This window comes from Lactobacillus crispatus (genome assembly GCF_018987235.1).
Classification (GTDB): Bacteria; Bacillota; Bacilli; order Lactobacillales; family Lactobacillaceae; genus Lactobacillus; species Lactobacillus crispatus.
In genome coordinates, this window is the sequence record NZ_CP072197.1 from 692058 (window position 1) to 749728 (window position 57671).

Consider the following 57671-nt stretch of genomic DNA (forward strand, 5'->3'; position numbering starts at 1 on the left):
AAAACAACATTTGAATGGAATAATCAAACTCGTATTTTAACGATTAATGTTGATGATCCAACAGATATTATCCCTGAAAACAGACAGATTCATCAAAAAATAATTAATTATCAAAAGTCAGATGTAATTAAAGAAGCGTATCGAAGACTTCAAACGGCACAAACTAGTTTTGAGCTGAAACAGAAGCTTTACTTAGCATTTTCTTCAGATAAATATCAATACGCTAATTTTATCAATATGTTAAACAACATTAATGATGAGAATCTAAGAAACAGTTTAAGTGAATTAGCATATTCCAGAGAGGCATATCATGAGTAGAAAACCTACTATGAATGATGTGGCTAAACTCGCTGAAGTAGGAAGAGGCACAGTTTCTAATTATATTAACGGTCAAAAAGTAAAAGAAGAAAATAGATTAAAAATTCAAAAGGCTATTGATGAGTTAGGATATGTACCTAACTTACAGGCTAAAGAATTAAGGACATCGATAAATACTGAGGTTGTATTTATTGTTCCAACTAATTGGACGCCATTCTTTTCTGAAATGATTTTTTATATGCAAAAACATCTCGGTCGGTTTGGCTATAAGATGATTTTGGAGAATTCACATAGTAGTCCCGAAGAAGAAAAAGATATTTTACAAATGGCTGCTTTGAATCAGGTGGCAGGTGTAATTACTATGTCTTATTCTGATCTTTATAATTTTATAGATTTTAAAAAGAAACTGAACTTGGTATCTATAGAGCGATTTGTCGCACCGGAGGTGCCATTAATAAGCAGTGACAATAAAGCAGGTGGTAGATTAGCAGCAAAAAAACTTATTGAAATGAAAAAGAAAAATATCCTTTTAATTAGACGAGATGTGCATCATTATAATGCAACAGATATTAGAGCAAAAGCATTTAAGGAATACATGCGGGGTAAAAAAGTTAAAGTAGATGAGTTTTCTGCTTCGCTTAAAGATACATATCGGCAAGAGATTGTGGAGTTCTTAAAACAAAAACTAACTTCTAAGCAGTATGATGGTATTTTTGCCGTGACCGATGAATACGCTCTGGTTGCTAAAGAAGCAATAGGTGTGATTCAGCCTGATTTGCTAAAAGAAATCGAAATTATTGGTTTTGATGGAGCAAGGGGGTCTAAAGAATCAAGAATAAAAGTAGATAGTATTCAACAGCCAATTGAGGATATTGTTAAAGAAGCAGTGTCCGTTCTTATTCGAAAAATTAAAGGGGAAGAAATAGGTAATAACTACAAAAAAATACTACCTGTTTCATTTGTAAAAGCTGAAAAGCTAATGGGAGAATAAATCATGAAATTATGGAAAAAAGTGTTGATGTGTAGTTCAGTTGTTTTAGCTGGGTTAACTTTAGGTGCATGTAGCAACGATAATAGTAATTCAACTTTATCCAATGATAATAAGAAGCCTATTACGCTGTGGGTTGCTACTGATTATGTTCCTTGGTATAAGACTTCAGTTAAACAATTTGAAAAGAAGTATCCGCAATATAAAGTTAAAGTTGCTCAAAGTCCTAATGGTACGGCAAACGCTAAAACTGATGTTGGTAAGGATCCAACTAAGGCTGCCGATGTATTCGCTGTTCCAAACGATCAGTTAGGATCCATGGCTGATGCAGGATACATTAACCCATTATCTCCTAAAGATGTAGCAAACATTAAGAAGAATGATACTGCTGTAGCATATAAGGCATCTCAATGGAAAGGTAAGTTGTATGGCTATCCATACACTGCAGATGTGCAATTCTTGTATTACAACAAGTCAAAATTATCAGCTTCAGATGTTAAAGATTGGGATACTTTAACAAAAAAAGGAGTAGTTGCAACTGATTTCTCTAATGCGTATAACATTTGGCCAGTAATGTTTTCAGCAGGTACAAAGCTGTTTGGTGACAGTGGTGAAGACCTAAAAGGTTCAACAATGGATAGCCAAAATGGTGTTAATGGTTTGAAGTGGGTTGCAGAACAAAAGAATAATAAAGGCGTAATGCAAACCACTAATGCATTGAACCAGTTAAAACTTAATCATGCGCAAGCCATCTTAGATGGGCCATGGGACGCACAAAATGTTAGAAAGATTCTAGGAAAGAATTTTGCAGTTGCTCCATATCCAACAATTACTATTAATGGACACAAGAAGCAAATGCAGGCATTCTTAGGAATTGGTTGTTTTGGTGTCAACTCTCATACAAAGAATGTTAAAGCAGCTAATGCATTAGCTGAATTTTTAACTAGCAAAGAACAACAATTGATTGTACACACTAAGACAGGTGAGACTCCTGTAAATAAGGCTGCACAAGCTACAGCAGCCGTTAAAAATGATAAAGTCGCTGATGCTGTTATGACTATGTCAAAGCCTGGTTATTCAGTAATTATGCCAAAGATGCCACAAATTACGACATTCTGGAATGAATCAGCTCCACTTCTTAGCGGTGTCTATGATCATAAAGTTAAACCTGCACAATATAGAGCTAAGTTGGCTAAATTACAAAAAGATATTTCAAAGAAATAAATATTTTATTTAATTTAAGTCATTTCTATAAACAGTATTAATAAAAGCATTTTAGAAAAGTCAATAAATCAACAATTTAATGACATTGTTGATTGTTGGCTTTTTTGTTATTTTAGTAAAATTAAAAAAATATAAAATAAATATTGCTTATATAAAAAATAGATGATATTATTTATTAAATTTCTTTAACGAGATTTAATAAAACTTACAAAATTAGATAGGGGATGCAAGTATGAGCAATTTAACAAATCCAAATGATCATAAAGATCTGTCGTTTTTATTTAAATCAGTGGATCGATTGGCAGCTTTAGAAACACAAAAGAAGGCCGATACGATTATTAGTGTTCGCAAGAAGTGGGTAGCTGCTGCCATGATTGCTCTTGCTTCTGGATCTACCGTTTTATTAACTAGTAATACTGCTAATGCTGCAACTTCAGATGTTAACTCTGAAGTACAGGTAACAGCACAAAATCAAAACACAACAGAGAATAAGACGCAAGCTGGAGATACAGCTAATAGCCATGATACTGAACAAAATGTTACAGTGCAGGCTAATTCATCTCAACAAAGTAATCAAGAAACTAATACAACTGATCAGAACAATACACCGGAAAATAATAATCAAGTACAAGCACCGGCCAATCAGGCTGATCATGTTAAAGGAAATGTTCAATCTGCATGGGACCAGGGATATAAAGGTCAAGGTACTGTCGTAGCTGTTATTGACTCAGGAGCTGATCCAAGCCATAAGGATTTTCAAACAATGCCTGAAAATCCTAAGCTTTCAAAGGATGATATTCAAAAAAAGATTGAACAGCAGGGGTATGGGAAGTACGTAAATGAAAAGTTCCCATATGTTTATAACTATGCTGATAGAGACAATGATTACATTACTTCTGATGACACTAACTCAAATGATTCTCCTCACGGTCAACACGTTTCAGGTATCATTGCTGCTGATGGAAAACCAGATGGTAATAAAGAATACGTTGTCGGTGTTGCTCCAGAAGCTCAATTGATGCAATTGCGTGTTTTCGGTCAGTTCTCAGATGAAAAAACTGATGATGTTGCTAAGGCTATTTACGATGCTACTAATTTAGGTGCGGATGTAATTCAAATGTCCCTTGGTCAAGGTGTTGCAGATCAGCAATTAACTAATATTGAACAAAAAGCTGTTCAATATGCAATTGATCATGGTGTGTTTGTTTCAATTTCTGCATCAAATAATGGTCATTCAGGTTCAGTTGATAATACAAGTAATGTGACTTCTGTAGAAAGTTATGAATCTGGAAGTGCAGATGGTAATTATGAACCACTTAATTCAAGTACAGTGGCCAATCCTGGTGCTTCTAAAAATGCATTAACAGTTGCTGCAGAGACTTCAGCTACTGGTAAAGATAGTGACATGGCTGGATTTTCATCTTGGGGACCGGTACAAGACTTTACTTTAAAACCTGATTTGGCTGCTCCAGGGTATCAAGTTGTTTCTATCGTCAACAATAATAATTACCAAACAATGAGTGGAACCTCAATGGCTGGTCCATTCGCAGCAGCAAGTGCTGCACTGGTAATGCAACGGCTAAAGAAAACTAATCCTGAATTAAAAGGAGCGCAGTTGGTTGCTGCTCAATGTCATTAAGTTAAGGCATTGACAAATGAAGCTAGACTTTTTATGAATCGAATCATTTGGATTCGGTTCTTTTTTTTGCAAAAATAAAGGCGAAAAGACCTGCCTTTTCGCCTGCTCATTAAAATTTTAAACCTTCAAAATTATTACCAGAAAGTTGGTGTTAATTATGAAAGCCCTTCATAAGAATATTTTAGAGCGTCTTGATCAGATTATCAATAATACTGGGGAACATATTCATGATTTTATCGATAATTCACATGCTTTTACCAGAAAACGCACTTTAGATGCAGCTACAGTTCTTAAAACTACGATTAATATGCAAGGTCAAAATCTAACCAGCGAATTATTTAGAGCGTTTGGCAAAAAGGCAGCTAAAAGCAATGCCAAAGTGGTTAGTACTTCCGCTTACGTTCAACGCAAAAGTCAACTTTCTCCCGCTTGTTTTAAGCATATTTTGACTGTTTTTAATCAAGATCTATTTAATATTCAACTTCTTGATCATAAATATCGCTTATTTGCCGTTGATGGTTCAGATTTTAACCAGATATGGAATCCTAAGTCAAAGAATATTGTTCAATCTTCAACTCATAAAAACAAACCCTATTGTCAGATTCATGTTAATGCCTTGTATGATTTGTTAGATAACACTTATCAAGATTGTGTTTTTCAGCCCAAATCAGAGATGGATGAACGTAAAGCCGCTGTACAAATGCTTGAAAAATTGAATTGCGGTCCATATATCGTAACGATGGATCGTGGTTATACGAGTTTTAATATGGTTGAAAACTGTAATCGTCTACCAAATTGTCATTATGTTATTCGAACCAAAGCGAGTTGCGGCGGAATTAGAGAAGTAGCTGCACTGCCAGATCAGGAGTGCGATACTGATATTTCTTGTAAAGTAACTACTTCTAATTACTACTACATTACGCATAAAGATAGTGAAAATCTTCATCATGTCCAGCATCATTATCACCAATATATTAAGTATCGTTCTAAAAACACCCAGGATTTAAACTGGGATTTTAGCACGTTCTGTACAATAAAATTTCGTGCTTGTAAATTTAAAATTAATGATTCCAAATCAGATAAAGAAGTGTGGGAAGTTGTTCTGACTAATCTTGATCGGAAAAATTACCCGCTACACAGAATTAAAGAGCTTTATCATTTGCGTTGGGGTATTGAGACCTCCTTCAAGAAACTTAAGTATTCTTTAGGCAGCGTGGAGTTTCATTCTAAGCAAGATAAATTTATTGAGATGGAAATTTATGCTCATATGATCATGTTTAACGCAATCAGCCAAATAGATGCTCAAGCCTATATTCCACAAAGGCATTGCAAGCACCAATATGCCATCAACTTTAAGCAATCATGCTTTATTATTCAAAGCATGTATCTTAATTCTTCTTTATCTGAGACTTTTGAAAGAATTTTGATTCAAGTCAGCCATTACACAATTCCGATCAGACCAGGACGAAAAGATAAAAGAAATATTAAACCTAAATCAGCTGTATATTATTTATATCGCGTAGCTTAAAATATAAAATCTGTTCTAAGCCTTATTTGTCGTACAAAAAAACACCAATTTAACAAATCAAATGTTAAATCAGTGCTTTAAAAGGTTAGTCTCAGTTGTCAATGTCTTAACTTAATGACATTGGGTTGCTGCTACTAAAGCTCTTTTAATGAACAGTGCTAAACCTCAAACGCAAAATGGGTATACTACACCTGTTTCTCCACGTAGACAGGGTGCCGGACAAATCGATGTTGGTGCTGCGACTTCGAATCCAGTTTATGTAATTGCTGATGATGGAACAAGTTCAGTCTCACTTCATCAAGTTAAAGAAAACACGCCATTTACTTTAACTTTCCATAATCTAACGGACCAAGAACAAGTTTATACTTTTGATGACTTTGGTGGTGGATATACTGAACAAAGGGATAGCAATACTGGAGTTTATCATGATGTTCAATTAGCGGGTGCACGTGTTTATGGTGAAAATTCATTTAGTTTAGCTCCTAAAGAAACTAAACAGGTTACGTATTCTTTAAATCTAAATGGCTTAAACAACAATCAATTAGTAGAAGGGTTTTTAAGATTCACCAATACTAATGATAAATCTACAGTTTCAGTACCATATTTAGCTTACTATGGTGACTTAACCAGTGAAAATGTTTTTGATCAAAATGCTAATGAAGCACACTCCGACATCCAGGGAAATCGATTCGTTAATGAGCAAAACTATCCTCGTGGTGTTGCTGATCAAGAATCATTAAAGCAACTTGTTAATGTAGAAGGCGATTACAACTGGCAAGAAGTTGCAAAATTGTATGAAAGCGGAAAGGTAGCCTTCTCACCAAATAACGATAATAAGAGTGATCTTCTTAAACCATATACTTATTTGAAACAAAATGTTAAGGATTTAAAAGCTGTGGTCCTTGACGCTCAAGGTAATGTCGTAAGAGTTGTTGCAGATGTGCAAGGTGTAGATAAGTCTTATGATGAAAACGGAGTAACTAAAGATACAAGCTTATCAGTTTCAATGAGAGATAATCCTGATGCGTTTGAATGGGACGGCAAGGTATATAATAGTAAAACTGGTCAAATGGAAGTTGCTAAAGATGGTAATTATACTTATAGATTAGTAGCTACACTTTGGAATGAAGGACCTCATCAAGTGCAAACTGCAGATTTCCCTGTAGTAATTGATACTGTTGCACCAACATTGTCTAATGTGAAATATGATGAAGCCACGAATACTTTAAGCGGTGAATACCAAGATACTGGGGCTGGCTTTACTAATTATTCATATGCGACAGTTACAGTTAACGATAAAGTCTTCGGCTATAAACTTAGTGATAGCCAGTCGGCTTTTGATAATGCTGAAAAGACAAAAGGACATTTCAGTTTTACTTTGGACAAGAATGCGGTTGCTGCGTTATCAAACGCTGAAAATAAGGTAAGTGTTGCCTTGAGTGATGTGGCTGATAATACTGCAGTTTACAGTGTTGATGTAGCAGGAAAAGATATTAATGAACCTGCAGTCAGTGTTTGGAATGCTACTAATGGATTAGCATTTGATCAAAATTCTACTAGTTACAATAATGATACTAAGACTTACACGTTAATTGGTGGAGCAAATCAAGATTTCTATTTGAATGGTAAATTAGTTCAGGTTCAAAATGGTCAGTATTCTGTTCCTGTTGATGTCAATTCAACTAACTTGGTATTTAGCACTGATGCTACTGGTAAAAATGTGTTAAAGAATTTCTCAACTGTAACTCCAAAAGCATTCTTTAATTGGCAAGTTACTGACACTTTTGCAGGTAACTTTGGTGTTTCAATCAACTCTGTTGAAACTAATCGAAAAGATGATGTAGTTGTTCAAGCTGCTGTACCTAAAGGTGAAAATGTCCAAGCTTTTGCTAAAGATTACTTTACAGGTGAATTATATACAGGTGAAGTTAATGATGGGGTAGCTACATTCCATGTACATACTTCAATTAATGGTGGCAAGCGTGCATTATTAACTGGTTGGACTGTTGTTAATGGACCATCTTACAATGATAAGCAAGAAACTAGTCAAAGAGGCGTAGCAAGTTCAAATCACCTGGGTGTTTACTATGAAGTAGATGCAGCTGATCGTCCAGTTTATACTAACCGTGATCAGTTAGGTGTTGAAGTAAAAGACGAGGCAGCAAATGTGGATGCATTTGGTCCAGGAGCATATCCAGGACATGCCCCATCTGATTTGACGACTAGAACAGCTCCTAATCCAAACATTCATTTTGATTATATGAATGATAATGATACTACTCGTTTTGGTCAAAACGCAGTATTAAAGGGTTACTATGATCCCACTACAATGAAGTTTACGGTAACTGGTAATGTAGACGATAATGTAACTAGCTTAACTGTCTTGAGTGATAGTTCCAATGAAAATGACCCTGCAAATCAAGTTAAACTAGATCAAAATGGTAAGTTTAGCTTTGCCGTGACTGCAAATAGTACTGGTCAACGTCCAATTGCTTATCTTTATAGGACGAAGGACGGTCAAACTGTTCGTGGTACATTAAATCTTATCTTAGACACAGTAAAACCAACTCTTGAAGTCAACCAAGTTAATGGTAATGAACTTGAGCTTTGGACTAATAATCCTAAATTTGTTTTATCAGGTAAGGTAAATGATAACTTGGATGGTTATAGACTCTACGTTAATGGTAATAACATTTATCGTGAATTCTTAAACTCAGGTTATAATCGTTTAGAAGGTTTGAATACTGATACAGAGTTGACAAATCCATATGGCGATCATGAATTTGAGCAAGTTGAAAATCTTAATGATGATAATGATCAACCGACTACTCATATCTTTACTGTTAATGTAGTAGATCAGGCTGGAAATACCGTCACCAAGAAGCTAACTGTGCATTTTGATCCTAACTATGTTGCACCTACAAACAATACAGATGTGGTAGTTGATACTAGCATGAGTGACGCAGATGGAGTTACTGAAACAAAAACAGTTGATACCTTAGTAGGTAAATCATTTAAATTATTGCATAATGCATATCTTTATGATCAAAATGGTGAAGTTGTTTTGACTGATGTTGAGAATGCTAAGAGCTTGCTCAAAAAAGGACAGACAATCGTTGCATTGGATGATGCCAAAGTAACACTTATCAATGGTGTTAAGTTTTATAGAGTAGGCAACAATACTTTTGTTAAAACGGCTAATACTGTTCTTCAAGCACCTAAGAGACTAAAGCTGACTCACAATGCTTATGTTTACGATCAAAAAGGTAATGTTGTCAAAAAGCATGGCAAGAAAGTTTTACTTAAGAAGAATCAATGGATTAGTGCATTGAACAATGCAGATAAATATGTAATCAAGGGTAGGTTATATTACAAATTAGCTGATGGTCAATTTGTAAAAGTGGCTAATACTGTTACTAAAAAAGCTAAGTTACGAAAAACTGTAGTGAGTTAGAAATACAGATAAATAGTCAAGTATTGTAATTTTGCAATGCTTGACTATTTTTGTGCTTGTAGTTTGTTTTGAATTTTCTTCTGTCTATGACGAATAAGCTTAACGATTTCAAAGTACATTTTTTGGAGAATAACATATTAGCACATAAGCGAGAAACTAAACTAATGAAAAGAATTTAGTTATAATATTTATGTAAGCGATTTCTGTAAAAGTAGATTAAAAATCTAAACATAGAAAGAAGGAAACTTGATGAAAAAAATTATTAATGATCCACACGACGTGGTGCCAGAAATGGTTGATGGAATGACTAGATCCTATCCTCAATATATTGAAAAAATCGAAGGAACTGAAGCTGTCGTTCGCGCAGACAAGGCATCAATGAAAGATAAAGTCGGAATTATCAGTGGTGGCGGATCAGGTCATGAACCCACTCATGCTGGTTTTGTCGGTGATGGGATGCTCAGTGCAGCTGTTTGCGGTCAGGTCTTTACTTCACCTACGCCAGATCAAATATATGCAGCCATTAAAGCCGTTAATCAGGGTAAGGGCGTTTTCATGGTTGTTAAAAATTATTCAGGTGATGTCATGAACTTTGACATGGCTAAGGATTTAGCAAGTATGGATAATATTCCTGTTAAGTCAATCGTAGTTGATGACGATATTGCTGTTGAAAATAGCCTTTATACTCAAGGAAGACGTGGAGTAGCTGGAACGATTTTCATGCATAAGATTCTTGGTGCAGCTGCTGAACAGGGAGCTAGTCTTGATGAGATTGATGCTTTAGCTAAAAAGGTTTTACCAAATATCAAGACAATTGCTGTAGCTCTTTCTGCAGCAACTAATCCAGAAGTTGGTAAACCCGGCTTTATCCTGAAAGAGGATGAAATTGAGTATGGTGTTGGCATTCATAGTGAGCCGGGCTATCGTCGTGAAAAAATTAAGCCTTCAAAAGAATTAGTTGATGAATTAATTGGTAAATTGAACGATGAAATGCATCTTGATAGTAGCAAGAAATACGCTTGTTTAATTAACGGCATGGGTGCTACTCCATTAATGGAACAATATATTTTCTCAAACGATGTCTTAAATAAATTAGAAACTTTTGATATTGAACCTAGTTTTATGAAGGTCGGTAATTATATGACTTCAATTGATATGGGCGGTATTTCACTTACGCTTTTTGAAATTCAGGATGATAAATGGCTAGATTATTTGAATTATCCAGTTAAAACAATTGCTTGGTAGAAAGGAAAAACAATGGCATTAACTACTGATACACTAACTATTTGGATGAATAAGTTCGCTGACAAGGTTAATACAAATAAACAATATTTAAGTGATCTTGATACGCCAATTGGTGATGGAGATCATGGCTTTAATATGGATCGCGGGATGACTGCAGTTAAAGAAAAATTAGCTACTAAACCAGCTGATTTAACTTCTGGTTTTAAGACGATTGCCATGGCGTTAATTTCAACAGTTGGTGGTGCATCTGGCCCGTTGTATGGAACGGCTTTTCTGGAAATGGCCAAGAAGAGTGCTTCGACTAACGATATTGGTGAGTTGCTTGATGCTGCACTAGCTGGAATTGAAATGCGTGGTGGCGCTAAGCCAGGTGATAAGACCATGGTTGACGTCTGGAACACTTTAGTACCAGAGGTTAAGAGTGGTAATTTAACTGAGGAAAAAATCAAAGATGCTGTTGAGGCTACTAAGGATATGATTGCTAAAAAAGGTAGAGCGTCATATTTAGGTGAACGGTCTAAGGGACACATTGATCCTGGTTCTCAATCAAGCGGGTATCTTTTTGAAGCAATGCTTGAGACGGAGGGCTTGCTATGAGCTTAGGTATAACTTTGGTTTCTCATGTACCAGACATTGCTAACGGATTACCTAAATTGCTTAATCAAGTAGCAAAGGATGTGCCGATTACTGCCGCAGGTGGTAAAAACGACAATGATATTGGCACTAGCATGGAAAAGATTATGACGGCATTTAATGAAAATTCTGCCGATGAAATTCTAGCTTTTTACGATTTAGGCAGTGCGAAAATGAACCTTGAGATGGCAATGGAAATGACTGATAAAAAGGTTCATCTCTATGATGCTGCTTTTATTGAGGGAGCTTATACAGCTGCATCACTTATTCAAGCAGGCGTAGGCTTAGACGATATTGAAAAGCAACTTAAACCGCTGATTATTAAAGATTAATAGAAAGAGGGCATTATGTCAGGATTCATAGGAGAGTTCTTTGGAACTTTAGTCTTAATTGTTTTGGGCACTGGTTGTGGTGCTGCAATTAATTTGCAAAAATCGTATGCTAAAGGCGCTAGCTGGCTTTATGTAACTATTGCTTGGGGCATGGCCGTTACATTCGGTGTTTATGTTGCTGCCAGTCTTGGTTCACAGGGGCACTTGAATCCCGCGGTTACCATTGGCTTTGCTATTTTTGGCTTTTTCCCATGGAGCGAAGTTGGACCATACTTGCTGGGTCAATTTTTAGGTGCCTTTGTCGGTGCAGCTTTAGTAGCAATTCAGTTTTATCCTCATTTTAAGGCAACTAAAACATCAGAAGCAGGAAACAATGTTGGGATTTTTGCTACTGCACCAGCGATTAAGAACAATTTATTTAATTTCTTAAGTGAAACGATAGCAACTTTTATCTTTGTTTTTGCGTTACTTAACTTAGGTGATTTTGATAAAGGATTAAAGCCGATTGCGGTTGGTCTATTGATCATGGTTGTCGGTCAAGCTCTTGGCGGAACTACTGGATTCGCATTGAATCCTGCTCGTGATTGGTCGCCAAGATTAGCATATACAGTTTTACCTATTCCTAATAAGTCGTCGGCTAATTGGAGTTACGCTTGGGTGCCAATGGTCGGACCGATTGCCGGCGGTATTTTGGCCGCGGGATTGCAATACTTGCTTAAATAATACATGTGGAATTGAAGAAACGGGTACGTTGTACCTGTTTTTTATTTTGAAAAAATAAGTAAAAAATATAGCAAGAAATCAAAAATGACGCTAATTGATCGAACCAGCGTCATTTTTTTAGATAATAGATGTAGAAAATAGTTTGAAAAACGATTAGTTTTTATAGAAATCTTTATTATACTTTACTTGTCTTCGTAGCCCTTTGGGTGACTCTTGTGCCAGTTCCAAGCAGTTGCGATAACGTCATCAACACTTTCATGCTTTGGCTTCCAGCCCAAAATAGTTCTTGCTTTGGTTGAATCAGCAACCAAAGAGTCAGGGTCACCGCCACGACGTGGACCCATTGTGTAAGGAATATCAATCCCTGTTACTTTTTTAGCAGCGTTCAAAATTTCAAGGTTGGAGTAACCTTGAGCAGTACCCAAGTTAAAGACATCTGACTTATTAGTCTCCATCATATGTTTCAGTGCCAAAATATGAGCATCAATTAAATCTTCAACTTGAACGTAGTCACGAACGTTGGTACCGTCCTTAGTGTCATAGTCATCACCAAAGATAGTAAACTTACCATCCCCAGAAATTGCACTCTTCAAAATATTTGGAATCAAGTGTGTTTCTGGTGCGTGATCTTCACCGATTGTGCCATCACTTGCAGCACCAGCAACGTTGAAGTAGCGAAGAGCAGTGTACTTAATACCATCAGCTTTATCAGCCCAAGCCATGATCTTTTCCATCATCATCTTGGTTTCACCATATGGGTTGATTGGATCAAGTGGGGTGTCTTCGGTGATTGGCAATTTCTTAGGAATACCATAAGTTGCAGCACTTGAAGAGAAGACTAAGTATTTAACACCAGCGTCATTCATAGCTTGTAATAATGAAATCATGCCAGTAACGTTATTGTCATAGTACTTAAGTGGCTTTTTAACTGACTCTGGAACTAATGAATATGCTGCAAAGTGCATTACAGCATCAATCTTTTCATCACGTAAAATTTTGCTTACCAAAAAAGTATCTTCAATATCGCCTTGGTAAAACTTAGCCTTAGAATCTACAGCCTTTCTGTGACCAGTATATAAAGCATCTAAGACAACAACATCATTGCCTTCTTTAACTAATTCGCGTACAGCGTGTGAGCCGATATAACCCGCACCACCGACAACTAAAACTTTCATGTTTTGCGCTCCTTTATTTTAGTTATTATCTTTTATTGAAATCGATTACATTATAACACATATTTTAGTAAATAATTTACTGATTTTAAATAAAATATTTAAAATTAAAGCAATTTAAATGAAAATTCATGATCTTGACTTGGGTCGATTTGATATTGATCTTCAACATTGCTGCCCCAACTGTCAATGCCGCCAACACCGCGGACAGCACCAGCAATTACCAAAACAGTTCTGCGGGCTAATGGCAGTTCTTCAATATGAGTTGCATTTTCTAGTTCTTCTGCTGTGTAGGGAAGGCAACTGAAGTTGAATGGCTTATCAGTTTGCTCAACGGTGAGGTCAAAATCCTCATTAGAATGATCAGCATTGTTGAGCGTAGTATTTCTAGTGATTTTGAGTTGATGCGTTTGCATGTGCATCCCATTTTCCTGTGGCACTAGGTATTTGGTTACTGGCAATCCCTTAATTTTAAAAGAGCCAGCACTGGCTCCAGCCATCCGATCAGGATAAGTCTCACCAGATAAGCCTTCATATTCAAAGCCACTAGCTAGAGTTGGTATGATAAAGCGCATTCCAATTACTGGAAGCGGTGGTAAATCTTTTTTACCAAAATAACGCATCTTAATTGTAACATGACCATTATTGTTAATTTGGTAAGTAATTTCAACTTTTGTTTTTGGAATAGTTAAAGTTTCATAAATAAAAGTAATTTCGACTTTACTTGCGTACTCATGATTAGAAAATTGGTTGTTGAGTGGAGCGATTGGCAAATCTGCAAAATCATGTTGATCAACTTTGAGCTGAATTTCAGTACAGTGGCTAAACATATCGGCGCCGAGCCATTGAGCTGCTTTTAAGTTGAAACCGTTGCCGCGATCGTTATCAGTAGTTGCACGCCAAAAGGTTGGGGTAGGAACGCGATAAAACCATTCTTTACCCTTAATTTTTAAAGACTCTAAGCCACCTTTTTCATAGCTGAAAATATATTGCTTATCTGGGGTATTAATGCCTAAAGTAGCATCCCCATAGATTATATGTAAATTATTTGTGTAAGCCATAGTAGTATTTAACCTCCTGCATTGCTGGTTTTGGCGTACGATCGGCGAACATCAAGCCATCTCCTGAAAATTCATAGTCGGAATGGCGGTCATCGAAATCACCACCATAACGCAACACGTCTTGGTTGCTAACTGGATCATGTACTAATAGCGCTTGGTCGATGAAGTCCCAAATAAAGCCGCCTAAATATTGTGGGTATTGGTCAAGCAATTTAATGTAGGAACCCATGCCACCATCAGAATTACCCATATCATGCATATATTCGCATTCTAAAAATGGCTTTTGAGGCTTATTTTTAAGATATTCTTCAACATCTTTTGGTGGTAAATACATCCAGCTTTCAAGATCAGAAATCTTGTCCTTTAATTCTGGCGTATGAACCACGCCTTCATAGTGGGTCAGGCGACTATGATCGTGTGCTTTATAAAATTTATTCATAGCCGCAATGTTTTCTCCGGCATATGATTCATTGCCAAGAGACCAGAAGAGAATGGCGGTATGGTTTTTTAAAGTTTCATAATTGTTGCGGGCACGGTCAATTACAGCTTCACGCCATTCAGGAATAGAACCGGGAACATTATCTAAAGGTTCAACTTGTCCCATCTTTTGCCAAGTACCATGTGATTCGAGATTATTTTCAGCCATGACATAGATTCCATTTTGATCGCAGAGATAGTACCAGGGAATCTGATTAGGATAATGGCAAGTTCTAACCGCATTGATGTTATTTTCTTTAAAAGCATGTATATCTTGTTTCATATCAGTTAAAGTGATGCTGCGGCCACGCTTCATATTCCATTCATGCCGATTGACCCCATTAATAATTAGACGTTGACCATTTAATAAAACAACCTTGTCAGAATTAATTTCGATTTTTCTAAAGCCGAATTGGTAAGGAATTAGTTCAAGTAAATCACCATTTTCAGCGTGAACTTCAATAATTAGTTGGTACAAATATGGGTCATGGTTATCCCAAAGATGCACATTTTTGAATAATTCTTTTTCAATTTTTATGGTTAAGCTGATTGGTGCTTTTTTCTCAAGTAGAGTTTTGCCATTAATATCTTCTACGAACAAGTGAACTGAGCCAGTATTTTTGCCTGTAAAGTGCAATTGAGCATTAAAGATTCCATCTTGGTAATTATTTGTAACTTCTGGTTTTAAATCGAGATCGGTTAAATGCGTCTCAGGTAGGCCGAGCAATTCAACTGAACGAAAAATGCCAGAAAAACGGAACATATCCTGGTCTTCCAAGAAAGAGGCAGTGCTATGTTTGAAAACTTCAACTGCTAAAATATTGTTTTTGTTTTTAATGTAAGGTGTTAGATCAAATTCTGAAGGAGTGAAACTGTCTTCGGCGTAACCAACAAAATGACCATTGAGCCAAACATACATTGCTCGCTCAACTCCTTCAAAAACAATGTGAACATCACGACCTCGCAAAGTGGAATTTAAGTCAAAATGCTTAATGTAAGAGCCAACTGTGTTATCTGCACCTTTGCTAAAAGAGTCGGTAGCTTTTTGGTTGATTGTGTAAGCAGGTCGACGATAAATTTTTCCTTCCCACGGAAAGAGCGTATTAATATATTGATTTTGAGCGTAATTATTTAGCTCAATTTCACTTGGGACTGGAATGTGATCAAATGATGAAGAATCGAAATCTGTTTTAAAGAAATCAACGGGTCGTGTTTGTGGATTAGCTGAAAACTTAAAACACCAGTCACCATTTAAACTTTGAACAAAACTACTAGTTTGCTTTTGCCATTCGCGATAGTTCTTGAAATAGGGATGATCGCTGTGGGCAGGAACTTGATTAACGCGGAAAACTTCGGGGTCATCAAGCCAGCTAAGATTTGCTTTCATGAAAATACCTGATTTCTATAAAAAAAATTAACCTTGAAAACGCTTATATTATAGCACATAGATAATAAATTTACTTAATAAGTAAATTATTTACTGAAAAATATTTTGAAGATTAATATTTTTGACTCGAAAACGAATGACAAAGTGCTTATGATATTTATTGGAATTACGTAAATATTTTGTATAATAAAGTTAAAAATTATTTATTTAAGATAGAAAAGATATAAATATGACAACAATTAAAGAAATAGCACAAGAATCAGGGTATTCTTCAGCTACGGTTTCGCGCTTATTAAATAATGATCCTAATTTGTCAATTACGGCTGATACTAAGAACAAAATTTTAGAAATTGCCAATAAATTGGGCTATTGGAAGGATCATCAGGAGAAGAAGATTCGTCCAACAATTGCGTTACTATACCGAGTAAATCATGAAGAGCAACTGCAAGATGAATATTTTACTTCATTAAAGCAAGCGCTGATTTCAACAGTAGAAGCAGAGTCGCTGCAGATGAAGACTTTTTATGATGCAGATGATTTGATCAAGCATGCGTCTCTTTTTCAAGGCTTTATTGGAGTTGGCGCAGCTCCGATTGAAAATGAAACGCTTAAGAAGTTACATGAGGTTCTGCCTAACGGTGTTTTTGTCGATACTAATCCAGCGCCTGAATTATTTGATTCCATTCGCCCAAATTTAACGCTGACAGTAAAAAATGCAATTGATCTTTTTCTCGATAAAGGATATCAGCGCATTGGTTTTATAGGTGGCGTTGGGCCTAAGCATGATCATATTCAAGAAGTAGATGTACGTGCCACCGCTTTTGCGGAGTATATCAAGGTGAGAGGCAAAAGTGATGAATTGATGTTTGTTAATGGCCCGTTTAGCGTTGCTAATGGCTATAAGTTGGGAAAAGAGGTACTGGCTAAATGCAAAAATAAATTGCCTGATGCATTTTTAATTGCTTCGGATACTTTGGCAGTTGGAGTTTTGCAAGCTTTTAATGAGAACAATGTTAATGTGCCAAAAGATACTGCAATTTTAAGTATTAATAATAGTAATGTGGTTAAGTATGTTTCACCGCCACTTTCTTCTTATAATATTGATCAACAAGAGATGATTGATATGGCATTAAATATGCTAACGAATCTGATTATTCAACCTAATCGGGCACACATTGATGTAAATATGAATACTAATTTAGTTGTGCGCAAGAGTTTTGTGCCTAAGAAGTAAATTAATTAGTAAATAAAAATATTTTTTAGTAATACTATCAAAAGAGAATGCTAATTTAATGCGTTCTCTTTTTGTTTAGCTTTCAGTAAATAATTTATTAAATATAAATAAATTCTTTACTTAGCAAAAATAGAGAATATACTAAGCTATGTAAACGATTACAATCAAAAGATTGCTTTAGGGGGCAAATTTATGACACACAGTGACAAGTCAGGGAAGCAGATTCTTTCCTACGCATCATTCTGTTTGGGTAACTTAGGTCACTCGGCTTTTTATGGTGTGATGAGTACATATTTTATTATTTTTATTACTAGCAGCATGTTCAGCGGACTTAATCAGTCCGTTGCAGATAAGCTGATCGGCTTAATTACAGGATTGATGGTTGTAATTAGAATTGCTGAATTGGTAATTGATCCTATTCTAGGAAATATAGTTGATAATACTAAAACTAGATGGGGCAAATTCAAACCTTGGATTTTAATTGGTACTTTAGTAAGTGCCGCCTTATTATTAGTTTTGTTTACTGGCATTTTTGGATTAGCACAAAAAAGTTGGATTCTCTTTGCGATTTTATTTGTACTAATTTATATCAGTTTTGATGTATTTTATTCATTATCTGATGTTTCTTATTGGGGCATGGTACCAGCTTTAAGTGAAGATTCACATGCACGTGGTATTTATACTTCTTTAGGTGCCTTTTCAGGAACAATTGGTTGGAACGGATTAACAATTATTGTTGTTCCATTAGTTACAGCTGTGACTTATGCGGTAACTGGTAAACATGAGGAAGGTGCACCAGGTTGGTTAGCATTTGCGGCAGTAATTTCAGCTTTAGCAATTGTATGTGCCTTGATTGTTTGTTTCGGTACTAAAGAAAAGCACAATATTATTAGAAACTCAGCTAAGCAAAAGACTACTTTACGTCAAGTATTCGGTGCTATTTTCCATAACGATCAGATTTTATGGCCAAGTTTAGCATACTTGCTTTACTCATTAGCATATGTAATTACCAATGGTGTTTTGTTCTATATGTATAAATTCGTTATTGGTAAGCCAAATGACTTCTGGGTAGTTGGTGTTATTGCAACAATTATCGGTTTCTGTATTAGTCCAATGTTCCCAATTCTGAACAAATACATTCCAAGAAAATGGTTATTCATCGCTGGACAAACTTGCATGGTTTTAGCTTATGTTTTGTTTATTTTCGGCAGAGACAACGTATTTTTGATGGACTTGGGCTTGGTTCTTTTAAACATTAACTTTGCTCAATTGGTAACTGTTTTAACATTAACTGACGCAATTGAATATGGACAACTTAAGAATGGTCAAAGAAATGAAGCTGTTGTTTTAGCTGTTCGGCCGATGATTGATAAGTTTACCGGTGCGGTTTCTAATGCTTTAGTTGGTTATGTTGCAATTGCTGCTGGGATGACCGGTTCTGCAACTGCTGCAGACATGACTGCTCATGATATTAGCACCTTTAATATGATGGCATTATATATCCCACTTACTTTGGCAGTCTTATCAATCGTAGTCTTTTTGACTAAGGTAACTTTATCTGAAAAGAAACATGCCGAAGTGGTTGAAGAACTAAAAGATCAACTTGCAGAAGGTAAGATTGAAAAGAATGAATCTAATACTCAAGTTAGACCTCAAGATCAGACTATCTATGCTCCTGCAGACGGTAAGTTAATGAAGATGGCAGAAGTAATTGACGAAGATGGTAAGCCATTCCCAGGAAAGGGTTTTGCAATTAAACCAGATTCAGGCAATATTTATGCTCCATTTGATGGTGTAGTTAGGTTCACTTTTGGTACTAAGCATGCTTTTGAAATTGTTTCAAATAATGGTTTACAAGTAGTTGTTCATGTCGGCTTAGGTACAGTTAACTTGCGCGGTGAAGGCTTTGAAACTTATTATGATGATGGTCAAAAGGTAAAAAAAGGTGACTTGCTGTTAGAGTTTGATCGTGATTTAGCTCTTAAGAATGGCTATCAGGACACTGTAGTTACCTTCTATACACAACCAGGACGAATTGTAAAATCTAGTGAAATTGAACCTGGTAAGATTGTTGAGCATGGTGAAAAAGTATTAGATGTACAATTTAAGTAGAGGAATTACAATGACACAGTTAAAACGTTTTTTATATGGTGGGGACTATAACCCAGATCAATGGCCAGAAGACACTTGGTCAGAAGATATTAAAGTTTTTAAAAAAGCGGATTTAAATTCTGCTACAATTAATGTTTTTTCTTGGAGTTTGCTTGAGTCAAGAGAAGGCCAATATGATTTTTCAAAATTAGATAAAATTATTCAAGAATTGTCTGATGCAAATTTTGATATTGTACTTGCTACTTCTACTGCTGCGATGCCAGCTTGGATGTTTAAAAAATATCCTGATGTAGCACGCGTTGACTATCAAGGACGCCGGCACGTCTTTGGTGCACGTCATAACTTTTGCCCCAATAGTAAGAATTATCAAGTTTTAGCTAGTAAATTAGTCGAGAAAATTGCCGAAAGATATAGTAATAACCCTCATATTGCTGTTTGGCATGTGAATAATGAATATGGCGGCAATTGCTACTGTGAAAATTGTCAAAATGCTTTTCGTACTTGGCTCAAGAGTAAATATCAAACACTAGATAACCTGAATGAGGCCTGGAATATGAATGTGTGGAGCCATACTATTCATGATTGGGATGAGATTGTTGTTCCTAATGAGTTAGGAGACGCCTGGGGACCAGAAGGTAGCGAAACCATTGTTGCCGGTTTATCAATTGATTATTTACGTTTTCAATCTGATAGTTTACAAAATCTTTTTCAGATGGAAAAATCAATTATTAAAAAGTATGATCCACATACTCCTGTAACTACTAATTTCCATGGCTTACCTAATAAGATGGTTGATTATCAAAAATGGGCTAAAGATCAAGATATTATTTCTTATGATTCTTACCCAACCTACGATGCACCTAAGTATTTACCAGCATTTTTGTATGACTTAATGCGTAGTTTAAAGCATCAGCCATTTATGTTAATGGAATCTGCACCGTCGCAAGTCAATTGGCAACCATATAGCCCGCTGAAAAGACCAGGTCAGATGGCTGCAACTGAATTGCAGGCTGTGGCACATGGAGCAGATACAGTACAATTCTTCCAATTAAAGCAGGCTGTTGGTGGTTCTGAAAAATTCCATAGTGCAGTAATTGCTCATTCTCAAAGAACAGATACTAGAGTCTTTCATGAACTAGAAGATTTGGGTAAAAAATTAAAAAATATTGGCCCAACTGTTTTAGGCTCTAAAACTAAGGCTAGAGCTGCTATTGTATTTGATTGGGATAACTTCTGGTCATATGAGTACGTTGACGGTATTAGTCAAGATTTTAATTATATGGAATCAATCTTAGATTATTATCGTCAATTTTATGAACGCAATATTCCGACAGATGTAATTAGTGTCGATGATGATTTTAGTCAATATGATTTAGTAGTTGCTCCTGTTTTATACATGGTTAAAGCAGGGCTAAGCGAAAAAATTAATGCTTATGTCAAAAATGGTGGCAACTTTGTCACTACCTATATGTCTGGAATGGTTAACGATAGTGATAATGTTTATCTTGGTGGCTATCCTGGCCCGTTAAAAGATATTACGGGTATTTGGGTTGAAGAAAGCGATGCAATTGTACCAGGACATAAGACAACTGTTTCACTAAATGGCAAGGATTATAAAGCGGGTTTGGTTTGTGACTTGATTCATCCAGAAAATGCAAAAGTTTTAGCAAAGTACTCCAATGAGTTTTATGCAGGAACGGCTGCAGTCACGGAAAATAAATATGGTCAAGGTAAGGCCTGGTATGTTGGTACTAAGTTGGATCACATTGGGTTGACGCAGCTATTCAACCATATTGTTTTGACAGCTAACGTTGAATCATTGGTGGGCGATAGCCATAATCTAGAAGTTACTAAGCGAGTTACTCAGTCTAGGCAAGAATTATACTTTGTTTTAAATATGAGTAATGAAGAAAGAAAATTGCCACAAAAATTTGTAGAGTATCAAAATATTTTAACTGGTCAGCAAGCTCATGATCAAATGAAGGCATGGGATGTACAAATACTTGTTAAATAAATGATTTTTTCCTTAATGAAGACAAGAAGTTAGACAAACGATCTAGCTTCTTGTTTTTACTAAAAGATACTGAAGAGATATACTAATACTTGAAAACGATTACAGAATAAATTTGAGGTAAAAACAATGAATAAGGAAGAATTACTTAAAGAATATGAGACAACTTTTGGTGAAAAAGGTAAGGATGTCTTTTTCTCACCTGGTCGAATCAACGTGATCGGTGAACACACTGACTACAATGGTGGTCATGTTTTCCCAGCTGCAATTAGTTTGGGTGTTTATGGTGTTTACGGCCCAAGAGAGGATAAAAAAGTTTGCTTGTTTTCTGGCAATGTTGATGGCGATATCGTGGAATTCGATATTGACGACACAACTGTTGAGAAAGATGATCGCTTTTGGGCTAACTACTTCAAGGGCATGATTACGTACTTACGTGAAAAATATGACAACATTGATCATGGTTTTAATCTTTATATCAAAGCCAATTTACCATCAGGTTCAGGGCTATCATCAAGTGCTGCCATTGAAATGCTAATGGGCATTATTTTAAAGGATGAATTTAACTTAGATGTTGACCGGATTGCTTTAGCCAAGATGGGTCAAAGAACAGAGAATGAATTTGTTGGCTTGAATTCAGGGATTATGGATCAATTTGCCTGCATTATGGGTAAAAAAGATAGTGCTATCTTCCTCGATTGCAATACATTAGATTATGAGTATAAGCCACTCGCTTTAGGCGATTACGAAATTATTATTATGGCAACTAACAAGCCACATACCTTAGCCGATTCTGCTTATAATGATCGTGTTCGTGAATGTCATGATGCAGTGAAGAAGTTGCAGGCTAAGTTAGATATTAAGACTTTAGGTGAGCTTGATAATGATACTTTTGATGAATATGCATATCTGATTAATAATGAAACTGAAATTAAGCGTGCTCGTCATGCTGTTAGTGAAAACCAAAGAACTTTGCGGGCAACAAAGGCCATGCAAGATGGAGATTTGAAAAAATTGGGACGTTTGATTGATGCTTCACACGTTTCACTTCATTACGATTATGAAGTAACTGGTCAAGAACTAGATGCTTTAGCTGAAGCTTCATGGGCTCAACCTGGCGTCTTGGGTGCAAGAATGATTGGCGGTGGCTTCGGTGGTAGTGCCATTGCAATCGTCAAGAAAGACCAAGCTGAGGCATTTAAGAAAAATGTTGGCAAGATTTACCGCGACAAGATCGGTTACGATGCCAGCTTCTATGATGCGGAAATTGTTGATGGAACTAAGAGAATTTAATCAGACAAGAGGATAAGTATGAAAGTTATTGAAAAATTTGCGGATGAAGTTATTAATAGTGGAGCGTATGAGCCGCTCGATCGCGTATATGTGATTAACAAAATTCGCGCTTTAGTTGGCGATGAGGCAAGTAGCGTTGAAGCTAATGATGAACAAACTTCAGTTAAGCAATTAGTTGATTTAGCCGTGCAAAATAAAAAGATTTCGGATGATGTTACTTCACGTGAAGTTTTGAATGATCAACTATACGACTTGATAACGCCAACACCATCTAAAACTAATGGCATCTTTTGGCAAAAAATGCAAAAATCACCTGAAAAAGCAACAGATTGGTTTTATAAACTTTGCGAAAACAACAATTATGTCAAAAAGAAAGCAATTGCCAAGAATGTTGTATTCTCAGGGACCAGCTCTAAAGGACATGGCTTAGAAATTACAATTAATTTGTCTAAACCGGAAAAGGATCCTAAGGCAATTGCGGCAGCAGCTCATGCAACTGGTAAGAAATATCCTCAATGTGCACTTTGCCTAGAAAACGAGGGTTACCTTGGTGGATATGGCAAAAATGCTCGTTCAAATTTGAGAATTATTCGCATGAATATTGGTGGCCGCCCTTGGGGATTTCAGTATTCACCATATGCTTACTTCAATGAACATTGTATTTTCTTAGATCAAAAGCATATTCCAATGGTCATCAACCAACAAACTTTGATTAATTTGGTTGAAATTGAAAAGACGTTACCACATTATTTTGTTGGTTCAAATGCTGACTTGCCAATTGTTGGTGGGTCAATGTTAGCACATGAACACTATCAAGGCGGACGTCATACTTTTCCAATGATGAAAGCTAAGATTAAGAAAAATGTAGTCTTTGATGATTATCCTGAAGTGGTTGCTGGCATTGTTGATTGGCCAATGAGCGACTTGCGCTTGATTAGCGATAATTCGTTAGATTTGATTGAATTGGGCGCTAAAATTATTAATTTCTGGGATCATTATTCAGATTCTGCTCGTCAAATTAAGGCTTTTGATGGTAAAACACGTCATCATACTGTGACTCCAATTATGCACCGTGAAGGCAAGAACTTCGTACTTGATCTGGTTTTGCGTGACAACAACACTAGTGAAAATTATCCGTTAGGTATTTTCCACCCACATAAAGAATTGTGGCATATTAAAAAGGAAAATATTGGCTTGATCGAAGTAATGGGCCGTGCTATTTTGCCAGGTCGGTTAAAGAGTGAACTTGAAGAAGTTAAAAAATACTGGTTGGGCCAAGATAATAAGATGGCTATTAGCCACAAAGAATGGGCCGATCAAATTAAAGCAGAGCAGAATATTACTGCCGAGAATGTTGACGCTGTGATGCAGCAAGCTTTAGTTGAAGTCTTTGAACAAGTATTGCAAGATGCTGGTGTTTTCAAGAATAATGCAGATGGCGATGAAGGCTGGGATAAGTTCATTACCGCTTTAACTAAGCAGATTTAACTCATCAATGTTTAAAACGAGATCTGTTGGATCTCGTTTTTTTGTTAGCGGTAACTCATATATTCTGATGGTTAAATAATTTATAATACGCGTGGTGCTAGTTAAATCGTTTTAGTTAATAAAAAAGTCCAATCTTGTTAGACTCGACTTGTAAATAGTAATAATAGAAAAGAGTCTGATCTGATTGAACTGCCTTAAGCTTAAGCGTTTTAGCCACCATTTACAAGTTAGTTTTAAAGATTTAGTGATAATTTGTCGGCACTGGTATCGTTTGTATGCACCGGCTGAGTTTACTCATCGGCGAAATATTGATCAAATTAAAACTACGGACAGTCTGATTTTGGCTTTACTTATCTGGCAAGCTAAGACAGGAATTGAATCACAAAGAAGATTCTGTGAATGTTTCAATTGTTTATCACACTCACGTTTTAATCGGCGTTCACGTCAGCTATTGCAATTGATTTATCAGATACGGCAAGAAATGAATAAAAAGGTTGACCTGAATGGACATTTCTTGATCATTGACAGCTTTCCGGTACCTGTTTGCCAACCAATTCGCAACTATCGTGCTAAAATTTTTCGCGGTTATGCCAACATTGGTTATAAGGCCACCAAGAAAATTTACTTCTATGGTTTCAAAGTTCATGCCATTGTTAGCGATGACGGTTACATTCTTGATTATGTCGTAACAAAAGCATCAGTTCATGATGCCAAGGAGACAGTTGAACTGATGGAAAATGCACATCCATCTAATTACTATCTTCTTGGCGACGAAGGCTATTTAGGCAAAGAACTGCATCAACAGCTAAAACAAATGGGTTATGAACTTTGGACACCATATCGTAAAAATATGACAGGAGCTAAAAAGCACAATGATCATCAATTGATGGCTATTCGCAGAACAATTGAAAGCGACTTTTCGCTTCTGACCTATTACAATGCCGAGAACAATCGAGCACGTAGTCTGATAGGCTTTCAAAGCCGGTTGGAAATTGCAATTTTAGCTTATAATTTGGCTTATTGTCTAGAACGATTTAACTAGCACCACGCGTTTTATAATATTTATGAAAGCGAATACAAAAGAAGGGCAAGAGTATGAAGACAAGTTTTAGAAAATATGGCAGAAAAGATAATAAAGATCTTTGTGAAATCACACTAGAGAATGATCACGGTATGGTAGTTAAGGTATTGAACTATGGTGCTACATTGGAAAAGGTGTGATGGTGAGAATATGATTTTGTCACTGGATAAGCCAGAAGATTACGACAAGGAGCGTAATTATCTAGGCGGTACGGTTGGACGTATTGCCGGAAGAGTGAGACGAGGTTTATGGCGGCACGGCTTAGAATTACATCAATTACCAATCAATGAAGGGCCTAACCACATTCATGGTGGTATTGGGACTGATACTGAAATTTGGGATTTTAGACCTAGTTGTAATGAAAAAGGTGCTCGTGTTGATTTAACACTTTTTGATCCAGATGGGCATAATGATTATCCTGGTAATTTAAAATTACACGCTCGTTATGAGTTAGATAATAACAATATTCTGCATTATTCATTGGGTGCCATGAGTGATAAGCTGACTATTTTTAATCCGGTTAACCATACTTTCTTCACATTAGGTGAAAAGAAAACGATTAATGACTTGCAACTGCAAATGAATGCTGATTATTATATTCCAGTTGATGAGACTGGCTTGCCTGATCGTGGTATGGAAAAAGCTGATGGAACAGCATTCGATTTTAGAAAGAAGAAGCGAGTTGGTGATGCATTGGAAGCTGATGATCCGCAAATTAAGAACCGCGATGGAATGGATCATCCATTTATCTTGGATGGCAATATGCCAAATGCAGTGCTAACTTCTGCTAAACACAAGTTAACGGTAACGACTAATGCTCCATCCTTGATTCTTTATACAGGAAATGGATTTGATCATACTGGTAAATATACGGCTGATTTTGGTCCATATTGCGGGATTACTTTTGAAGCACAAGTGCCGCCAGCAGAGGGTGATGACCTAGGTCGGATCATGCTTTTACCTGGTGAAAAATTTAAGCGTACCGTTGATTGGAAGTTTGAATAAAAATATGGAGAACATCCTTACTGAATGAAGTGGTAGGGATGTTTCCTTCTTTGGATATTATGATTTGATTTTACAAGTAAATCCATATTAATATTTAAAATATTTAGAAATCAACTGAAAGGTATAGTAAAAATGATGACAAACGAAAAGATTATTGCTTTAGTCAAGGAAGAATATCTAAACAAGATTCCAAAAATTTTTCGCAAGCATGCTGTTGAAGGCACTTGCAAGTTAATCGCTAGAGAACATCCCGATTTATACAAGGCTTTTGAAGATGGTGAACCAACCGCAGAAGAAAAACAACAAATGACAGAGTTGATTAACGGGATTTTCGAACAGAAAATGAAAAAGCATAAGATGTTATAAAAAGACGCTGGAATGTAATGATTATTAGATCGCTACATTCTAGCGTTTTTTTGATTTTAATTTTGATTTATTAAACTAACAGGTAGCGTATAAACACTTTCTAATGAAACAGAGGGATCATTAATTTGACGTAAAAGTAAATCGCACATTAATTCAGCAATTTCTTTTGTATGTTGCCGAGCACTAATTAAATTTGGAAAAAGACTTTGAATCAAATGACTACCATCAAATCCTGTGATTAAAGGTACTTTTCCTAAATAATCAGCACATTCTTTAGCTAGTAAAGCTGTAATGTCATCGGTACAACAAATTGCATCATAATCTTTATTCTTTAAAAATTGAAGAATGGCGATTTTTTTAGCAATAATTGAATCACTTGCACTGAGAGAACGAAGATCAAATTTAGCATTAAAAGTATTAAATACACGAATCATTCCTTTGATTCGATCACTTATCGGATAATAATCTTCTTTAGCCCCAGCAATAATAATAATTCTATTTTTCTTTTGCTTTAAAACAGATTGTGCAATTTGCATGCCTGCATCGTAGTTGTTAGATTGAACAGTCGGAATTTGAGGGCTGATTTTACGATCAAAACTAACAATAGGGAATTTTATCTTTAATCTACTTTTAGGAATTTTAATAGGAGAGCTGGTAATCAATCCAGCGATTTCCTTTTGTTTAAATCGCTCTAAATAGTAATTAATATCTTGGGATTGATAGTGATCTAGATGAAGAATACAATCGTATCCTTTTTCCTGTAAATAAAAGGCTAGATATTCAAATAATTCAGAATAAAAAGGATTCCTGAATTGTCAAATTAAGTGCAACAGTTAGGCTATGAGGAAATATATTGCTTGAAGAGTTCTTCTGCTGTGTGATATTGAAGGATTCGACGATGTTTGCGGTTAATGGCATCAGTTGCCTGTTGAACATAAGCAGCTGACTTATCTTTCATGCTTTTGCCTTTAGGGAAGAATTGACGCAGAAGTCCATTGCAGTTCTCATTGGTGCCTCTTTCCCATGGAGAATATGGGTGGGCGAAGTAGATCTGGCAGCCTTTGATCTTGGTCATATCCGCAAACTCAGAGCCATTGTCAAACGTGATCGATTTAAACCAGGCAGGATGTCTGTCAATCTCATTTTGAAGCAGCCTTTGGCATGTGCTTGCCCGATAGTCAGGAATCTTGATAACTACTTCAAAGCGTGTGGTTCTTTCGGTCAAAGTCATTAAAGCAGGCTGATTCTTGCGTCTGACGCCTTTAACCAGATCTCCTTCCCAGTGCAGCGGCGTTTTTCTGTCTTCAATCTCTTTAGGACGCTGTTCAATGGAATTGCCAAGATTCTTCTTGTGCAAAGCATGACCGCTCTGGCCGTGATGACGCTTGTTCCTGCGTCTTTTGAGCTTCATAGGCAGATCAATATTGCTTATGTCCAGCAAGCCCTGATCAATATAGCGATAGACAGTTGGTGTGCTGGGACAAGGGTAGCCTGGCATAGTCCTTTTGAATTCACCAACGAATTCATCGATGCTGGTGGCATCAAATTTAGCTTTGAAGCGTCTGGAGAGCATTCTCAAAAAGACAGCATAATGCTTCAATGGATTGCGCTGATAGCAGTTTTTGCGACGCTTCTCATAATAAAGCTGTGCAGTATCAGCGTAATAGTGCTCATACAATAAATAGCTGCTGTCTCTTTGCAGGACGCTTCCGCGTTTGATTTCGCGACTGATTGTCGACTTATGGCAGCCGACTTCTTGAGCGATAACAGTACGGGAAGTTATGCCGGAATCCAGCATTGCTTGAATTTGTCCACGTTGTACGCTGGTTAATTGATGATAGTGCTTAGAAATGCTAGAATTTGAATTGGTCATGAAGATCTTCCTTTCTTGATTTTTCGTCACTTCAAGTTTAGGTCTTCATGGCCTTTTTGTTTAACACTTGGTGTTGCACTTCAATTTTAAATCCGGGAATAAAAAGGATTATTAATTTTTGGAAAATCAACCTCGATTAAATTTAATTTAGATACAGAGTTGACGGTACCTTTTACTTTATATCCTAATTTTTTTATTGCTTCTTTAACCTTAAGAGCAGATTCAATACCTACATATCCATTTTGATTAATATATCTTGAAACTGTTGCTATCGAAACGTTTGCTTCTTTAGCTATATCTTTAATAGTAACTACCATATTTTTTCACTTCCTTATGTAAATATTACACATTTAAAATCCTATATCATAGTATTTTGACTTATTTAAATGTGTAAATTTGTGTAAATCCAGTGAAAACTGTAAATAGAAGTGTATGATGTAATTGTAAATATGATAGCGCTTACTTAAAGAGAGCGATATTTGATCAAGAGGAGTGAAAATTTATGAAAAAGTGGCTAAAAAGAATAGCTTTAATTAGCTTAGTCGCTACGATGGCTTTAAGTTTGACAGCTTGTGGTCAAAATAAAAGCAGCAATTCTGGTAAAAAAGTGACAATTGAGTACTTTAACCAGAAAAAAGAAATGTCAGCAACTTTGAAAGAAATTATCAAAGACTTTGAAAAGAAAAATCCTGATATTCATGTTAAAGAAGTTGACGTTCCTAATGCAGGTACGGTTTTGAAGACAAGAATGCTTTCAGGAGATGTTCCTGATGTAATTAATATTTACCCACAAAATATTGATTTTCAGGAATGGGCAAAAGCAGGTTATTTTGAAGATATGACTCATGCTTCATATATTAAAAACATTAAAAATCACTATGCTGATTCTTTTAAAATTAACGGTAAGATTTACAACGCACCACTTAGTGCCAACGTTTACGGTTTCTTCTATAATGCAACTGAATTTAAGAGATTAGGAATTAAAGCTCCTAAGACTTGGGCTGAATTTGAACAAATTGTTAAAAAAATCAAGGCTAGTGGCAAGGCACCATTTGCTGTAGCTGGTACTGAACCTTGGACTTTAAACGGATATCACCAATTATCTTTAGCTACTGTTACAGGTGGTGCTAAGCAAGCTAACCAATTACTTAGGTTCTCAGCGCCTAACGGCATTAAAGTAAACAATCCTTATATTCAAAAAGATTTTACTAGATTGAACTTACTTCGTGAAAATGCACAACAAAATTGGCGTGGTGCTAGTTACAACGATGCTGTTGTTTCATTTGCTAATGGTAAAAGCTTGATTATGCCAAACGGTTCATGGGCATTACCTATGATCAATCAACAAAAGCCAAAATTTAAGGTTAGAACATTTGCTTTTCCAGCAGCAAAGGCTGGTCATGAAATGACAGTTGGTTCAGGCGACTTAGCTTTGTCTATTTCATCAAAGAGTAAGCACAAAAAGGCAGCAGAAAAGTTTGTAGCATATATGACAACACCTGCTGCAATGCAAAAGTACTATAACGTTGATGGAAGTCCTGTAGCCGTTAAAGGTGTAAAGCAAAAGGGAATTAATTCTCAATTGGGAGGCTTGTCTACTTTGGCTTTCACTAAACACGATATGGTTTGGTTAGCACAAGACTGGACTAGTGAGAATGATTTCTTCAATTTGACGGCTAGTTACCTGATGACTGGTAATAAGCAACAAATGGTAAATGATATGAACACCTTCTTCAATCCAATGAAGGCTTCTAACTAGGAGGGGTAAAAAATGAAATCAAAAAGTTTTATTGAAAAACATTGGGGTTGGTTGTTTTTAATCGTTCCATTGATTTTACAAGCAATTTTCTTCTATTTTCCATTAATTCAAGGTGCATTTTATAGTTTTACTAATTGGACTGGTTTGACTTACAACTATAAGTTTGTTGGGATTAATAACTATAAATTACTGTTGATGGATCGAAATTTTGCTAAATCCATTGGTTTTACTGCAATTCTAACTATTTCATTGATTATTGGTGAAATTGTAATAGGTATTTTAGTAGCTAGAGCATTAAACTCAAAGATCAAGGGTCAAACATTCTTTAGAGCCTGGTTCTTCTTCCCAGCTGTATTGTCGGGTTTGACAGTTGCTTTGATTTTTAAGCAAGTATTCAATTATGGTTTGCCAGCAATTGGTAATGCACTTCATATTGAATGGCTTCAAACAAGTTTATTAGGTACTAATACTGGTGCGGTAATTGCAACTATTTTCGTTTTGCTTTGGCAAGGTGTGGCAATGCCAATCATTATCTTTTTAGCGGGTTTACAAAGTATTCCCGATGAAATTAAAGAAGCTGCGGAGATGGACGGTGCTAATAGTCGTCAAATCTTCTGGAACATTGAATTGCCATACATGTTACCAAGTATTTCAATGGTCTTTATTTTGGCATTAAAGTCAGGTTTGACAGCTTTCGATCAAATCTTTGCAATGACTGCGGGTGGTCCTAACAACTCAACTACTTCACTTGGTTTGCTGGTTTATAACTATGCGTTTAACAATAACTCATTTGGTTACGCCAACGCGATTGCCATTGTCTTGTTCATCTTAATTGCTATTGTTTCATTCATTCAAATTAAGATTTCTAACAAGTATGCCGTTGATTAAAGAGGAGTATCAAAATGGAAAAAGAAAATAAATCAAAGAAGTTTTGGGATTATGCTTTACTGATTGTCGGTGGAATTCTGATTTTAATTCCATTGCTCTATACATTTTTAAGTTCATTTAAGACAACTAAGCAAATTATGAATCATTTCTTTGCTTGGCCAAATCCATGGACAACAGCTAACTTTCAAAGATTGTTTGCGGATGGAGTAATGGGTTACTTCTGGAACTCAATTGTCATTACGGTTTTATCAATTGTCTTAGTAATGATTTTCGTCCCAATGGCTGCTTACTCTATTGCTAGAAATATGTCAAAACATACAGCTTTTAATTGGATGTATATCTTGCTAATCAATGGTATCTTCGTACCATTCCAAGTAATTATGATTCCAATTACTGTCATGATGAGTAAGATTGGCTTAGCTAATATGTGGGGCTTGATTATTCTGTATTTAACTTATGCAGTTCCACAAACATTGTTCCTTTATGTAAGCTATATCAAACAGAGTGTTCCTGAAAGTTTGGATGAAGCAGCAGAAATTGACGGTGCTAATAAGATTACCGCATATTTCAAGATTATCTTCCCATTATTAAAACCAATGCATGCAACAACATTAATCATTAATGCAATGTGGTTCTGGAATGACTTTATGCTTCCACTGTTAATCTTGAACAAAGATTCAAAGATGTGGACATTGCCATTGTTCCAATACAACTATACAGGCCAGTATTTCAACGATTACGGTCCAAGTTTTGCTTCATATGTAGTAGGTATCATCACAATTACAATTGTTTACTTAATTTTCCAAAAGAATATTATTGCCGGTATGAGTAACGGTGCTGTGAAGTAGTTAAGAATAGAGACGAGGTTTTAACAATGGTTAAGGTAGATTTAGATCACGTATATAAAAAGTATGATGGTAATGATAAGTATTCAGTAACGGACTTTAATTTACATATTAAAGACGATGAATTTATCGTTTTTGTTGGGCCATCTGGGTGTGGTAAATCAACTACTTTAAGAATGATTGCTGGACTAGAGGATATTTCAAAGGGTACTTTGAAAATTGGTGGTAAAGTTATGAACGATGTTGCTCCAAAGAACCGTGACATTGCAATGGTATTCCAGAACTATGCTTTGTATCCTCACATGTCTGTTTATGACAACATGGCCTTTGGTTTGAAGTTGCGTAAGTATAGCAAGGAAGATATTGATAAGCGAGTACAACGTGCTGCAAAGATCTTGGGCTTGACAGATTACTTAAAGCGTAAGCCATCAGCACTTTCTGGTGGTCAACGTCAGCGTGTTGCTTTGGGACGTGCGATTGTGCGGGATGCTCCAATCTTTTTAATGGACGAACCTTTGTCAAACTTGGATGCTAAGCTTCGTGTAACAATGCGTGCCGAGATTGCTAAACTACACCAACAATTGAAGACAACTACTATTTATGTAACTCACGATCAAACTGAAGCTATGACCTTAGCTGATAGAATTGTCATTATTAAGGATGGTAAGCAACAACAAGTTGGTAGTCCACTTGAAGTATATAACAAACCAGCTAATGTCTTTGTTGCTGGTTTTATCGGTTCGCCTGCTATGAACTTCTTCCATGTAATTTTAAAGGATGGCAAGATCATTGATAAAGATAATCATGACTTTGAAATTCCAGTTCCAGAAGGTAAGTTAAAGGCATTAAAAGAAAAAGGATATGACGGAAAAGAGTTGATCTTTGGTATACGTCCAGAAGATGTTCATACTGAGCAAGTATTTTTAGAAACCTATCCAGACAATGTTGTTGAAGCTAAAGTGGTAGTTTCAGAATTGTTAGGTGCTGAAACTCAGCTTTATACTAAAGTTGGTAATACTGAATTGGTATCGAAGGTAGACCAAAGAGACTATGCTAAGCCTGGCAATATGGTAAAGATGGGCTTTGAAATGAATAAGGCGCACTTCTTTGATCCTGAAACTGAAGTAGCAGTTGAGAACTGAGGTTAAGTAATGACTAAAAACTTAATTACATTTGATGAAAAAAATAAAGTTTTTCATTTGCATAATGACCAAATTTCATATCTGATTTCAATTGAAGATGGTGGCACACTAAGTCACTTGTATTTCGGTAAAAGTATCAAAGCGTATCATGGTGAATTGCGGTACCCACGACTTGATCGAGGCTTTTCAGGTAATTTACCCGGATCATTAGATCGTACTTTTTCAAAAGATTCTTTGCTACAAGAATACAGTAGTGCAGGCGAAATGGACTTTAGAACGCCAGCAATGATTGTGCGCCAACCAGACGGTTCTAATGCAGTATTTTTAACCTATAAAAATTATCAAATTGTGCCAGGAAAGCCTGAACTAAAAGGTTTGCCTCATGCATGGGTAAAGAATAAGGATGAAGCTGAAACTTTAATCATTACTTTAAAAGATAAGTTTAGTGAGCTGAGATTTGACTTGCTTTATACAATTTATCGTGATCGTTCGGTAATTGTGCGTTCGACTAAAGTTAGAAATGCTGGCAAGGAAATGGTAAAAATTGAAAAAGTAGCTTCGATGCAAATGGATTTCGTAGATCGTGACTTTGACATGATTACACTGCCAGGTGCCCATGCGCATGAAAGACGGGTTGAACGAAACAAGGTTAATCAAGGAATTCATGTTTATTCCAGCATTCGCGGCACTTCAAGTCACCAAATGAATCCATTTGTTGCTTTAGTTGATCAAGATACAAATGAATTTGCTGGGGATGCATATGGTTTCGCCTTTGTTTACTCTGGCAATCACAAGTTTGAAGTAGAAAAAGATCCGTATGCGCAAACCAGGATTGTTGTTGGCATTAATGATTACAACTTTAGCTGGATGCTAAATGCGCAAGAGAGTTTCCAAACACCTGAAGTATTAATGGTTTATTCAGATCAAGGTTTGAATAAGATGAGCCAAGCTTTCCATAGTATCATTCATGATCGCATTATGCGAAGCAAATACAAAGATCAGGTTCGGCCAATTGTGGTGAATAACTGGGAAGCAACTTACTTCGATTTTGATGAAGATAAGTTAAAGCCAATTGTTGATAAGGCTAAGGAATTAGGCATTGAGATGTTTGTGCTTGATGATGGTTGGTTTGGCCATCGCGATGATGATAATTCTTCCTTGGGCGATTGGCAGGTCTTTGAGAAAAAATTCCCTCATGGCCTAGACCACTTTGCCAATTACGTTCATCAGCAAGGGCTTAAGTTTGGTTTGTGGTTTGAACCAGAGATGATCTCAATTGATTCTAATTTGTATCAAAAGCATCCCGATTATTTGATGCATGTTCCTGGAAGAACACCAAGTCCAGCTCGTAACCAATACTTGCTTGATTTAGGCCGAGCAGAAGTACGTAATAATATTTTTGACCAAATGAAAGCAATTCTTGACTCAGGCAAGATTGACTACATTAAGTGGGATATGAATCGCCACTTGTCTGATATTTACCAAGCTGATTTGCCAGCAGATCGACAAGGTGAAGTCTATCACCGTTATGTATTAGGTCTATATAATTTACTTGAAAAAATTGTTGATCGTTATCCTGACCTCTTAATTGAAGGTTGCTCAGGTGGTGGCGGACGCTTTGATGCAGGCATGGCCTATTACAACCCACAAATCTGGGCTAGTGATGATAGTGATGCAATTGATCGCTTAAGCATTCAATATGGCACTAGTTTAGTCTATCCACAATCAATGATGACTTCACATGTTTCGGTTAGTCCTAATGAGCAAAATGGCCGGATTACGCCGTTTAAGACGCGTGGTATTGTCGCAATGTGGGGGGATTTAGGTTACGAGCTTGATTTAACTAAGTTAAGTGAAGCCGATCAAAATGCCGTTGCTAAACAAGTCGCAGAATATAAGAAGATTAGGAAAATTACGCAATATGGCACATTTTATCGTCTAAAGGATGCACAAACGAGTAATCAATGTGTTTGGGAAACTGTTTCACCTGATAAAAATGAGTTTGTCCTGTCAACTGTTAAGGTGATGGCTAGTGCCCAACCATATTTCACTAAGACTAAATTGATGGGTCTTGATCCAAATAAACAGTATGAAGATCAAACCACGCATCAAGTTTATGGTGGCGATGAGCTGATGAATCTCGGAATCTATGATCCTGTTGAACATGGCGATTTTATGGCTTATATGTATCATTTTAAAGCAATTGACTGAGGAAGATAGTTATGCCGATAAAGAACAAAGTAATGTTGATTACTTATCCTGACAGTTTGGGTAAAAATCTGAAAGAATTAAATGAAGTTTTGCACGAGGACTTGAAGGATGCGGTTGGTGGAATTCACCTGTTGCCATTTTTTCCATCAACTGGTGATCGCGGCTTTGCTCCAACTGACTACACGACAGTAGATCCTAAATTTGGCGATTGGTCAGACGTTGAGAAGTTAGGCGAAGAATATTACTTAATGTTTGACTTTATGATTAATCATATTTCGCGCCATTCCAAGTATTATGAAGATTTCCAAAAGAATAAAGACCAAAGTCCTTATGCAGATTTATTCTTAAGCTGGGATAAATTCTGGCCAAAAGGTCGTCCGACCAAAGAAGATGTGGACTTAATCTATAAAAGAAAAGATCGTGCCCCATATCAAGAAATTACTTTTGCCGATGGGACGAAAGAAAAACTTTGGAATACTTTTGGTCCGGAACAAATTGATCTTGATGTGCGTAAGCGAGTAACACAAAAATTTATTAAAGAGACCTTAGTTAGCCTAATTCATCACGGAGCCGATATTATTCGATTGGATGCCTTTGCTTATGCTGTCAAAAAGCTAGATAGTAATGATTTCTTCGTAGAACCAGAAATCTGGGATTTGCTTAAGCAAGTACAAGATGATATTGCCGATGAAGGTGCAACAATTTTACCAGAAATTCATGAACACTATTCAATGCCGTTCAAGATTGCTAAACATGGTTACTTTATCTATGATTTTGCTTTGCCAATGGTAACCTTGTATTCACTGTATTCTGGTAAAAGCAATCGCTTGGCAGCTTGGCTGAAAAAGTGTCCAATGAAACAGTTTACGACTTTGGATACACATCACGGAATAGGTGTAGTTGATGCCCGTGATATTCTCTCTCCTGAAGAAATCAATTATACCAGTCAAGAGCTCTATCAAGTTGGCGCTAATGTAAAGAAGAAGTATTCTAGTGCTGAATACCATAATCTTGATATCTACCAAATTAATACTACTTTTTACTCTGCTTTAGGCGATGATGACCAGAAATACTTCATGGCACGGTTATTGCAAGTCTTTGCGCCAGGGATCCCGCAAGTTTATTACGTGGGGATGCTGGCTGGCAAGAATGATCTTGAATTACTAGAAAAAACTAAGGAAGGACGCAACATTAATCGGCATTATTATAGTCGCCAAGAAGTAGCTGAAGAAGTTAAACGTCCGGTAGTTAGTTCACTCTTAAAATTATTTACTTTTAGAAATACTGAACCTGCCTTCGATCTTGATGGTTCAATTGAAATTTCTACTCCAAATGAAAATGAAATCCAAATTATTCGTAAAAATAAAGAGCAAACTAGTCAAGCAGAATTAAAGGCTAATTTAAAAGATTTAACTTATCAAGTTGTAGTTAATGGCAAAGAGGTTAAATTTTAATTTTCCCCCCCTAGATCAAAATTAATAATAGCAATATAAATAAGCAATCCTGCTCAATTTGAGTATAGGTTGCTTATTTTGGTTACTAACAACTTATCACAAAATAAATTAGCTTTATTCAAATAAAAATCAAATAATCTTGTTATGCTTAAAGAGGGAAGAAGGGATAAATGTTGAATATTTACGGGAAATACGCCCCAACTTTAGATAAATTGCTTGGCCAAATGATGGCGCAGTTTGAGCAGTTAAATAAAAATTATGAAAAAGAACACGGCGAACGACTTTATGAACATTTACGTGGTCGGGTAAAAAGTGAAGCTAGTATGGAAGGTAAATGCCAAAGAAAAAATTTACCATTGACGCCACAATCAGCTTTGCGTGTTAACCGTGATAGTGTTGGTCTCCGTGTAGTTTGCAATTTTATTGATGATATTTATACTTGCATTGACTTTATTAAACAATGGGCTAATGTCAGTGTCTATCAGGAAAAAGATTATATTACTAATGCTAAACCGAACGGTTATCGTTCATATCATATGATTCTTGATGTGACTATACCCGATGAGGATGTTGACGGTAATATACCGGGTCATTATTTTGTTGAAGTGCAGCTAAGAACTATCGCCATGGATACTTGGGCAAGTCTAGAACATGAAATGAAATACAAGCACAAGATTAAGAATCCTGAGATGATTGGCGAAGAATTAAAAAGAGTAGCAGATGAATTAGCTTCTTGTGATGTATCAATGCAGACGATTCGACAATTAATTAGGGAAGAGGATTAGTAATTAATGAAGATTTTAGTAGCAGAAGATGAACCACAGCTATTGCGTGTTTTAACCGCTGCCATGGAACATGCTGGTTATGATGTTGATCCAGTAGACAATGGACTAAAGGCAGTAGAACATGCTAAAGAAAATTCTTATGACGTAATTATGTTAGATATCATGATGCCAGTCATGGATGGAATTACTGCTTTGAAAAAGATCCGTGAGAGTGGCGACAAGACTTATATTTTAATACGCGTGGTGCTAGTTAAATCGTTCTAGACAATAAGCCAAATTATAAGCTAAAATTGCAATTTCCAACCGGCTTTGAAAGCCTATCAGACTACGTGCTCGATTGTTCTCGGCATTGTAATAGGTCAGAAGCGAAAAGTCGCTTTCAATTGTTCTGCGAATAGCCATCAATTGATGATCATTGTGCTTTTTAGCTCCTGTCATATTTTTACGATATGGTGTCCAAAGTTCATAACCCATTTGTTTTAGCTGTTGATGCAGTTCTTTGCCTAAATAGCCTTCGTCGCCAAGAAGATAGTAATTAGATGGATGTGCATTTTCCATCAGTTCAACTGTCTCCTTGGCATCATGAACTGATGCTTTTGTTACGACATAATCAAGAATGTAACCGTCATCGCTAACAATGGCATGAACTTTGAAACCATAGAAGTAAATTTTCTTGGTGGCCTTATAACCAATGTTGGCATAACCGCGAAAAATTTTAGCACGATAGTTGCGAATTGGTTGGCAAACAGGTACCGGAAAGCTGTCAATGATCAAGAAATGTCCATTCAGGTCAACCTTTTTATTCATTTCTTGCCGTATCTGATAAATCAATTGCAATAGCTGACGTGAACGCCGATTAAAACGTGAGTGTGATAAACAATTGAAACATTCACAGAATCTTCTTTGTGATTCAATTCCTGTCTTAGCTTGCCAGATAAGTAAAGCCAAAATCAGACTGTCCGTAGTTTTAATTTGATCAATATTTCGCCGATGAGTAAACTCAGCCGGTGCATACAAACGATACCAGTGCCGACAAATTATCACTAAATCTTTAAAACTAACTTGTAAATGGTGGCTAAAACGCTTAAGCTTAAGGCAGTTCAATCAGATCAGACTCTTTTCTATTATTACTATTTACAAGTCGAGTCTAACAAGATTGGACTTTTTTATTAACTAAAACGATTTAACTAGCACCACGCGTATTTTAATGTTGACCGCTAAGGCCGAGGTTGATGACCGAGTAACTGGACTTGATAGTGGTGCTGATGATTATTTGACTAAGCCGTTTTCACTTAAGGAATTGCTAGCACGGCTGCGTTCAAAAGAACGTCGAGAAGATGATTTTACACCTAATAAATTGGAATTAGGGGATGTAACTTTAAATGTATCTAAGCAAGAGTTAGTTAGTCATAACTCAATTCGTTTGAGCGGAACTGAGACTCAGTTGATGAATTATTTTTTATTAAATCAAAATAAGGAATTATCAACGGAAGAATTGCTTAATCATGTTTGGAAAAATGATATTGATGCAAACGCTGATGTAGTTTGGATTTATATTTCATACTTGCGACAAAAACTGAAGTCAATTCAAAGTTCAGTTCGAATTGAAGGCGATAAGGGTGGCTCGTATAAGTTAGTTAAGTAGGTGAGCAGATGATTCAAAAATTTCGTTGGAAGTTTATTGGTACTTCTGTTGCTGCCTTATTGGTAGTCCTATTGTTGACCTTAGGCGGCTTAGTTTGGGTGACTCATGTTCAAAGTCAAAATGAAGTCGATCGGGTGCTGACAGCTTTAGTTAAAAATGAAGGACGTTTATCACCTAAAAATGCCAAGCCAGCTTTTGGTGACCAACGCGATCCAATTAATCGCAATTTTTTAGGTGGACAATATAATCCTGAAGCGGTTTATCAGTATCGCTATTTTGCAGTAATGATTGATGAAAGTCATCGCGTACATGTGATCAACGATAATAATGTTTACAAGGTTAATAATTCTAAGATTCAGAATATTACCAGAGCAGCTTTAGAAAATGGAGACAAAAGCGGTGTAGTCGCCCTAGGGCAAAATCAATATACCTTCAGAGTTGCTAAAAATTCTACTGGTGAAACGATGATTGTCTTTTTAAATGAGACCCTAATTTTTAATCGTTTTTGGTTATTATTCAGGGTAGCTTTAGTTTTAGGATTAGGAGCTTTGATTGTCTTCGCTTTAGTTTTGATTTTAGTTTCAGGTAAAGCAATCAAGCCTACTGTTGATGCTTATCATAAGCAGCAGGAGTTTATTACTAATGCTGGTCATGAATTAAAAACACCATTAGCAGTTATTTCAGCGAATACAGAAATGGAAGAGATGCTTGGCAATAATTCTGAATGGAATGAAAGCAATAAAGAACAAGTAGCAAAATTAACCAAATTAATTAATCGTTTGATTTCGTTAGCTCGTACCGGCGAGATGGGTGAACTTACCTTAAGTAAAATTGATTTTTCAAAAATTGTTGAAGAAACGACTAAAGATTTTAAATCAGTCATGAAGAAGAATGACTTAGTTTATCAAGTATCGGTGCGTGAAGGGCTGAATGTTTTAGCTGAAAAACATACTTTAGCTGAGATAGTTAACATCCTATTGGACAATGCCCAGAAATATTGTGATCCTCATGGCAAGATTCAGGTAAAATTGACTAAAGGTGGTACCTTAAGTAAATATGCAGTTTTGCGGGTAGAAAATACTTATCGTGAAGGTAAAGGCAAAGACTATAGTCATTTCTTTGATCGCTTTTATCGTGATGATAAGTCACATAATTCTAAGAAAGGTGGCTTTGGCATTGGTCTAGCCATGGCACAAGAATTAGTGGAAGCTTTTCATGGTAAAATTTCGGCCCACCATAAAGGTGAAGACATTGTTTTTACTGTTAGTTTAAAAATTGCTAAATGATTATTCTGTGATAGTTGTATAATTAGAACAGAATTGGGGGGATCATTTTGGCGAAGAGAAAATCAATTTATACCAAAGATGTTGTCCTGGTTATGGCAGCATCTTTCTTTTTTATGTTTAGTACAATGTTTGTTAATCCTTTGATTAATGGATATGCTAAAGAATTAGGCGCTAGCAGTGCTTTTGCTGGAATCATTGTCGGGATTATGAGTTTAGCAGCAATGTTTTTGCGACCGGTAGCTGGCAATTTAACCGATAAATTTTCTAAATACCGCTTATCGTTTATTGGCGGCACTTTAATTTTTGTAGGGGTAATGGGTTACGTTTTGACTCCGTCAAGTGGTTGGCTTTTGCTCTTTAGGTTAATTAACGGCACCGGTTATGTCCTGTGCACAGTTTGTATGACTACCTGGCTTGCTTTTTTAGTGCCGCGCCAACATGTTGGTGAAGCAATGGGCTTTTATGGTTTAATGAATGCTTTGGCAATGGCGTTAGCTCCAGCAGTTTCGATTAATATTTATCAAAAAATAGGTTATCGAACAAGTTTGGTGGCATCAGCTGTTTCAGCTTTACTAATGATTGTAGCAATTCAGTTTGTGGGTGATCATGCTTTGCCTAAAAAGCGCGTCCGAACGCAGAAAAAGAGTTTCAAAATTATTCAATTTAATGTCCTACCGGTGGCAATTTTGACAACTTTATTTGCTATCCCGTATTTTGTAACACAGGCAGATATTGTAACTTATGTAGAACAAAAACATCTGACTGTCGCAGTTGGATCATATTTCTTGATCTATGCGGTTGTTTTGTTGATTATTAGAGTAGGACTAAAAAGGTATTTTGATACAGTACGTTTTGGCGTCTGGTTTTGGCTAAGTCTAGTTTCAACGGCTACTTATATTATCTTGCTCGCAATAATGAATAATGATTGGCAAATGGCTTTAGCGGCAGCTTTAATGGCGTCAGGCTATGGGATCATTTATTCAGTTTTGCAATCAACTGCGCTGTTGTTAGCACCGATTGAAGAACAAGGCTTAGCTAGTGCTACTTTTTATTTAGGATTAGATATTGCTATGGCCTTTGGCCCGATGATCAGTGGTGTAATTGATTCTGCTTTACCGATAGAATGGTTCTATCCAGTAGAATTAGTCTTAGTTCCATTGATTTTAGTAGTTTATTTCATTTGGCGTAAGCGTTTGAATGCCGCAATTGACCATCATTAGGGTGAAAATATGAGCGAATATGTAGTTAAATCTAAGTTAGAAGATAAAGAATGGCAAATTGCCAACCAAGTACGTGATCATGTTTTTGTTTGTGATGATGTTAAACATGATGCAGGTCCCAACCCAGTTGAGTATCTATGTGGTAGTGTTAATTCATGTATTGTGATGTCGGCAGGGATGATTACCAAGGCACATCAACTTGATGTTAGGAATTTTAGGGTAGAAAACCAGGCAAAAACGGAGAATCTCGGTCATGGTAAATCAGTAGTAACTGAGATGAAGATCAAGGTCTTCTTTGATTCGGCAATGACTAGAGCCGAGAAGGAAGAATTTTTAGCTCACACTTTGCATGTTTCAACTGTTTATCAAACTATTAAAGCAGCTGTCAAAATTTATGTGGAATTAGGAGAATAAGCGATGAGCGAGCCATATTACAAACAAGAATACCAGGGTGAAAGAAAGTTAGATGGTGAGGCCCCAGTTTTTAGTTTTGGTCAAATTATGAAAGAAACTTTTCTGCGACCATTTACCTGGAATGCAAGAACTACCAGAAGAAGTTTCTGGATTGGCATCATTGTAAGCGAGATTTTAATCTGGATCGGGGGCATTATTACTTTTTGTGCTACACTTATGCCAGTTTCACATTATGAAAATGATTCTGTTGATATGATTAATGGTTTTGCTTTCAATAGTAACCATATTTCAGCGATAGTAATTATTGGCATGATCATTTGGGGCTTGATCTATCTTTATTTGAAATTATGTCAATTAGGCCTAGCTGTAAGAAGATTGCATGATATCAATTATACAGGTTGGTGGATTTTGTTAATGTTGATACCGTTAGGTTGGATTTTTGTTCTGTATTTTGCAATTCAGCCAAGTAAACAAGAGCCGGTGAAATGGGGAACGTATCTTTACCTTGACGAATAATAAAAAATGTTATAATTGAACTATAAGAGATTACGTTAGGAGATTATATCGATGAAAACTAAGAATTTATTTACTTCATTAGCTGCCGCAGTGATGCTTTCAGCTGGTTTAGCTGGTGCAGGTGTGTCTGCTGCAGAACCAGTTCATGCAGCAACTACACAAACTTCAAGCAAAAAAGGTACCATTAGTATTAAGCGTAGATCAGTATCAGCTACAGTTAATAATGCTAATCCTAAGCTTTACGCTGTAAACCAAGATGGTAAAATCGTAAAGTCAATGGATTCAAATTATACTAAAGGTCAAACCATCCAGCTTTACTTCTCTAACGAGGCTAAGAACGATCAAGGTTCTGTTACTTTCTATTATGTTGACAGTCAAACTGTAGATGGACAACAATGTGCAATTTATGTTGTTTCGACTGATGTTACCCCTTCAGCAACAGTTCCAAGTCAAGCAGACTGGTACAAGCAAGCACAAAGTGACCAAAAAGCCATTCAAGATGCTTACAATAATAGAGCATTAAAGTACATCGTTGTTTCACCTAAGTCAAAAAAGGGTGCAAAGATCTACTACGCATATAAGAAGAGTGCTAAGGCTAAAAAGGTTTACTTTAAGGCAACCAAGAAGAAGATCAAGTACGGTAAGAAGTACAAGTCATCGATGATCGTTAAAAACGGTAAGAGCAGATATGCTTATATTGGTAAGAAGAGATACTTAAAGACCTCTACTATTAAAGTAGTAAGTGCTAAGTACGCACCAGTTCAATTATCAGATGATTTGAAGAACTTAATTGTTCAAAACTAGAAAAAGTTAATAAAAATTGTAGCGTAAAGGATGAATTATTGTCCTTTACGCTTTTTTGATCTAAAAATTAATAATAATATTGATAAAAAATCTCACTGACCTACAATAGACTTTGCGTTATTTTTAGGGAGTTGTAAAAATAAGAATGAAGAGAGTAAAAGTCTATTTAGGATTAGCTTGTTTGATGACGTTATTATGTTTGAAGCCGCAAGTGGTTGGGGCGCGAGAACTAAATCCATTTCAGACTAAGATGATTAATCCGCATACGTCTTATAGAATTTATCAAAACTTAACTCGTAAAGGTCCGTCAAGAAGTCTATGCCTTGCTAATACGTTTAAACATGGCAATGTTCAAGCCAGTGCAGTTAGAAAAGTTCGCGGTAATAAGTATTGCTATGTTTGGTTAGACGGACATAGAGGCGGTTGGGTCAATCAGCGAGCTTTTTTAAGAAGAAAGATTGCAGTTGTACATCAGATTAGTTTAGTGAAGAATTCGCATTATAGTTTTCCAACTAGGGATGCGATTAATTATGCAACAGATGCAGCAGGAACGGTAATTGAGCCAAGTAAAGTTAAAGTATCTCGAGCAGAAGTTTCATCAAGTAAAAAGGAAAGCTATCGGGTAAGTTATTCTTATGGTAAAGCTCATGCTCAGACAATTGTTCAAGTGAGAGCTAATGCTAGAGAGGGCATTGTTAAAGCAACCAAAAAACCACAAGCTGGAGACAGTGCTCGTAGCTGGTTCAAGCACTATAAGACGTCTGGTAATTGGGGTAGAAGCTTTGCTCCGGAAACTAGACCGCATGTCTTGAAAAGTGGACATTTTAGACTGAAAACCTATTTCTATCAACCTGCGACTTTATGTCAAAGTGATTCGGTAACTGGAACGGTGGGACCAGTACCAGAAGGATTGACCGTGTCAAATGGTTCAATGTATGCAACAATGTATCATTCACCACATGATACACGTGCTCACATTGTTTCTTATCAGTTTAATCATGTACCTAATCGCTATGTTATGCAAAAGTTGTCATGGCTACCTTGGTCACAATTTCTGCGGCTTGCATCCCATGTTAAGATAAGCCCATATATTAAATTGGGACATGGACAAGCAATCGGTTCAACTCGAAAGTATATTTATGTGATTGCTAATAACCATTTATTGCGCAAGAGCTCTCAATCAGAAGAAATTATGCAGATTAGTAAAAACAATTTGCAAATTAAACAGATTTGGACTTTTAAAGTTTGGAATCATTCAGCTAGAACAGGTCGTTATTTCCATAATGCTACTTTTGTAAATGATCACCAATTTATTGCCCTTTACCATGATGCCACAGACCACCGTTTTGAATATTGGGAAGTTACTCGTCAGGGTAATAGTTGGTATCCTAAAGAGATTGGCGCTACTAGAGGAGATTTTATGCGCAATGATTCTCCCGTTCAAGGAATTACCTATGACAAGCATAAAAAAACAGATTTATTGGGCCTTTAATGATTATTTGTTTAAATTGAAACGCTCAGGTAAAGTGCTGGCTAGAGGTCACTTTCATACAGGGCGTGAATTTGAGGGGATTAGCATAAATGGTCGTCATTTATACGCAGAGCTGGCGCAAAGGCCAGAATTGTTGAGGCAGAGGATAAGATAATAGGTGTAAAAATATGTTATACCCAGATAAATTCTATTTAACACAAGATTTAAATAGAAAATTTGGCAGAACTAACCTTGCTCGACTAATATTTAGTGATTTGCATTTTGAGAAAACAAATATTTCTTTAATTCAAACACAATTAGTTGCTGATGGGTTAAATATAGAGAGGGCTTCCGAGAAAGATAAGGAAAGAATTATTCGATTAAAACGAGCATGGCAATATATTATTAATGAAAATAAGGTGTTATCTTTAGATATTGAACTAAAGATACATTTATTACTGACAGGCTATGGCTTCCGAGATAATTTAAACTACAAACAAGAAGAAAAATTTTTCGATGAGTTAATGAACAACGATACCTCGACTACAGATAAGGCAATGACATTGATGTATCATAATATGCGTAATCAATTATTCTGGGGCGGAAATAAGCGTACTGCCACACTGCTGCAAATAAATTAATGATTGACCATGGGGCAGGACTAATTAATGTGCCACTTGATAAGTGGGATCATTGGAATAAGTTAATTAGTGAATATTATTTGACTGGCAAAATGAATACGCTAAAAGAATGGACCTACGAAAACGGTATACAAGGTGTGGTATTAAACAATAATTCAAATTTACCAAAACCAGATATTAATCCAGCCGATTATGATTAAGAAGTAAAGCAGATCTTACTAAGGCCTGCTTTTTTGTGTGCAAAAGCTCTTTTTGAAAATATCATGATAAAAGTTCATAATAGAAATTGTTTGTTTATGTTAAAGGAGTTGTTTTATTTTTTATGAAGAATAATGATCACAGCAAGATAAGTCGTAGTAGTCTGGTCTTGATGATTTTTTCTTCTATTTTTGGATTTAGTAATTCTCTGACAGCTTTTTACCAAATGGGTTATTCAAGTATCATTTGGTATATTGTCACCGCTATTTTATTCTTCTTGCCATCAGCCTTAATTTTCGCTGAATATGGTGCTTCCTTTAAAGGAATTAAAGGTGGAATCTTTTCATGGCTTGAAGGATCTACTAATGAAAAAGTAGCATTTATTGGAACTTTTATTTGGCTATCAGCTTGGGTGATTTGGTTGGTTTCTTCAACCCAATTCTTCTTGGTTTCAGTTTCAACTGCAATTTTTGGTCATGATACAACCCAAAGTTGGCATTTAGGACCATTAACTTCAACCCAATTATTAGGTGTTTTAGAAGTTATTTTTTTGGCAATTGTTACATTCTGTGCCGCAAAGGGAATTGATAAAATAAAGGCGATTAATAATATTGGTGGGATCTTTACTTTAGGAATTGCCATTGGTTTTACAGCAGTTTCACTTTTTGTATTTATTTTGAATCGTGGGCAATTAGCTGAACCAGTGACCGCACAAAATATGGTTCATTCACCTAATCCAGCATTTCAGTCACCGATTGCGGTTATTTCATTTATTGTCTATGCTTTATTTGCCTATGGTGGTCTGGAAACAACCTCAGGAGTAATTGATTCAGTTGATAAACCGGAAAAGAATTATCCTAAGGCTCTGATTACGGCCATGGTCTTAATGACAGCACTTTATGTTGTAAACATCTTTATGTGTGGGGTGGCTGTTAATTGGAACAAATCGTTAGGTGGTAAAGGTGTTGACTTAGCTAATGTCGAATATGTTTTGATTAATAATTTAGGTATTGTCACTGGTCATAGCCTAGGTCTATCACATTCTACTTCACTGGCAATTGGAACTGTCTTTTCTCGTTTGGCCGGAATTGCGGATGTGTTATCAGGAATTGCCGCTGCCTTTTTGATGGTTTATTCACCGATTAAATCATTTATTGAGGGGTGTGATCCGCGACTATTGCCTAAGAAAATGGTTAAGTTAAATAAGCACAATATGCCTGAATTCTCGATGTGGGTACAAGCAATTGTGGTTAGCGTTATTATCTTATTTATTTCATTTGGTGGTAATGGAGCACAACAATTCTATACAATTTTAATGGATATGATGAATGTTTCTTCATCAGCACCATATTTATTTTTAATTGCTGCTTACCCATTTTTTAAAGCTAAAAAAGACTTAGATCGGCCATTTGTTTTTATTGAAGGTAAGAAAAAAGTTTTGGCAACGACAATTGTTGTTTGGTTAGTGGTTGCGGTCGGAATTATCTTTACTTGTATCGAACCACTCTTTACCGGAGACTGGCAAACTTCATTCTGGACGGCTATTGGTCCAGTGGCCTTTGGTGTTATTGCTTGGATTTATTACGCATATAATGAACGAAAAGAAACATACTAACCTAGTGTTGGATCATGAATCGACGGATTCACGATCTGGCACTTTTTATTTTGTCTAAAATAGAAAGTGAAGATAAAGCAAATCAAGTCTTCAGCTTTTTAGACACTTGATGTCGTAAAAGAAACGGACTGCTTTACCACCTATTCTTAAGTCTCTTCGAAGTCTGTGGGCACTTAGATGCCGTGTTTAGAAAATTAGAATTAATAGGTTGATAAAGAGGTTTATCTTCACAGCGGAGGTTATATTATGGAATCACAAATTATTTTCGGTATTGATGTTAGCAGTAAATCTTCCACAGTTTGTGTGGTTAATGACCGGATCAAACAAGGCGAATCTTTTAGAATCTCTAATGATTCCTTTGGCTATCAAAAACTTTATGAGCAACTGAACCAATATTTGATAACTCCTTTAGTTGTTTTCGAAGCTACTGGTGTTTATTCTCTAAGCCTGCAAGCTTTCTTAGAGGATTATCATATTAAGTATTTGAAGCTTAATCCGCTTAAAGCGAAAAAGCTAATGGACAATAATTTACGCCATAATAAAACTGATAAGGTAGATGCTTATCGCCTGGCTTTAATTCAATTTAATGCCCCGCAAAAGCTGCGTGATCCACAGCCCAGAGAGTATCATGAACTTCAGAATGCCAGTCGCTATTATGAAGAACTTACTAGGAGTATAGTTACTACTAAAAATCAATTGCACCGCAACCTCCAATCCACTTTCCCACAAATTGAAGAAATACTGTCTCATCCATCTGGCAGAATTTATTGGGCGCTTGTTAGTCTTTTCCCACATGCTGGATATGTTCTAGAAAAGAATGAGACACAGGTAACTCAAATGCTTAATTCTATTTCTGGAATAGGACAACAAAGGGCACGGTACTTAACCACAAGATTATACGCTTTTGCTAGAGAAGCTTATCCTTATGATTCCAAAGATAGTATTATCGTTAGAGCTATTCAAAGGAACATTTCTAATTTATTTTCACTCCAGCAAGAACGCGACTATGTAATTAACTACATGGAAAAGCTGGCTAAAGCAGTAAACGCTCGTGCTTTATCCATCTATTTGAGTATCCCAGGGGTTGCTAGAATTACAGCAGTGAGATTAGTAGCAGAGCTCGGTGATCTAAGACGGTTTAGCACTTCAGCTCAAATTGATGCGTTTGTTGGCATTGATCCAGGAAGGTACCAATCTGGTGAAAAAGACAGTTCTCTTGGCATTACCAAGCATGGCAATCATATTGCCAGAAAAATACTTTATCGAGTTATTACTCAAATGGAGACGGTAAAGGCTACGCAGCCTTGCCATATAACTGATTATTATGACAAGAAAAAACGATCTTCAAATAGCCAAGGCTATAAGAAAATCGCCATTGCATCAGTCCATAAACTGATACGCACAATGTTTGCTCTTATCAAACATGATCAATTATATGATTACAACATAGCCACCGAAAATAAAAGACTTTAGCTGAAATCAAATAATCAACTTAAGTATAAGCAACCTATGGAAAAACTACAAGTATTCATAGGCTTATTTGTGGTACTTTCGCTTTTTCTTAAATTTAAACTCTTATTTGCTTTAACCTTATTCGCATCATTAAAACAAGTAAATTTATTTTCTTAAATCATTGATAATACTTGACTTTGGGTAGAAAAAAGCAATGGCTTAATACGCAAAATAAGACGAAGGATTTTGTCCTTCGTCTTATTTCTTTTCTCTATTTTTTACTTTAAGCCAGCTACTCTGACAACATCACGTTCAATCATTAATTCCTCATTAGTTGGAATAACCATACCAACAATAGTTGAGTTGGGCTTGGTAATAATGGTGGCATTTTCTTTATTAGCGGCTGAATCAGGCTTAAGGCCTAAAAGTTCGAGTGAATCCATGACATGTTCACGGACGCCAAAGTCGTGTTCACCGACACCAGCTGTAAAGGCGATACCATCTAGGCCACGCATTTCAAGGGTATAAGCACCAACATAGCGAATGATTCGATTAATGAAAATGTTTCTAGCTAAGTCAGCACGCTTCTTCTTTTCCCCTTCGAGCTTAGTCATGTCACCACGTAAATCACGCATATCTGGTGAAATGCCTGAAATTCCTAACAAACCAGATTCGTTGTTTAGAACCTTAAGCATTTGATCAGCATCAAGATTTTCCTTTTTCATGACAAAAGCAAGTAAAGAAGGATCAACATCACCTGAACGGGAACTCATCGTAATACCCGCCATTGGTGAAAAGCCCATTGAAGTATCGAATGATTTACCATCTTTCACAGCGGTAACTGAAGCACCAGATCCTAAGTGACAAACGATTAATTTCAAGTCCTTTAAGTCGCGTTTCATAATTTCAGCGGCTTTTTGACTAACATATCTAACCGAAGTGCCATGTGCGCCATATTTTCTTGCACCGTATTTTTCATAGTATTTATATGGAAGTGAGTACAAGTAGTGCACTGGATCCAAGGTTTGGTGGAATGAAGTATCAAAGACAGCGACTTCAGGGACGCCAGGCAATACTTTCATGAAGGCCTTAATGACATCGGCTTCAGCGGTATTATGAAGCGGCGCATATTGTTTCAAATCATAAATCTTTTGTAGTGACTTCTCATCAATTAAGGTGGAGTCCTTAAATTCTTCACCACCCGCAACAATTCGATGTCCGATTCCGATGATTTCTTTAGGATCGTCAATTAAATCATACTTTTTTAAATTTTCAAGCAAGATTGTAACGGCAGTTTCGGAATCAGGAATGTCAACTTTTTCTTGGTGTTTTTCACCTTTAACCTTGATTGTAAATGTGGAGCCGTTAAGCCCAACTCGATCAGCCATCCCTTCGCTGATAACTTTTTCATCAGGAAAGGTGAAAAGCTTAAATTTAAAAGAAGAGCTACCCGAATTAATCGCTAAAATTTTTTTCATAAATTATGCCTCTTTTTCTTAATTTTTGCAGTGCAACCTATCCAGTAAGGGCATGCAATAAAGAAAATGCCACTAATCTGCTTTAAGTAAGTTCTTGCAGTAATAGTGTCAACGTCTTTATTATACAACTTTTGCTGTAAGCTCTTACAGATATTTTTTTATTACTAAAATTTATATATAAATTTGATTGATCATATATAAATTTAGAATATCAATTTGCAACAAAACCGCTTACAAACTATAATGAAATTAACATACAATATATATTGAGAGGAGAAAAACGAATGACCCACTACTACGAAGGCTTTCCACAAAGTGACCGCGATGAAAAAATCAAGATGGTGAATGTGGATGAACTTGAAGAACGTGTTAAGAAGGTAATGCCAGAAGGTGCATATTATTATATTGCTTCGGGTGCAGAAAATGAATGGACCTGGCGTAACAATACTGCTGCTTTTAATCATTTTCAAATTGTACCTCGTGCTTTGACTGAGATGGCTGATCCGCAAACTGATACTGATTTTATGGGGATGCACTTAAAGACGCCAATTATGATCGCTCCAATTGCTTGTCATGGAATTGCACATAAAGATGCGGAAGTCGCAACGCAAAAGGGTGCTGCTATGGCTGGTGCGCTCTTTAGTTCTAGTACTTATGCTAATAAGAGTGTAGAAGAAATTGCAGCTGCAGCTCCAGAAGCACCAAGGTTTTTCCAACTTTATTTGAGTAAAGACTGGAATTTTAATCAGATGGTTTTTGATGCAATTAAAAAAGCTGGTTATCAAGGCATTTTCTTAACCGTTGATGCTTTGGTATCAGGTTATCGTGAAGCAAACTTGCGGACTAACTTTACTTATCCTGTACCATTGGATTTCTTTAAGCGTTACCTTGGTGCAAAAGGTAAAGGTCAAAGCGTAGCTCAAATGTACGCTTCTTCTGCGCAAAAGATTGGTCCTGAAGATGTTAAAAGAATAAAGAAAGAATCAGGGTTGCCAGTCTTTGTTAAAGGTGTTATGTGTGCTGAAGATGCCTATAAAGCAATTGGGGCCGGTGCTGATGGAATTTACGTAACTAATCATGGTGGTCGTGAAGTTGATGGTGCTCCTGCTACCATTGATGTTTTGCCAGAAATTGCGCAAGCAGTAAATCATCGGGTGCCAATTATCTTTGATTCAGGTGTCCGTCGTGGCTCTCATATCTTTAAAGCTTTGGCTTTGGGTGCTGACATTGTTGGAATCGGTCGTCCATATCTTTATGGTTTAGCCTTAGGTGGTGCGCATGGGGTTGCTTCAGTTATTGAACAATTAAATGATGAATTAAAGATTGATATGCAATTAACGGGATGCAAGACAATTGATGATGTTAAGCATGCTAAATTGACGCACATTGCTTATACTGCTGATAATTTGCCATCTAATACTGATCCAAGCAGACGCAAGGAATATCCGATAACTGATGAAAATCAAGTTAAGCAAACTGATGCGGTATCTGGTGCTTCTAAGTTAGAAGGAAAGCCAGCTCCTGAACCAGAGGCTGATACCACAACTGGCGTTTCAGTAAGATAAAGCAAAAATATAATTAATATTTTCAATATGATTGTCATTTAATAAATGATAGTCATATTTTTTTACTATCAAGAACTCAGCGGCTACAATCAAGGTGAAAGCGATTCGATTTTTGGAGAGGAAAATTAAATTATTGAAGAGAATAATGTTTTGACTGATACTGAAGAGCTTAAAATCTTGAGTGATCTTGTTGCAATAAAATCCGTTAATGATAATGAAATTTTAGTAGCAAAATATTTACAAAAACTATTAGGAGAACATGGAATTAGTTCACGTTTGTTGGAATATTCCACAACTCGCGCAGATTTATTTGCTGAAATCGGAACAGGCCATCCCATTTTAGCAATTTGTGGTCACATGGATGTTGTTTCACCAGGTGAATTAGATCAATGGCATACTGATCCCTTTAAATAACCAATAAGGATGGTAAATTGTACGGCCGTGGAGCGACTGATATGAAGTCTGGTTTAGCTGCCTTGGTTATTGCCATGATTAATATTCATGAACACCATTTAATTAAGCATGGTATTATCAGCCTGTTAGCTACTTTTGGTGAAGAAGTTGGTGAACCTTCTGGCTACAGTATTGCCATTGCTCATAAGGGTTAGATGGATATTAAGTTAACTTCCCAAGGCAAGGAAGCTCATAGCTCAATGCCTGAAAAGGGTTATAATGCGATCGATCCATTAATGGATTTATTAGTTAAGGCCAATAAGGCTTTTAGAGAAACAGATAAAAACAATCCAGACTTAGGTAAGTTGACGTTCAATACTACTGTTTTTACTGGCGGGGAACAGGTCAACATGATTCCCGGAGAGGCTACCGCGCAAATTAATGTGCGGACTATTCCTGAGTTCAATAATAGTTTGGTTGAAAAGAAATTAACTGAATTAGTTAAGGCAGAAAATGCGCAAGGAGCTAAAATCAAAATGGACATCTATATGTCGGAGCCTTCAATTAAAACTGACGGTAAGTCTGAATTTGTTAAATTAGCTCAAAAAATTGGAGCAAAATATGCGGAAAAGCCGATTCCAACAGTTGCTATTAAACCAGTAACTGATGCTTCAAATTTGATTGCCGACAAAGGACCTAGCTATCCGTTTGCCATGTTTGGTCCTGGTAATGACACGCCGCACCAAGTTAACGAATATGTTGATGAAAAGATGTATTTGAACTTTGTGAAGATCTATACTGAATTGTTTGTGGCCTATTTGAATAAATAATTTGGAAAGTAATAAAGAGCCTAGGCAAAATTTTAGCCTAGACTTTTTTATTGTATTTTGAAGTATTTTTTAGCCGCATCACTCATCCGTTCAGGGGTCCAAACAGGATACCAGACAAATTCTACATCAACATTTTTAACTTCAGGGACTTTTTTAACGGCTGTTGTAATCTGCTTGATCAAATAATCAGTCAAAGGACAGGCAGGTGTAGTTAATGTCATATTGATGAGACAGATCCCATCTTGATCGAGGTCAATTTCATAAATCAGCCCCAAGTTGACCACATCGACGTTTAATTCTGGGTCAATAACTTGAGCTAAATGTTCAATAATATCGTTTTTAATTGTTTTGCTATCACGCATTGTGTTACCTACGCATCTTTACCAAAAATTTTTGCTTTAATTGCTTGACCTGTTGGTGTACCAGCTAAACCGCCGAGTCCAGTTTCACGCAGAGATGCCGGCATTTGATGACCAACTTTCTTCATTGCTTCAATACATTCATCAGCTGGGATTACACTTGTACATCCCGCTAGCGCCATATCAGCTGCGATAAGTGCATTACCAGCGCCAATACCATTTCTTTTGACGCAGGGAACTTCAACCAAACCGGCAATCGGATCACAGACTAACCCAAGCAAGTTAGACATCGCAATCGATAAAGCTTGGGCACTTTGTTCAGCACTGCCACCAGCTACTTCAACTGCCGCGGCAGCACCCATGGCTGAGGCACTACCGACTTCTGCTTGACAGCCGCCAGTTGCCCCCGCAATTTCGGCATTATTGGCAATCACCATGCCAAAACCGCCAGCAGTAAAAAGAAAGCGAATCATTTGCTCTTCGCTGAGCTGTAATCTTTTTTCTAATAAAAATAGAACGCCAGGTAAAGTGCCGGAAGAACCAGCCGTCGGGGTAGCGCAGACAACGCCCATCGCTGCATTGACTTCGTTAGTGGCTATGGCATTTTCAACTGCTGCCATCATTGTATCGCCTGAAAGTGTGTGTCCTTTCTCGCGATATTTTTTCAGCTTAATTGCTTCGCCACCAGTTAAGCCAGTTTTTGAAAAGACACCGTTTCCAGATTCACCTCTTTTAACGGCAGCTCGCATAGTTTGCAAGTTATATTTCATGCGCTGCCAGACTTTTTCTCGTGGCAAGCCTGATAGTTGACATTCTTGTTCAATAATTAATTCAGAAATAGGTTTGTGCGTTTTTTCTGCTGCAGTAACAATTTCCTTAATATGGTTATACATAATATTGCCCTATGTTATAAACAAATAATATTCTCAAATTTTTTCTTTAGTTCTCGCAATAAATCAGGATGAAGATAATTTTCTACATCATATTCATAAATATTATAGTTTTTAGTATGAAAAATTCGTTTGCGACTAAAGGGTGCTTTTTCGTGCAAGAGCGCGGTAAGCTCTTGTTCAATGCGAATGTTTTTGTGTGGATCAACTAAAATAATAATAGGTAATGCACCAGCAGGTTGAATCTCGGTATTATGTAAGACAATTTTGCGAATTTCAATTGCACCACCACCGATAGAGCATCCAGCCAATTCCACTTTCTTTTTATCATTAGACATATTTAAAATAGCAGTATTAGGGTGACCAATTGGGCTAGGACCATCTTCTTCAACAAAACGTAAATCTACGCCGCGCTGGCGTGCAATCTCAGGTGCCTTTGGTACGCGTAGATCGTCTGAGTCAAAGCCTAAAATACCTGCCGCAATAGCATAGTCTGTTCCATGACCACGGTGAGTTTGGGCGAAAGAGTCGTAATAATGAACGGTAACTTTACTCGGGGTACCGCCAAAAAGTTTGTAACCAGCGCGTCCAATAGCGACGGCTCCGGCCGTATGTGAACTTGATGGTCCCACCATTACGGGGCCAATAATGTCAAAAACACTTTTATACCGATTAGTCATTTTAATCCCTGCTTTGTAAGTTATTCTGTTTTTAATTATAACGAATAATAAAGAAGATTAAGAAAGTTTTTTGCAATTTTAACCGAAGTTTTGTCATAATAATATGAAAAGTGAAAGAGGTTGGTTAAATGACTAAAGAAAAAGCAGAATTAAAACAAAGTTTGGAGCATCTAGCTGAGCAAAAGGGCAGCCAGCAGGCAGTTTCTTATCAAGACTTATTTACACCACAATTGATGCAAAAGTATACTAGTTTTGCTACTATTGACTTTTTTGTCAGAGAATTGGGCGTGAAAGACTTTACGCAAATTGAGCAGATGGCGATAGATCAAGTCGATGAATTTGTTAAAAAAGAGACCAAGTTTGCTAGCTGGGAAGAAATGCAACAAAAGGCGGTTAGCGAGTACATGATGAAGTTATTTTAGCAACAAAAAGCGAGTTAGTATTAACTTTAAAACTAACTCGCTCTTTTATTTACTATGTTAGGTGAATGACTTGAGCACCTAATTCATCAATAAAGCGCTGATCATGTTCAATTACTAGCATAGTAGGATGATATTTTTTAATTAATTGAATAATTTGTTCTTGGTTAAAGACATCTAAATAGTTCAAAGGCTCATCCCAAAGATACAAATTTGCTGGTTCAAGTAAGGACTTGGCTAAGTAGACCTTTTTTTGTTGGCCTGAAGACATTTGATTAATTGAATTAGTGAATATATCACGTTCAGTACCTAATTTGTGTAAGATATTGAGAAAATCGGCATAGTTAAGGTGGTGCTTTTGGGCAAAATCTTTTAATGATAGGTTATTAGATTGTTCAATCTGTGATAAATAGGAGATTGAAATCTTATCAGCTGAATGCAATCTGCCAGTAATTGTTCCAGCAAAAGTATTAGTAATTGCCTTAAACAAACTAGATTTTCCTATACCGTTTTTACCAGTAATCACAATTTGGTGACCACGCATTAAATCAAAGGTAGTAGGTTGGAAAAGGGGAAGCTTGTCATAAGCAAGGCTAACTCCTTTAGCAGTAATTAGATGTTTATGATGGTCGGGGACAAAATTCATGGCTAGGTCATTGTCTGCTTCAATATTTTTTAAAAGACCCTTTCTTTCTTCGATATTTTTATCTAATCTTGCTTCTACATTTTTGGCAAGTTTCATTTTTTTGGCGGCTTTGTGTCCCATGAATCCTTTATCGTAAACTGTACTTCTATGTCGAATATCGCCTTTCATCTTGGCTCCCGCATTTTTGTTGCTTTCGGAACGCTGGGCAAAAGTTTGCATCTTTTGTTGACTGGCATGGAGATTTTTAATTTGCTTTTCTAACTTTGCATTATAAGCGATATTAGATTCATCTTCTAATTCTTTTTGTTTTTCATAACGAGTATAGTTTCCTTGTTCCAGCCTAATTTTTTGCATTTCAATTGCTAGGGTGTGATCGACAACTTTATCTACAAAATTTCGGTCATGGCTGATTACAATTAATCCCTGTTTTTTATTATGCAGATATTGTGCTACTTGATTCCGTGTATCTTCATCGAGGTGATTCGTTGGTTCATCTAGTAGGGCAAAGGAATGTTGATTAATAAAACAAAGCGCCAGTAAAATTTTTGTTTGTTCACCGCCACTAAGTGTTGAAAAGGGCTGCCAAATGATATTTTCTTTAGCATGAAGCAGATTTAATTCTCGTTTTAACTCCCATTCCTCGAAATTAAACTGTTCTTGTAAAGCATAAATAGTAAGGTTATCGGGATTATTAATTACCTGAGGATAGTAATTGAATTCTAAATCACTTTGAATAGTTCCTTGATATTCGACCTGTTTTAGCAACATTTTCATAAAAGTGGTTTTGCCGCGACCATTACGACCGATTAAGCCAAGTTTCCAATTAGAATCGAGATTTAGGTTTAAATTATCAAAAATTTTATCCTGACCGTCATAGGCAAATGAAACGTTTTTTAGTGAAATTGTAGACATAAAAAAGCACCGTCCTCTCAAACTGTGCTTATGATCTGAGAAAATGGTGTCTGATAGATTAGTCCAAGTTGGCTAATCTATAATTATTCTTAATTTAAATTAAAGAAAATCACGCAGGCTAATTTCTGATCACAAGCAAAAAGTACATCCTTAAACTAGTAGAATGCATTATTTTTTACTTAACGAAAATCAGAAATTAAAAACGCATCGGCGTGAGTCCTCCTATTACTTGAATTGATTAATCTGGCAATACTTTACCATCAAATATAATTATTTGTCAATATTTTTATGATAATTCATTTGCAAGCTGTGATTAATAAGTGATAATGTCTGAGACCGTAAAATATTTTGTGTAAGGATGAATAATTCCTTAAATTAATTTCTTAAAACATTAGAAAAAGGAGTTCCTTTCTCGTATGATTGGTTTGAACAAAAAAACACATACAGAAAGAAGAACTCCTTCATGAATGATTTTACCCAAAATATGGCACAAGCTCTATTCAATCAAG

General features: G+C 36.3%; 44 protein-coding genes and 9 pseudogenes (2 of these 53 cut by a window edge). 41 read left to right on the forward strand and 12 right to left on the reverse strand.

Features of this window, described 5'->3' with window-relative positions:
• From J6L97_RS03505 to J6L97_RS03550, 10 genes and pseudogenes are all read left to right on the forward strand, one after another.
• Positions 1-318: the final stretch of a glycoside hydrolase family 31 protein gene (locus J6L97_RS03505; RefSeq protein ID WP_057726960.1), read on the forward strand. It extends 1890 nt beyond the left edge of the window; 318 of the gene's 2208 nt are visible here — the last part of the coding sequence; the start codon falls outside the window, past its left edge; it ends in the stop codon at positions 316-318.
• The gene (locus J6L97_RS03510; RefSeq protein ID WP_057726959.1) at positions 311-1309 is read left to right on the forward strand and encodes a LacI family DNA-binding transcriptional regulator; all 999 of its coding nucleotides are present in this window, start codon (positions 311-313) and stop codon (positions 1307-1309) included. The genes J6L97_RS03505 and J6L97_RS03510 overlap by 8 nt, the downstream gene beginning before the upstream one ends.
• 3 nt (positions 1310-1312) lie before the next feature.
• Entirely contained in the window at positions 1313-2530 is a 1218-nt protein-coding gene (locus tag J6L97_RS03515; RefSeq protein ID WP_013086622.1) for an extracellular solute-binding protein, read from the forward strand.
• Between the two features lie 232 nt (positions 2531-2762).
• A pseudogene (locus tag J6L97_RS03520) lies at positions 2763-4157 on the forward strand (S8 family serine peptidase); the annotation flags it as partial.
• A 169-nt stretch (positions 4158-4326) separates the two neighbouring features.
• Positions 4327-5697 (forward strand): IS4 family transposase, encoded by a 1371-nt coding sequence (locus J6L97_RS03525; protein ID WP_054833091.1) that lies wholly within the window; start codon positions 4327-4329, stop codon positions 5695-5697.
• 124 nt (positions 5698-5821) lie between these two features.
• Positions 5822-9151 (forward strand): annotated as a pseudogene (locus J6L97_RS03530) (SLAP domain-containing protein); the annotation flags it as partial.
• A 249-nt stretch (positions 9152-9400) separates the two neighbouring features.
• Positions 9401-10396 (forward strand): dihydroxyacetone kinase subunit DhaK, encoded by a 996-nt coding sequence (dhaK, locus tag J6L97_RS03535; RefSeq protein ID WP_057726837.1) that lies wholly within the window; start codon positions 9401-9403, stop codon positions 10394-10396.
• Positions 10397-10408: 12 nt separating this feature from the next.
• A complete protein-coding gene (dhaL, locus tag J6L97_RS03540) occupies positions 10409-10993 on the forward strand; it encodes a dihydroxyacetone kinase subunit DhaL (RefSeq protein ID WP_057726838.1) in 585 nt (194 codons plus the stop codon).
• Positions 10990-11361 (forward strand): dihydroxyacetone kinase phosphoryl donor subunit DhaM, encoded by a 372-nt coding sequence (gene dhaM, locus J6L97_RS03545; RefSeq protein WP_054832920.1) that lies wholly within the window; start codon positions 10990-10992, stop codon positions 11359-11361. The genes dhaL and dhaM overlap by 4 nt, the downstream gene beginning before the upstream one ends.
• A 15-nt stretch (positions 11362-11376) precedes the next feature.
• Entirely contained in the window at positions 11377-12084 is a 708-nt protein-coding gene (locus J6L97_RS03550) for an MIP/aquaporin family protein (protein WP_054832919.1), read from the forward strand.
• A gap of 182 nt (positions 12085-12266) precedes the next feature.
• Here J6L97_RS03550 and galE read toward each other — a convergent pair whose 3' ends face one another.
• From galE to J6L97_RS03565, 3 genes are all read right to left on the reverse strand, one after another.
• Positions 12267-13259 carry a UDP-glucose 4-epimerase GalE gene (galE, locus tag J6L97_RS03555; protein ID WP_057726839.1) on the reverse strand — a complete coding sequence of 331 codons (993 nt, stop codon included), beginning with the start codon at positions 13257-13259 and terminating at the stop codon, positions 12267-12269.
• Positions 13260-13363: 104 nt separating this feature from the next.
• A complete protein-coding gene (locus tag J6L97_RS03560; protein ID WP_057726840.1) occupies positions 13364-14317 on the reverse strand; it encodes a beta-galactosidase small subunit in 954 nt (317 codons plus the stop codon).
• Positions 14301-16181 carry a glycoside hydrolase family 2 TIM barrel-domain containing protein gene (locus J6L97_RS03565; RefSeq protein ID WP_057726841.1) on the reverse strand — a complete coding sequence of 627 codons (1881 nt, stop codon included), beginning with the start codon at positions 16179-16181 and terminating at the stop codon, positions 14301-14303. The genes J6L97_RS03560 and J6L97_RS03565 overlap by 17 nt, the downstream gene beginning before the upstream one ends.
• 229 nt (positions 16182-16410) lie before the next feature.
• On the opposite strand from J6L97_RS03565, the gene J6L97_RS03570 reads away from it, so the two are divergent.
• From J6L97_RS03570 to J6L97_RS03605, 8 genes and pseudogenes are all read left to right on the forward strand, one after another.
• Positions 16411-17415 carry a LacI family DNA-binding transcriptional regulator gene (locus J6L97_RS03570; protein ID WP_057726842.1) on the forward strand — a complete coding sequence of 335 codons (1005 nt, stop codon included), beginning with the start codon at positions 16411-16413 and terminating at the stop codon, positions 17413-17415.
• A 192-nt stretch (positions 17416-17607) separates the two neighbouring features.
• A complete protein-coding gene (locus J6L97_RS03575; RefSeq protein WP_057726843.1) occupies positions 17608-19527 on the forward strand; it encodes a sugar MFS transporter in 1920 nt (639 codons plus the stop codon).
• A 10-nt stretch (positions 19528-19537) separates the two neighbouring features.
• Complete coding sequence (locus tag J6L97_RS03580; protein ID WP_057726844.1) at positions 19538-21541, forward strand: beta-galactosidase; 2004 nt, start codon at positions 19538-19540, stop codon at positions 21539-21541.
• Positions 21542-21667: 126 nt separating this feature from the next.
• A complete protein-coding gene (locus J6L97_RS03585) occupies positions 21668-22831 on the forward strand; it encodes a galactokinase (RefSeq protein WP_057726845.1) in 1164 nt (387 codons plus the stop codon).
• A gap of 18 nt (positions 22832-22849) precedes the next feature.
• On the forward strand, positions 22850-24319 hold the full coding sequence (locus J6L97_RS03590) for a UDP-glucose--hexose-1-phosphate uridylyltransferase (protein WP_057726846.1): 1470 nt from the start codon (positions 22850-22852) through the stop codon (positions 24317-24319).
• Between the two features lie 184 nt (positions 24320-24503).
• A complete protein-coding gene (locus J6L97_RS03595; protein ID WP_118992340.1) occupies positions 24504-25361 on the forward strand; it encodes an IS982 family transposase in 858 nt (285 codons plus the stop codon).
• A gap of 53 nt (positions 25362-25414) precedes the next feature.
• Positions 25415-26405 (forward strand): annotated as a pseudogene (locus J6L97_RS03600) (aldose epimerase family protein).
• A 132-nt stretch (positions 26406-26537) separates the two neighbouring features.
• Complete coding sequence (locus J6L97_RS03605) at positions 26538-26771, forward strand: hypothetical protein (RefSeq protein WP_054833082.1); 234 nt, start codon at positions 26538-26540, stop codon at positions 26769-26771.
• A gap of 56 nt (positions 26772-26827) precedes the next feature.
• Here the strand turns inward: J6L97_RS03605 and J6L97_RS03610 are convergent.
• The 3 genes and pseudogenes from J6L97_RS03610 to J6L97_RS03620 form a co-directional block, all read right to left on the reverse strand.
• A pseudogene (locus tag J6L97_RS03610) lies at positions 26828-27517 on the reverse strand (substrate-binding domain-containing protein); the annotation flags it as partial.
• Between the two features lie 92 nt (positions 27518-27609).
• The gene (locus tag J6L97_RS03615; protein ID WP_123811765.1) at positions 27610-28644 is read right to left on the reverse strand and encodes an IS30 family transposase; all 1035 of its coding nucleotides are present in this window, start codon (positions 28642-28644) and stop codon (positions 27610-27612) included.
• Positions 28645-28730: 86 nt separating this feature from the next.
• On the reverse strand, positions 28731-28961 hold the full coding sequence (locus tag J6L97_RS03620) for a LacI family DNA-binding transcriptional regulator (RefSeq protein WP_151388759.1): 231 nt from the start codon (positions 28959-28961) through the stop codon (positions 28731-28733).
• A 185-nt stretch (positions 28962-29146) separates the two neighbouring features.
• Between J6L97_RS03620 and J6L97_RS03625 the strand changes: the two genes are divergently transcribed.
• The 8 genes and pseudogenes from J6L97_RS03625 to J6L97_RS03660 form a co-directional block, all read left to right on the forward strand.
• Positions 29147-30403, forward strand: a complete 1257-nt coding sequence (locus J6L97_RS03625; RefSeq protein WP_057726979.1) for an extracellular solute-binding protein — start codon at positions 29147-29149, stop codon at positions 30401-30403.
• A gap of 12 nt (positions 30404-30415) precedes the next feature.
• Positions 30416-31291, forward strand: coding sequence for a carbohydrate ABC transporter permease (locus tag J6L97_RS03630; RefSeq protein ID WP_054833004.1), 876 nt, complete (start codon positions 30416-30418; stop codon positions 31289-31291).
• 14 nt (positions 31292-31305) lie between these two features.
• Complete coding sequence (locus tag J6L97_RS03635; protein WP_054833003.1) at positions 31306-32139, forward strand: carbohydrate ABC transporter permease; 834 nt, start codon at positions 31306-31308, stop codon at positions 32137-32139.
• A gap of 26 nt (positions 32140-32165) precedes the next feature.
• Positions 32166-33278: an ABC transporter ATP-binding protein gene (locus J6L97_RS03640; protein WP_005719533.1), complete on the forward strand. Its 1113-nt coding sequence runs from the start codon at positions 32166-32168 to the stop codon at positions 33276-33278.
• 9 nt (positions 33279-33287) lie between these two features.
• Positions 33288-35489, forward strand: a complete 2202-nt coding sequence (locus J6L97_RS03645; protein WP_057726980.1) for an alpha-galactosidase — start codon at positions 33288-33290, stop codon at positions 35487-35489.
• Between the two features lie 11 nt (positions 35490-35500).
• Entirely contained in the window at positions 35501-36943 is a 1443-nt protein-coding gene (gene gtfA, locus J6L97_RS03650; RefSeq protein ID WP_057726981.1) for a sucrose phosphorylase, read from the forward strand.
• A 173-nt stretch (positions 36944-37116) separates the two neighbouring features.
• Positions 37117-37728: a GTP pyrophosphokinase gene (locus tag J6L97_RS03655; protein WP_191088333.1), complete on the forward strand. Its 612-nt coding sequence runs from the start codon at positions 37117-37119 to the stop codon at positions 37726-37728.
• A 6-nt stretch (positions 37729-37734) separates the two neighbouring features.
• A pseudogene (locus tag J6L97_RS03660) lies at positions 37735-37965 on the forward strand (response regulator transcription factor); the annotation flags it as partial.
• A gap of 9 nt (positions 37966-37974) precedes the next feature.
• Here the strand turns inward: J6L97_RS03660 and J6L97_RS03665 are convergent.
• Positions 37975-38832, reverse strand: coding sequence for an IS982 family transposase (locus J6L97_RS03665; RefSeq protein WP_118992340.1), 858 nt, complete (start codon positions 38830-38832; stop codon positions 37975-37977).
• A 91-nt stretch (positions 38833-38923) separates the two neighbouring features.
• On the opposite strand from J6L97_RS03665, the pseudogene J6L97_RS03670 reads away from it, so the two are divergent.
• From J6L97_RS03670 to J6L97_RS03715, 11 genes and pseudogenes are all read left to right on the forward strand, one after another.
• Positions 38924-39373: pseudogene (locus tag J6L97_RS03670) on the forward strand (response regulator transcription factor); the annotation flags it as partial.
• An 8-nt stretch (positions 39374-39381) separates the two neighbouring features.
• A complete protein-coding gene (locus tag J6L97_RS03675; RefSeq protein WP_057726990.1) occupies positions 39382-40659 on the forward strand; it encodes a sensor histidine kinase in 1278 nt (425 codons plus the stop codon).
• Positions 40660-40706: 47 nt separating this feature from the next.
• Positions 40707-41879 carry an MFS transporter gene (locus tag J6L97_RS03680; RefSeq protein ID WP_057726991.1) on the forward strand — a complete coding sequence of 391 codons (1173 nt, stop codon included), beginning with the start codon at positions 40707-40709 and terminating at the stop codon, positions 41877-41879.
• Positions 41880-41888: 9 nt separating this feature from the next.
• Positions 41889-42293, forward strand: coding sequence for an OsmC family protein (locus J6L97_RS03685; protein WP_023488649.1), 405 nt, complete (start codon positions 41889-41891; stop codon positions 42291-42293).
• Between the two features lie 3 nt (positions 42294-42296).
• Positions 42297-42809, forward strand: coding sequence for a DUF805 domain-containing protein (locus J6L97_RS03690; RefSeq protein ID WP_023488852.1), 513 nt, complete (start codon positions 42297-42299; stop codon positions 42807-42809).
• Between the two features lie 51 nt (positions 42810-42860).
• Positions 42861-43613 (forward strand): hypothetical protein, encoded by a 753-nt coding sequence (locus tag J6L97_RS03695; RefSeq protein WP_005728136.1) that lies wholly within the window; start codon positions 42861-42863, stop codon positions 43611-43613.
• A gap of 145 nt (positions 43614-43758) precedes the next feature.
• Positions 43759-45259, forward strand: a pseudogene (locus J6L97_RS03700) (SH3-like domain-containing protein).
• Between the two features lie 13 nt (positions 45260-45272).
• On the forward strand, positions 45273-45725 hold the full coding sequence (locus tag J6L97_RS03705; RefSeq protein WP_223876386.1) for a Fic family protein: 453 nt from the start codon (positions 45273-45275) through the stop codon (positions 45723-45725).
• On the forward strand, positions 45725-45925 hold the full coding sequence (locus tag J6L97_RS11035; protein WP_223876387.1) for a hypothetical protein: 201 nt from the start codon (positions 45725-45727) through the stop codon (positions 45923-45925). The genes J6L97_RS03705 and J6L97_RS11035 overlap by 1 nt, the downstream gene beginning before the upstream one ends.
• 122 nt (positions 45926-46047) lie before the next feature.
• On the forward strand, positions 46048-47538 hold the full coding sequence (gene yjeM, locus J6L97_RS03710; protein WP_057726992.1) for a glutamate/gamma-aminobutyrate family transporter YjeM: 1491 nt from the start codon (positions 46048-46050) through the stop codon (positions 47536-47538).
• A gap of 243 nt (positions 47539-47781) precedes the next feature.
• Positions 47782-49011 carry an IS110 family RNA-guided transposase gene (locus J6L97_RS03715; RefSeq protein WP_080668519.1) on the forward strand — a complete coding sequence of 410 codons (1230 nt, stop codon included), beginning with the start codon at positions 47782-47784 and terminating at the stop codon, positions 49009-49011.
• Positions 49012-49268: 257 nt separating this feature from the next.
• On the opposite strand, the gene J6L97_RS03720 is transcribed toward J6L97_RS03715, so the two are convergent.
• On the reverse strand, positions 49269-50468 hold the full coding sequence (locus tag J6L97_RS03720) for an acetate/propionate family kinase (RefSeq protein ID WP_057726928.1): 1200 nt from the start codon (positions 50466-50468) through the stop codon (positions 49269-49271).
• A 284-nt stretch (positions 50469-50752) separates the two neighbouring features.
• Here J6L97_RS03720 and J6L97_RS03725 point away from each other — a divergent pair, with 284 nt between their 5' ends.
• Together J6L97_RS03725 and J6L97_RS03730 are read left to right on the forward strand one after the other, a co-directional pair.
• Positions 50753-52033, forward strand: a complete 1281-nt coding sequence (locus J6L97_RS03725) for a lactate oxidase (protein ID WP_057726927.1) — start codon at positions 50753-50755, stop codon at positions 52031-52033.
• A 150-nt stretch (positions 52034-52183) separates the two neighbouring features.
• Positions 52184-53256, forward strand: a pseudogene (locus J6L97_RS03730) (M20/M25/M40 family metallo-hydrolase).
• Between the two features lie 47 nt (positions 53257-53303).
• Here J6L97_RS03730 and J6L97_RS03735 read toward each other — a convergent pair.
• Genes J6L97_RS03735 through J6L97_RS03745 form a run of 3 tightly spaced genes read right to left on the reverse strand, consistent with a single transcriptional unit; the run spans position 53304 to position 55185 of the window.
• On the reverse strand, positions 53304-53618 hold the full coding sequence (locus J6L97_RS03735) for a metal-sulfur cluster assembly factor (protein WP_005719496.1): 315 nt from the start codon (positions 53616-53618) through the stop codon (positions 53304-53306).
• 8 nt (positions 53619-53626) lie between these two features.
• The gene (gene sdaAA, locus J6L97_RS03740) at positions 53627-54508 is read right to left on the reverse strand and encodes an L-serine ammonia-lyase, iron-sulfur-dependent, subunit alpha (protein WP_057726926.1); all 882 of its coding nucleotides are present in this window, start codon (positions 54506-54508) and stop codon (positions 53627-53629) included.
• Between the two features lie 14 nt (positions 54509-54522).
• Positions 54523-55185 carry a serine dehydratase beta chain gene (locus J6L97_RS03745; protein ID WP_013086564.1) on the reverse strand — a complete coding sequence of 221 codons (663 nt, stop codon included), beginning with the start codon at positions 55183-55185 and terminating at the stop codon, positions 54523-54525.
• A 128-nt stretch (positions 55186-55313) separates the two neighbouring features.
• Here J6L97_RS03745 and J6L97_RS03750 point away from each other — a divergent pair, with 128 nt between their 5' ends.
• The gene (locus tag J6L97_RS03750; RefSeq protein WP_057726925.1) at positions 55314-55607 is read left to right on the forward strand and encodes a hypothetical protein; all 294 of its coding nucleotides are present in this window, start codon (positions 55314-55316) and stop codon (positions 55605-55607) included.
• A 52-nt stretch (positions 55608-55659) separates the two neighbouring features.
• On the opposite strand, the gene abc-f is transcribed toward J6L97_RS03750, so the two are convergent.
• The gene (gene abc-f, locus J6L97_RS03755) at positions 55660-57162 is read right to left on the reverse strand and encodes a ribosomal protection-like ABC-F family protein (RefSeq protein ID WP_057726924.1); all 1503 of its coding nucleotides are present in this window, start codon (positions 57160-57162) and stop codon (positions 55660-55662) included.
• A gap of 463 nt (positions 57163-57625) precedes the next feature.
• Between abc-f and J6L97_RS03760 the strand changes: the two are divergent.
• Positions 57626-57671 (forward strand): annotated as a pseudogene (locus tag J6L97_RS03760) (IS256 family transposase); it runs 1133 nt beyond the window's last position.

Excerpts from the sequence above, each read along its gene's own strand:
- J6L97_RS03510 (WP_057726959.1), top strand. The coding sequence starts at position 311 with ATGAGTAGAAAACCTACTATGAATGATGTGGCTAAACTCGCTGAAGTA.
- J6L97_RS03515 (WP_013086622.1), top strand. The coding sequence starts at position 1,313 with ATGAAATTATGGAAAAAAGTGTTGATGTGTAGTTCAGTTGTTTTAGCT.
- J6L97_RS03525 (WP_054833091.1), top strand. The coding sequence starts at position 4,327 with ATGAAAGCCCTTCATAAGAATATTTTAGAGCGTCTTGATCAGATTATC.
- dhaK (WP_057726837.1), top strand. The coding sequence starts at position 9,401 with ATGAAAAAAATTATTAATGATCCACACGACGTGGTGCCAGAAATGGTT.
- dhaL (WP_057726838.1), top strand. The coding sequence starts at position 10,409 with ATGGCATTAACTACTGATACACTAACTATTTGGATGAATAAGTTCGCT.
- dhaM (WP_054832920.1), top strand. The coding sequence starts at position 10,990 with ATGAGCTTAGGTATAACTTTGGTTTCTCATGTACCAGACATTGCTAAC.
- J6L97_RS03550 (WP_054832919.1), top strand. The coding sequence starts at position 11,377 with ATGTCAGGATTCATAGGAGAGTTCTTTGGAACTTTAGTCTTAATTGTT.
- galE (WP_057726839.1), bottom strand. The coding sequence starts at position 13,259 with ATGAAAGTTTTAGTTGTCGGTGGTGCGGGTTATATCGGCTCACACGCT.
- J6L97_RS03560 (WP_057726840.1), bottom strand. The coding sequence starts at position 14,317 with ATGGCTTACACAAATAATTTACATATAATCTATGGGGATGCTACTTTA.
- J6L97_RS03565 (WP_057726841.1), bottom strand. The coding sequence starts at position 16,181 with ATGAAAGCAAATCTTAGCTGGCTTGATGACCCCGAAGTTTTCCGCGTT.
- J6L97_RS03570 (WP_057726842.1), top strand. The coding sequence starts at position 16,411 with ATGACAACAATTAAAGAAATAGCACAAGAATCAGGGTATTCTTCAGCT.
- J6L97_RS03575 (WP_057726843.1), top strand. The coding sequence starts at position 17,608 with ATGACACACAGTGACAAGTCAGGGAAGCAGATTCTTTCCTACGCATCA.
- J6L97_RS03580 (WP_057726844.1), top strand. The coding sequence starts at position 19,538 with ATGACACAGTTAAAACGTTTTTTATATGGTGGGGACTATAACCCAGAT.
- J6L97_RS03585 (WP_057726845.1), top strand. The coding sequence starts at position 21,668 with ATGAATAAGGAAGAATTACTTAAAGAATATGAGACAACTTTTGGTGAA.
- J6L97_RS03590 (WP_057726846.1), top strand. The coding sequence starts at position 22,850 with ATGAAAGTTATTGAAAAATTTGCGGATGAAGTTATTAATAGTGGAGCG.
- J6L97_RS03605 (WP_054833082.1), top strand. The coding sequence starts at position 26,538 with ATGATGACAAACGAAAAGATTATTGCTTTAGTCAAGGAAGAATATCTA.
- J6L97_RS03615 (WP_123811765.1), bottom strand. The coding sequence starts at position 28,644 with ATGACCAATTCAAATTCTAGCATTTCTAAGCACTATCATCAATTAACC.
- J6L97_RS03620 (WP_151388759.1), bottom strand. The coding sequence starts at position 28,961 with ATGGTAGTTACTATTAAAGATATAGCTAAAGAAGCAAACGTTTCGATA.
- J6L97_RS03625 (WP_057726979.1), top strand. The coding sequence starts at position 29,147 with ATGAAAAAGTGGCTAAAAAGAATAGCTTTAATTAGCTTAGTCGCTACG.
- J6L97_RS03630 (WP_054833004.1), top strand. The coding sequence starts at position 30,416 with ATGAAATCAAAAAGTTTTATTGAAAAACATTGGGGTTGGTTGTTTTTA.
- J6L97_RS03635 (WP_054833003.1), top strand. The coding sequence starts at position 31,306 with ATGGAAAAAGAAAATAAATCAAAGAAGTTTTGGGATTATGCTTTACTG.
- J6L97_RS03640 (WP_005719533.1), top strand. The coding sequence starts at position 32,166 with ATGGTTAAGGTAGATTTAGATCACGTATATAAAAAGTATGATGGTAAT.
- J6L97_RS03645 (WP_057726980.1), top strand. The coding sequence starts at position 33,288 with ATGACTAAAAACTTAATTACATTTGATGAAAAAAATAAAGTTTTTCAT.
- gtfA (WP_057726981.1), top strand. The coding sequence starts at position 35,501 with ATGCCGATAAAGAACAAAGTAATGTTGATTACTTATCCTGACAGTTTG.
- J6L97_RS03675 (WP_057726990.1), top strand. The coding sequence starts at position 39,382 with ATGATTCAAAAATTTCGTTGGAAGTTTATTGGTACTTCTGTTGCTGCC.
- J6L97_RS03685 (WP_023488649.1), top strand. The coding sequence starts at position 41,889 with ATGAGCGAATATGTAGTTAAATCTAAGTTAGAAGATAAAGAATGGCAA.
- J6L97_RS03690 (WP_023488852.1), top strand. The coding sequence starts at position 42,297 with ATGAGCGAGCCATATTACAAACAAGAATACCAGGGTGAAAGAAAGTTA.
- J6L97_RS03695 (WP_005728136.1), top strand. The coding sequence starts at position 42,861 with ATGAAAACTAAGAATTTATTTACTTCATTAGCTGCCGCAGTGATGCTT.
- J6L97_RS03705 (WP_223876386.1), top strand. The coding sequence starts at position 45,273 with ATGTTATACCCAGATAAATTCTATTTAACACAAGATTTAAATAGAAAA.
- J6L97_RS11035 (WP_223876387.1), top strand. The coding sequence starts at position 45,725 with ATGATTGACCATGGGGCAGGACTAATTAATGTGCCACTTGATAAGTGG.
- yjeM (WP_057726992.1), top strand. The coding sequence starts at position 46,048 with ATGAAGAATAATGATCACAGCAAGATAAGTCGTAGTAGTCTGGTCTTG.
- J6L97_RS03720 (WP_057726928.1), bottom strand. The coding sequence starts at position 50,468 with ATGAAAAAAATTTTAGCGATTAATTCGGGTAGCTCTTCTTTTAAATTT.
- J6L97_RS03725 (WP_057726927.1), top strand. The coding sequence starts at position 50,753 with ATGACCCACTACTACGAAGGCTTTCCACAAAGTGACCGCGATGAAAAA.
- J6L97_RS03735 (WP_005719496.1), bottom strand. The coding sequence starts at position 53,618 with ATGCGTGATAGCAAAACAATTAAAAACGATATTATTGAACATTTAGCT.
- sdaAA (WP_057726926.1), bottom strand. The coding sequence starts at position 54,508 with ATGTATAACCATATTAAGGAAATTGTTACTGCAGCAGAAAAAACGCAC.
- J6L97_RS03745 (WP_013086564.1), bottom strand. The coding sequence starts at position 55,185 with ATGACTAATCGGTATAAAAGTGTTTTTGACATTATTGGCCCCGTAATG.
- J6L97_RS03750 (WP_057726925.1), top strand. The coding sequence starts at position 55,314 with ATGACTAAAGAAAAAGCAGAATTAAAACAAAGTTTGGAGCATCTAGCT.
- abc-f (WP_057726924.1), bottom strand. The coding sequence starts at position 57,162 with ATGTCTACAATTTCACTAAAAAACGTTTCATTTGCCTATGACGGTCAG.